This window comes from Saccharothrix mutabilis subsp. mutabilis (assembly GCF_039521145.1).
Lineage (GTDB): Bacteria > Actinomycetota > Actinomycetes > Mycobacteriales > Pseudonocardiaceae > Actinosynnema > Actinosynnema mutabilis.
In genome coordinates, this window is the sequence record NZ_BAAABU010000018.1 from 44,852 (window position 1) to 101,074 (window position 56,223).

The following is a 56,223-nucleotide window of genomic DNA, read 5'->3' on the forward strand; positions in this document are numbered from 1 at the left end:
AGCCCGGCCCAGCCCGGCCAGCCCGGCCCAGCCCGGCCAGCCCGGCCCAGCCCGGCCAGCCCGGCCCAGCCCGGCCAGCCCGGCCCAGCCCGGCCAGCCCGGCCCAGCCCGGCCAGCCCTGCCCAGCCCGGCCAGCCCTGCCCAGCCCGGCCAGCCCTGCCCAGCCCGGCCAGCCCTGCCCAGCCCGGCCCGGCGGCGTGGTCAACGGTCCCCGCGGTCGAGGGGGACGACCATCTCCGTCAGGTACGTCGCCGGGTCGTCGGTCGCGTCCGGGCCGGTCAGGTAGATCTCCCGTGGCGGGCCCGTCTGGCGGCGGCCGTGGGCGGCGATCCACTCGAACAGGGCGTCGTAGGCCGCCCCGATCGCGTCGTACGGGCCGCGGTGGTAGGTCCGCGCCGCCACGCCCGCCGGCAGTTCGGCGGTCTCGACACCGCCGCCGGGGGGCACCGGGCGGTCCACGGGCAGCAGCAGCTCGACCTCCAGCGCGCCCTCCGGGACGAAATCACCGGGGTAGGCCACCTGCGGGGGACCGGCGGGGGTCGCGCCCTGCTCGGCGACGTGCCGGGCCAGCGCGCGGAACCCGTCCTCGATGGTCGCCGGGAGGTTGCGCACCGCGGTGCGCACCCGTTTGCGGGCGACGAGCACGCGGGGCAGCTCGATCGGTGTCACTTGGTACGGCATGACGTGAGCGTGGCCCCGCGCCTCCCCGACCGGCAGTGGCCAGCGGCCCCGACGACAACCGGTCCGACCGGCCGCGCGCACGCGTCAACCGGGTGATACCCGCCGACGACCCGGGACCGGCCGATGACAGGGCGCGCCCGGCGCACTAGGACGGAACAAATGACACCCGACAGGTGCCCTACCGCCGCGCGGTCGGTGGTGCGCGACGGACTGACCCTGCGCGCGGCGGACTACGGCGGCACGGTGGTGCTCTCGCCGATCGGCCGGCTCGACCTGTCCACGTACGCGGTGCTGCGCGACGGCCTGATCGGGCACCTGGCCGAGCAGCCGACGGCGGCGGTGGTCGTGCTCGGACCGGACTTCGAGCTGGGCAGCGACCCGATGGCCGCGACGTTCGGCCTGGTGCGGGAACGCTGCCGCACCTGGCCGCGCGTGCCGCTGGCGGTGGTCGCCACGGTCGAGCCGCACCGGCGGATGCTCCGCCGCACCGACCTCCGGCGGTTCGTGCCCTGCTTCGACAGCGTCGCCGAGGCCCTGGCGGCGCGGGCGCCCGAACGGGAGTGGGCCGCGGTCCGCCTGAGCGGCGACGACCTCCCGTACCGGGCGGGCGACTTCACCCGCCGGACGTGCACGGCGTGGGGCGGCCTGCACGAGGCGACACCCCGCGCGGTGCTGCTGGCCGTCGAACTGACCGGGGTGGCCCGCGCCTTCGGCGAGCCGTCCCCGTCGCTTCGGATCGAGCGCTTCCCGGACCAGCTCACCATCTCGGTGCGCCACACCCCCGCCACCCCGCCGACACCCGAACCGCTGCCGACCCGGGTCCACCGGCTCGGCACCGCCTGCGGCCGGACACCGCTACCGGGTGGCGACGAGGTGGTGTGGGCGGTGATCGTCCTGGCGTGACACCGCGGTGCCCGCTCGACGCCCCGCCGAGGGGTTCAGCTCCGCGTCGCCCTGGCCCTCGCGACGCGGACCCGGGCCACCAGGAACGCGACCGCCACCAGCGTCAGCGAGCCGACCAGGCGGTTCACGTCGATCGCGGGCCGCCAGCTCACCTGGCCGCCGCGGATGACGTAGGCGCCCACCGGCCGTCCGCCGACGCCGATGCCGCCGCCCTCCCCGGTCTGACCGCGCTCGTCGGTGCCGCTACCCCCGCCCGCGCCGCCGCTGACCGCGGCAGCCGGGATCACGGTCACACCGTCCTTCTCGTAGGGCTCCCCGTACACCCTGCGCACGGAGACGGCGTCCCGCGCGGCGGCGGCCAGTTCCAGCACCTTCATCGGATACCTCCCGAGCTCGTCGGTCACTTTCCGACCGTAGGCGCGGCGGGCGCGGCGCGGGCGAGCCTTTCGGCCCGTCCTTCCCCCGCCGCGGGGCCGCGGGCGGCCGGGGCCTTGGGGCCCTGGCCCGAGCGGGTCGTGACCAAGGGCTCGGCGCGGTGGTGCCGTGGGGCCGTGGTCGGTGGTCGTCGGGGCGCGGACCGTGGCAGTCGGGAACCGAGGTCGGGAGGTCGGCTGTGCGGGCGAAGTGGCAGGTGGGGGCGGCGGTGGGCGCGAGTGTGCTCGTCGTCGCGGGGATCGTCGCCGCGGTGGTGATCACCCGGGACCGCGGTGGACCGGGTGCGGTCGGCACGTCGAGCACGTCGAGCACGTCGCCGAGCACGACGACCACGTCTACGACCACGTCGGCGCCGAGGTTGCCGGGGGTGCTGGCCGTGAAGGTCGACAACGCGCCGGCCGCGCGCCCGCAGACCGGCGCGGGGTCGGCGGACGTCGTCTTCGTGGAGCCGGTGGAAGGCGGCTTGACCAGGCTGGTGCTGGTGTTCTCGACGCCTCCCGACGTGGTGGGGCCGGTGCGCAGCGCGCGGGAGACCGACCTCGACCTGCTCGCGCAGTACGGGTCGCCCGTCCTGGCGCACTCCGGCTCCGCGCCGGAGCTCGTCGCGCTGCTCGCCGAGTCCGGGGTGGTCCGCGCGTCGCCGGCGGAGGCCGGTGACGCGTTCTTCCGCGACCCGGGCCGGCCTGTACCGCACAACCTCTACGTGCGCCCCGACCGACTGCCCGCGCCGGCCGCCGGCCCGACCCGGGCGCCGACGACCGGACCCGCGCCGCCCGGCGGACGGCCGGTCACCACCTGGTCGGTGCGCTACCCGGCCACCGGGTTCGACCTGGCGTGGGCCGGGGCGTGGGCCGTCTCGGTCGACGGATCGCCGATGACCTCGACCGAATCGGGACCGGTGAGCGCGGCGAACGTGGTGGTGCAGCGCGTCCCGGTCGGGACGGGCGCGGTGGCCGAGGACACCGCGGGCAGCCCGTCGCCGGTGGCGATCACCATCGGGTCGGGGGCCGCGGTGGTCCTGCGCGACGGCTCCGCGTTCGACGTGACGTGGTCGCGCCCCACGCCGAGCGAGCCCACGCGGTTCGCCGCGGCGGACGGGTCCGAGGTGCCCCTGGCGCCCGGACGGACGTGGGTCTTCCTGGTGCCCGAGTGATCGGCGCGGTGTCCGCCGGCGCGAGTGACCGGCGCGGTGTCCGCCGGCGCGAGTGATCGGCGCGGTGTCCGCCGGCGGGAGCCCGCTCAAGCGGGCTCAGCGGTGGATCCAGCGATCCCGGGGGTTCCGGTGCGAACGCAGCAGCAGCACCGCCAGCACCACGATCCACGACATGGTCGCGTAGATGTTCACGCGCTCCCACAACCCCATCCACGGCGTCGGCAGGTCGGACGGCACGTTGCCCGCGTCCCTCCCCGCCATGAACCCGCCCACCGCCAGCAATGCGATCGTGCCGATCGAGTAGAACCGGAACGCCCGGCCGAACGCCGCCGCTCCGAACCCCATCGCGACCAGGTAGCACAGCGCTCCCAGCGCGGTGACCGTGATGTGCAGCGTGTCGGTGAACGTCGGCTCCACCCCGCGCATGTGCATCGGGCCGACCGTCGTGCCCACGATCCCGAGGACTTCCTTGACGACCAGCGCCACGGCGACCACTCGCAACGCACGCCGGCCGCCTGCCGACAGCCAGACACCGCAACCGAAGGCGATCGCCATCACGCTGTAGACCAACATCAACGGGACGGCGAGCGCGGCGGTGGGAGCGCCGATCGCGAACAGTTCGCTGACGGTGTGCTCGGTGAGGCGATAACCCTCGTACCGGCTCACGAGCAGGCCGTCGACCACCGCGTAGTACACCGGGGCCACAACGCCCAACCACAGCAGACCCGACCGCACGCTCGTGCGCCGACTCCCCAACGCTTCACTCACCACGACACTTCCCCCGAACTCGACTCGATCGCCGGAACACCGCAGTGGACAGCCGAAAGCGGCGTGATGACGACGTACGCCGGACGGGACTGGGTGTAGTAGCGCCGCCGCAGGTTCCACAGCCGCGCGTGCGCCAGCTCCGCCGTCGCGAACCGAGGGGACAGGAAGTAGCGCCACACGATGCGCGCGAGCACCGGAGCCGGCGTCATGCCGGGCACCGCTCGGGCCCGTCCCCGCACGAGCAGCCGGTCACCGTCGTGCCCGCCCTCGCCGCCGAACAGGACGGCCACCTCCGGGCAGGCGAGGACGTTGCGCACCGTCCACGACGAGGCCGCGGTCGCCGCGTAGAAACGGCCGTGGTGCGGGACGAACCACAGCGGCACGGCGAAAGGCGTGCCCTTGCGCGAACGGGTCGCGATCACCATGACGCGGGAGGTGGACAGTGCCGTGTCGAGGTCCGGCGTGCGGAAGGGGAGCGCGCTGTCGTCGTCTCCGCCGAACGGCGCGGGGGGTTGCGGGCGGGCCGCGCCGGGCACGTCCCGGAGCGAGCCGTAGTCCCAGGCGACCACCCGCCTCGGCGTCAGCCGGTAGGTCCCGTCACCGACCGGGACCGCCGTCCCCCGAACGGCCAAGGAGCGCAAGCGGAACCACTGCGGGCCGTCGTCGGCGACGACCACCACGTCCCGGCCGGCCAGGTCCGGGGCGTCACCGGGCACCCGCACGACGCGTGCGGAAGTCGCGGGATCCCCCGGCTGTTCGAGTGCCGCTTCCACGGGCACCAGGTGGATCCGGTCGTCCACCACCGCGGCCAGCGCCGCCCGTGGCGGTGTACGGGCCAGGTCGGCTACCGCCGAAGCGTCGACATCACGGGTTATCACCGGATCTCCTCCCTCTGCGGCACGTCGAGCCGGTCGTGGCGCCGTGCCCGCGCGCGGTTCCCGTCCAGCGTCCCGCTCGACCGCGAACCCGTCGCAGGGCCGAACGGACCAGGCGCTTCGGGACGTACGTCCCGGAGCGGCGGCCGTCGTCCGACCGCGACGGGACCTTCGTCCTCCTACCGCCGGGCCTTGCGGTTGTGGCGAGCCCTGACCGGGGCGATCACCCTGGGTGCACCCGGATGAGCGGACGGTGCGCCGCCGCAGAGGGAGGAGATCCGCCATGTCCGAGAAGGAAACCCGCGACGCCAGGCAGCTCGCCCAGCAAGCCGCGGAGCACACGCAGACCACGGTGGTCCGGGTGGCGGCCGGACTGCTGGCCCTCGTGTTCCTGGTCAGCGTCTCGCTCGCCCTGAGCCTCCCCACCGGGGTGCCCGGCGGGCGCGTCGGCATCGGCGTGACCGTGTTCCTGCTGTTCTGCGCCAGCCTGCTCGCCGGCGGGAGCCTGGGGTTCCTGTTCGGACTGCCGCGCAGCAGGTTCGCCGAGAAGGTGCTGGACAAGGACGACGGGGGCGAGTCGTCCGGGAAGCTGTCCACGGGGTCGCGCTACGTGGCCAACTCCAACCTGGTCAAGGTGTCGGACTGGCTGACGACGGTCGTCGTCGGCCTCACGCTGGTGAACCTGGGCCAGGCGGTCCCGACGTTCCGGGACTTCGCCTCGGCGTTGCGGGAACCGCTCGGCGGCGCGCCCTGGGCGGGCGCCCTGGGCCTGTCGGTCGTCGTCCTCGGCGTGCTGGCCGGGATGCTGCTGGTCTACCTGTGGGTCAGCATCCGGGGGAGGGCGTTGCTGGAACAGGCCGACCTGCGCCTGGAGGAAGTTCCCGAGCTGACGGGCAAGACCGTGGAGGACGCGCGGGAGACCGTGAGCGCCCTGTCGTTGAAGCTCCACGTGGAGCCCAAGGAAGCCAAGGGCGACTGGAAGGTCGTGAACCAGCGGATCGACCCGGGGACGTGCGTGAACGAGTCGACCGTGATCGAGGTGACGGCCGCGCCCGCCGGTCCGGCCCCGACCCGGTCCACGTCGCCCGACGGCGGGCAGGTGACCGCGACGACCGCCGAGTTGGTCATCTACAAGTCATGACGTGCCCACGTCGAGCCGCCGGGCGTCGGAGTCCCGGCCCGGCGGCTCGTCGAACCACTCCAGGACGCGCAGGGCGCGCAAGGTGTTCCAGCGGCTCGGCCGGCCGGTCCGCTCCATCTCGAACCACACCGCGCCGGGGTGCGGTTGCCACAGGGGCCACCGGCCGTCCGGTCCGCGTTTGGCCCGCAGCACCTCGACCGCGTCGGCCAACCGCGGGTCCCGGGGCGCCGCGGCGGCGCGGAAGTGGTCCAACGCGCGCAGCACGTCGTGGCGCCAGCGCGGCGGGAACGTCGGGCGCAGCATCTTCGGGTCGACCACGGCTCCGGTGCGGTGCGACCGGAAGAGGCGGTGTGCCAACAGGAACTCCCGGCCGCGGGCTTCCGCCTCGGTCGCGCCGCCGTGGTCGCGCAGACCGTCGAGCACGTTCGCCGTGGTGTGGAACGAGCTGTGCGTCGCGCCCTCGTGGCGCAGGCAGTTCCATCCGCCGTCCGGCAACTGCTCGCGCAACAGGTACTCCAGGAGCCGTTCACGACGCGGGTCCTCGACCCCGAAGTACGACAGCAGGCCGAGGGCGAAGCCCGTCACGCACGTTTCGCTGCGCGGTTGGGTGACGGTGACGCGGATGCCGCCGTCGTGCCACAGCGCCTCCTCCAGGAACAGCGCGGACGACTCGCGTGCGCGGGCGTCGTCCGGCGGCAGCCCGAGCTGGCGCAGCGTCAACAGCGTGTAGGTGGTCGAGAGCCACTTCCGCCCGTACAGGCGGGGCGTCCACCGGCCGGTCGGGTCGCGGTGGGCGAGCAGCCGCGCGCCCCACCCCTCGACCGCGACACGGGCCCGTTCGGGCCGCCACACCGATTCCGGCGCGCCCCGGAGGTCGCGCAGCACCTGCCAGCGGATCGACGGATCACCGGCCATCAGCCAGTCCCGGACGTCCACGTCACGACCTCCGGCGCAGGGCCGGCAGCGCCGCGCCGGCGCACCCGACCAGGACGGCGAGCAGGACCAGCGTCTCCGCCCAGTTGACCCCGCGCCCCAGCCACGCGTCCTGGAGCGCGACCCGCGGGTGCCGCAACGGCGTGAAGTCGCCGACGCGGCGCAACGTCGAGCTGAGCACCTCGGGCGGCGGGCCGCCGCCGGAGATCATCAACATGATGAACCACAGCAGCACGCCGATCCCTTGCGCCGCACGGGCGGTCGGCAGGACCGCGCCCGGGAACACGCCGACCGCGGCGAACGCGAGCGTACTGGGTGCCCGCCAGTCCCGCCATCCGCCGGACCGCTCGTGCGGGTCGATCCCGAACACCCGCACCAGCCCCGAATCCGGCCGGCGCGGCCCTTGGGCGCACTCGGCCGTCGTGGTCTTGCCCGACCCGTTCGGGCCGATGATGCCGAAGATCTCGCCCTCGGCCACCTCGAAACCCACGCCGTCCACCGCCGTCAGGTGCCCGTAGCGCTTGCGCAGTCCTTCGACGACGAGTGCGGCTGCCATTCCCCCAGGGTGGGCGGGCGCGGCCCGCTCCCGACAGGGCCCTCCGACGCCCGGCACCCGTGACCTCCGCCCCTGTCCGACCCGCCTCCGGGTCCGGGCGCGCCGGATCGCACGGGCCGTTGGTGACCTTCTGCTCTGCCGGCCCGGCGATGACCGGAGGAGCGTTGGTAGCGGAGCCCCGACGAACCCGAGGAGGGAAGCGATGACCACGAAGAACCAGGGCCCGACGACAGCCGGGCGGCGCTCGGCCAGGGACCGGGTGCGCGCGTTCAACCGGCGCTTCTTGAACCCGTTGATGCTGTCGCTGGCCGGCCGCAGGCACTGGTACGCAGCGGCCATCCGGCACGTCGGCCGCCGCACGGGCCGCGAGTACGCCACGCCCGTGGTCGCGGTGCGCGTGGACGGCCGGTTCGTCATCCCGCTGCCGTACGGGACCGGCGTGGACTGGCTGCGCAACGTCCAGGCCACCGGCCGCGCCACCCTGGACGTGAAGGGCGAGCACTACCAGGTGGTCGCGCCGCGCGTGGTCGACGCGGCCACGGCGTTGCCACTGCTGGCACCCGCGCGCCGGAGGGTGTGGCGGCTGTTCAAGATCGAGCAGTACCTGATGGTGGCCATCGAGGCCCAGACACCCTGAACGCGTCCACTGTGGATGCGCGCCGGAACGAACCGGAACCGCCGCAGCAGCATGTGCGGCACCCGGTGCCGGTAGACCCACCGCACGACGGCGGAGTCGACCTGGCCGTCCATCCACCGCGACACGAACCCGGAGACGAGTTCCAGCCCGGCGGTGCGGTCCATCTCGGCGGGAAGGGAGCGGTACAGCACCAACGAGTCCACCGCCACCTGCAACGTCATCCGACTCATCGGCGAGCGCAGACGCGGAACTCGGGACGCCAACGCGGAGTGCTCCCGCACCATCCGGCCGACCACGGCATCAGCACCCCGAGCACCCACCGCCTCCTCCACCAAGGGGCGGGCGAACCGCGACGCCCGGCCTCCCGGCCTCCACCTCTCCGAGAGTCGGATCCGGGGAAGAGGGCTCACCAGGGTCGAAGGTCCCGCACGCGCGAGACCACGGTGACTGACCGGCCCCGGACGCGCTCGGGAAAGCTCGGACGGGCACGACGAAGACCGGCGGTCCGATCACGCGGCCGGGCCGGCGCGTCGGGACCCGACCGACCCAGCGAGGAGGCACACATGACCACCGCAGTGGACGTGGACACCGCACGCGTCGAAGTCCGGCACGTCCGCGGCGAGGAGTACGTGGTGCGCATGCGCGACCACGAAGTCCACGTCGACCAGCCGGTCGCCGCCGGCGGACTCGACCGCGCGCCCAGCCCGGTGGAGCTGTTCGTCGGGTCGATGGCCGCGTGCGCCGCCTTCTACGCCGGCCGCTACCTCGACCGGCACGGGTTCGGACGGCAGGGCCTGTCCATCGTCGCCGACTACCGGATGGCCACCACACCACCCCCGCGGGTGGCCGGGGTGCGGATCGTGGTCACCCCGCCCGCGGGCCTGCCACCACGGCGACGGCAGGCGCTGCTGGCGGTCGTCGAGCACTGCACCGTCCACAACACCCTCCGCCGGCCCCTCGAAATCGAGGTGCGACTGGGCGATGGCTCCTCCTGACCCCTCCCGGCCGCGCGTGCGGCACCGGCGCGAGCACATCGGCGCCGACCTGACGAAAGACCTCACCGGACGGGCAATTCTGCTCTTCACCGGTGGACCGGCGAGGAGGACGTTCGGTCTGTGGACAAGGAACCTGGAGCACCGGTAGTGGTGGGCGTCGACGGCTCGGCCTCGGCGCTCGAAGCCGTCGCGTGGGCGGCCGACGAATGCCTGCGCCACCGTGCGCCGCTGCGCTTGGTGCACGCGTGCATGCCGCCGATCGTGAGCCGCAGCGCCTTCGCAAGCGTCGGCGAAGACCTCGACCGGGCGTTGCGGGCGCAAGGCCACAAGTGGCTGCGGCAGGCGCGGGACGCCGCACGCGCCGTCGCGCGGGACATCGCCGTCACCACCCGCCTCGCGGTCACCGGTCCCGTGCCGCTGCTGGTCGACGAGTCGGGGCGGGCCCGGCTGGTGGTGCTCGGCTCGCGGGGCCTGAGCGGTGTCGGGGGCCTGCTCGTCGGTTCCACCGCGCTCGCACTGGCCTCGCACGGCAGGTGCCCGCTCGTCGTCGTGCGGGACGCTCCCGCACCGGACGGTCCCGTGGTGGTCGGTGTGGACGGCTCGCCGGTGAGCGAGGCGGCGGTGGCGTTCGCGTTCGAGGCCGCGTCGATCCGCGGCGCGCCGCTCACCGCGGTGATGTCGTGGCAGGACTTCATGGTCGATCCGGGCTACCACGACAGGCGGATCGCCACCGACTGGACCGAGGTGGAGGAGGACGAGCGGAGGCTGCTCGCGCAGCGACTCGCCGGCTGGCAGGAGAAGTTCCCCGACGTGCACGTCGACCGGGTCGTGCGGCGGGACAACGCCGCGCGGTTGCTGGTGCGGCTCGGCGAAGGGGCGCGGTTGCTGGTGGTCGGCAGCCACGGCCACGAGGGCTTCACCGGGCTGCTGCTCGGCTCGACGGCGAGGACCCTGGTGCGCCACGCGCCCTGCCCGCTCGCGGTGGTCCGGCCGCACGACCGACCACACCGCACTTCCGGGCCGGGACACGTGCGCTGAGGTGGTGCGATGCCGCAGGCGGGGTGCGGTTCGCACGTGGCTCACCAAGCGGTCGACGAGGTCCCACGCGCACGCGGCGCGCAGTACCACGTCCGCCACGCGCACCTCGGCCCGCGTGAGCAGGTCGAACAGCAGGGTGCCGAGCCGGCGGTCGCCGGTCGCGCGGGGCGCGGGCCGGGCGCGGCGCGGGGTGCGGGGCGCGGGCCGGGCGCGGACCGGGGACGTCGCGGCGTCCGGCGGCCCGGTGCACATCCGGCACGACCGGTTCAGCCGCCCGCCACTGCCTGCTTGTAGATGCCGTGCGCCCACACCTGAAGGCCCAGCAGGGCGTTCACGTACTCACGGGCGGCCGGTAGGTCCTGGGTGGCGTTCTCCTTGAGCCGCATCGCCCGCGCGTGCCGGCGTCCGGCCTGCTCGCCGACGATCCGGCACAGCAGGTCGACGAGTTCGTCCGGCGAACCGGACTCGACGGAGTGCTCCGCCACCGGGATCACCGGCCCCACATCGAGGCCCGCGGGTTTCAGCCCGGTGAACGACGCCCCCTCACCCGCGCGGTGCAGGCGTACCGCGGTCTCGAAGAACCAGCGGTCGGCCACCTGGCGGGCGTCCGCGCCGGCCACCCGCGCCTTGCTCGCCAGTTCGAACGCCTGCCGCAGCTCCTGCTCGCCGTCGGCGTGCACGTACGGGGCCACGAGGTCGACATCGTTCTCCCGCAGGGCGCGTCGCGCGGCGACGACGACCGGTCCGTCCAGGGAATCGCAATGCGGTGGCATCGCGCACCTCCTCTCCGCTCCTGCGTCCAGCCTGAGCGGCCACGCCGCCTCCGGACCAGGGGCGAAGGTCACTGCCATCCCTGGTGGTGGTCGAGCATCTCCCTGACCGGGGGCAGGTTCGGCCAGCGGGCGGCGAGTCGGGTGCGCAGGCCCCGCAGTTCGTGGGCGACGGTGGCCCAGGGCATCGCGCGGGCTTCGCCGAGCACCGGGGAGGCGATCGCGGTGGCGGCTTCGGGTTGCCCGGCGCAGGCGTAGCAGTCGGCCAGGCGCAGGGTGAGCAGGACGGTGGCCGGTCGGAGTTGGGCGGGGACGTGGGCCAGGCAGTGTTCGGTGGCGGTGGTGGCGGCGTGGGCGAGGCGGTGGTCGGCGGTGGCCGCGGCGATGTCGCGGAACGCCGCCGCGAGCCCCGACTCGACGAGGACGTGGCCGTGGACGCCGGCGAGCCAGGACGCCTCGTGCCCGTCGTCCTCGGTCAGCCGGTCGAGGTGGTGGCGGGCCGCGGCGGCGTCGCGGGTGGTGGACAGGGCGTCCCCGGAGATGGCGTGGGCCCTCGCGGTGTAGAGGTGGGACAGGGCGCGGGTCCACGTGCGGTCGGGTGCGATGGCGGGCAGGGCTTCGGCGTAGGTCACGGCGCTGGTGGCGTCGTGTTCCAGACGGGCCAGGGTGCTCATGTCGCACATCAGGGCGGCGCGCAGGCCGATGTCGCCGCAGAGCATCGCCCAGTGCAGCCCCTTGCCGTAGAGGGCCATCGCCGCGCCGTGCCGGCCGCGCAACGTGCGCAGTTGTCCGGCGAACGCGGCGTGGGTCGCCGCCAGGTGGAGCAGCGCTCGCCGGTTCGGGCCGGGGTGGGACGTCAACGCCGAGGCGATCAGGTGGAGCACGTGTTCCACGGCGGTGTCGACGCCCACCTCGCCGTGTTCCTCGGTGATCCGGGTGTAAACGGCCAGCCGGGCGGTGAGGACGTGGACGGTGTCCTCGTCGGTGTGCGCACCGGGATCGGCGACGAAGGCCTCGTACAGCACGGCCGCGTCCTCCGACGACGGGATGTGGCAACCGTCCGCTCCGTGCAGCGGGCAGGACATGCCGAAGTGCGGCAACCGGGCGGGCCACCCGATGGGGACCCAGGCGGCCTGCCGGTCCCCGGAGACGGCGAGACCGCCGGGCAGGGGCGCGTGCGGGCCGATGCCCACGAGGTCGGCCGCGTGGGTGTCGGGGTCCGCGGTGTGCGCGAGCGCTTCGACCAGTTCCCCGCCGGCGGCGAGGACGGCGTCCACGCGGCGGACCAGGTCGAGGTCGGGTCGGCGGTGTCCGCTCTCCCAGCGGCTGATGACGCTGTGGTGGTAGCCCAGCCGCGCGGCCAGGTCTTTCTGCGACAGGCCCGCCAGCTTGCGCCGGCGCCTGAGCGTCGCGCCGAAGTCCGCTCGGACGGTGGGGTCGGCCCGCGATCGGTCGGCCACGGGATCTCCTGTCCTCCGCGAGGGGCGCTGTGAGTGTGCCCGACCTCCGCGCGTGCGACCAGCGGGGCCGGGGACGGCCGGCGGGCGGGCCGGGTCACTGGGGGTCGACCGGACCCGCCCGCCGGTTGCCCCGCGTGGCGGGGATCAGGGGGTGGTGTAGCCGAGGGTGTAGGCGCCGGAGCCGCTGACCGAGGCGATCCGGTACCGGTAGTAGCCCGCCGTCCCGTCGTAGGTCAGCGCTTCCCGCGCGCCGGTCGTGGTGGAGCGGGCCACCGTCGCCCAGGCGCTGCCGTTCCACTTCAGCAGGAACAGGTCGAAGTTCGCGCCCTGCGGGCCGTCCAGGCACGCCTCGTGCCGACCGGAGGTCCGCACGAGGAGCCACGCGCCGTCGGGCTGGTAGGCGCCGCCGCCCGAGGCCAGCGTCCCGGTCCTGGTGTTGGCCAGGTCGGTGCAGTCACCGGGCGGGGTGGTGCCGTTGACGGTGAGGGTGAACGTGGCCGAGCGCGACACCTCGACGCCCGCGCCGGTGATCGTGATCGGGTAGGTGCCCGCCGGGGTGGCGGCCGAGGTGGAGACGGTCAGCGTCGACGACTCGTCGGAGGACACCGATCCCGGCTCGAACGCGGCGGTCACGCCGTCGGGCAGGCCCTTCGCCGAGAGGGCCACCTTCTGGGGCTGCCCGGCGACGGTCTTGGTGGAGACGGTCGCGGTCAGCTCGCCGCCCGGGTCGGTCGCGCCCGCCGACGGCGACACCGACACCGAGAAGTCGTCCTCCGCGGGCGTCCCGTCGGCGACGTGCAGCAGGTGGTTGGGCGACCCGGTGCGCGGGTCGGTGACCACGCCGGAGGTGGCGTCGGCGATCATCCTGTCCCGCACCTGCTGCGGCGTGGACGACGGGTTCGCCGCCGTGATCAGCACGGCCACCCCGGCCACGTGCGGGGATGCCATCGAGGTGCCGCCGGCGGTGTAGGTGGCGTCGTCGCCGGTGTGCCAGGCCGAGGTGATCCCCACACCCGGCGCGAACAGGTCCAGGCAGCCGCCGTGGTTGGAGAACGACGCCCGCCGGTCGGTCCGGTCCGTGGCGCCGGTGGTGATCGCCTCCGGCGTGCTCGCCGGCGAGGTGCCGCAGGCGTCGGCGTTGTCGTTGCCCGCGGCCACCGCGAAGGTGACCCCGTCGCGGATCGCCGCGGCGACCGCGTCGTTGAGCGCCTGGTGCTTGCCGCCGCCGATGCTCATGTTGGCCACCGCCGGCTCGCCGGGGTCGTGGTCGGCCGCCACCCAGTCGATGCCCGCGATGATGTCGCTCCACGAGCCCGTGCCCGAGCAGTTCATGATGCGGACGGCGACGATCGTGGCGCCCTTGGCGATGCCGTGGGAGGTTCCGCCGACCGTGCCGGCCACGTGCGTGCCGTGGCCGTGGCAGTCGGTGCTGTCGTTGTCGTCGTCCACGGTGTCGCGCCCGTGCACGGCCCGGCCGCCGAAGTCGGTGTGGGTGGTGCGCACCCCGGTGTCGAGGACGTAGGCCCGCACCCCGGCGCCGTCGTTCGGGTAGGTGTAGGAGTTGTCCAGCGGCAGGGCCCGCTGGTCGACCCGGTCCAGCCCCCACGACGCGGTGGGCGACTGGGTGCCGGCGAGCCGCGCGGTGTGGTCCTGTTCGACGTAGGCCACCGACGGGTGCGCCGCCAGCCGCCGCGCCGCCGCCTCCGGCATCCGCACCGCGAAGCCCCGCAACGCGTCGCGGTAGGTGTGGGTCACGGTTCCGCCGAACTCCCCGGCCAGCCCGGCCGCCGTCGCCGCGACGCCCGCGGCGGGCACGTCGGAGTGGTCGAACACGACGACGTAGGAGTCCGCGATCGCGGTGGCTCCTCCCGCCGACCGGATCTCACCGGTCGCCGCCGCCGACACGGTCACCGACACCAGGGGTAAGACGGCGGCGGTCGCCACGACGGCGGCTGCGTACGCCGCGCGCCGCGCTCTGCCGTAGCCGTAGCCGCAGCCGCGGCGCTGGATGTTGTTGCGCATCTTCCGGGTTCTCCTCACTCGGACCCGCCCAGGGGAGGGGGTGCCTCCGACGCGCCCCAGGGCAGGGGAAGCGGGCGCGTCGGACGTGTTGCGAGAGCAGGGGTCGCCGTAGCCGAGGGCGCAGGCGGCCTCCAGCGTCAGCGCGGCGCAGACCGAACCCAGCGTTCGCATGTGCCCGCCCTCGCCGACGATGGCCGGGCACAGGGGACCCGGCACGTGTGGACAGAACCGTCGCAGCGCCCTCCCCGGCCGACAACGGACCGACCACAAGCCGCAAACAACCGGCACACGACACCCGTGCCCGTCACCCCAAGTGATCAACGGCCGACCGGCGTGCACGGTAGGTGATGGCCGCGGGTCGATTCGTCACATCGGCGGCAAAGCCCTCGACGCTCCGCGCCGCGGTCCGTCGGGACGCGGGCCGACGGGTCGGTCCGAACGTGCGAGAGCCCCGGCGGACCAGGCGGTCCACCGGGGCCCTCGCGAAAGCGTCACCAGGCGGTGATGTCGGGCAGTTGGTCGATCGAGATGGTGCGCGGGTCGGCCATGGCGCGTCGCCACAGGGCGGGCACGTCCTTGCCGCTGGCCGCCCAGTCGCGCGACGCCCAGACGACGGAGTAGCTCCACGGCGGCTCGCTCGACGGGTCGAGCGGGCTGAAGGTCTCGGCGACGGCGACGGTCTTGCCGTTCCCGACCGCCTTGGCGGTCGTGAAGTCGGAGCTGCTCTGGAAGTAGTCCGACGTCACCAGGTCGGCGTAGGCGTCACCCGGGTACCACGTCGACAGCGGCGTGCTCTGGCCGCTCGCCATGCCGTTGAACACCCACAGCACGTTGTCCACCCCGGCGGCCTGGGCGCGGTCGAAGACCAGCCGCCACAACTGCTTGTAGGCGTCGGGCCCCTTCTTGGTCCACCACATGTAGTTGTTGTTGCTCTCGTGCAGCGGCCGGAACAGCACCGGGATGCCGGCGTCGCCCAGCTTCTTCAGCTCCCGCACCACGAGTTCGACGTCCTGGCGCAGCTTGGACGACGGGTTGGTCAGGTCGGGCACGAAGTCGCACGGCGCGGCGTAGTTGCCGCCGCGCGGGCAGTACCAGTGCCACTGGAAGGTGACGATGCCCTTGCGCGCCCGGAACCAGTCGATCACCGACTGGGTCTGCACCGAACCGCGGGTGTACTCCATGAAGTCGAACGCGACGATCGCCGGGTACCGGCCGGTCATCGACTGGACGCGTTCGGCGTCGGGCACGTCGGTCTGCCCGCTGATGTAGGAGTGGGTCCTGAGGTAGCACAGCAGGTTGCGCGCCTTGGAGTTCGCGCCCGCGTCGGCCGGGGCCTGCCCGCACGACGGTCCGGGGCCGGGTGGTGGCGGGGTGCGGTAGACCTCCAGCTCGTACAGGGAGTACCCCCACGCGGTGTTGTAGCGCGTGGTGCCGGTGACGCGGACGTAGCGCCCGCTGCCGGTGACGCCGAGTTCCTGGGTGCCGCCCGCGCCGGTGGTGGTCGAGTGCAGCGTGGTCCACGTCGTGCCGTCGGCGGACGCCTGCACGGTGAACGCCCTGGCGTAGGCGGCTTCCCAGCGCAGCGTGACCTGGGCGATCGGATGGACCGCGCCGAGGTCCACCTGGAGCCACTGCGGGTCGCTGTAGGCGCTGCCCCAGCGCGTGCCGGGGTCGCCGTCCACGGCCTGGGCGGCGGCGAGGGCCGTGCTCTCGGCGGAAGAAGCCGTGGCGGGCTTGCCGAGGGCGAGGTTCTCGGCGACCGGCGGTGGCGTGGTGGTCGTGGTGGTGGGAGAGGTGGTCGTGGTGGTGGGGGAGGTGCCGCCGCAGGGCGTCCCGTTGAGCGTGAACGCCGTCGGCGTGGTGTTGCCGCCGCTGTGCGTGGCGTTGAACCCGAACGAGGTCGAGCCGCCGGCCGGGATGGTGCGGTTGTAGGCGACGTTGACGGCGGTCACCGCCGCGCCGGCCTGGGTGAGCGTGGCGTTCCAGGCGTCGGTGACGCGCTGGTCGGCCGGGAAGCTCCAGCCCAGCGCCCAGCCGTCGACCGCGGTGGACCCGTTGTTGGTGACGGTGACCTCGGTCGTCGAGCCGCCGCCCCACTCGGTGGTGACGCGGTACCGGACCTCGCACGGTGCTCCGGTGGCGAGGGTGGCGGGGACCGCGGCCAGTCCCGCGGCCAGCAGGGTGGTCACCGCCCCGACCAGGAGCGCGGCGGTGCGTCGTGCTCGGTGTGTCATGGTCTTCTCCTGGGGTGGGTCAGGACCTGGCGCAGGTCGAGCCGTTGAGGGTGAAGGCGGTCGGGGTCCCGGGGGTGCCCGTGGCCGTGAAGCCGGGCGTGACCGCGGCGCCGGGCGCGAGGGTGGCGTTCCAGCTCTCGTTGCGGGCGGTGACGAGGTTGCCGTTCTGCGCGCCGACGGCGTTCCAGACCTGAGTGACGCGTTCGCCGTTGGCGAAGGTCCACTCCAGGGTCCAGCCGGTGAGCGCGCTCGTGCCGGTGTTGCGCACGGTCACCTCGCCCTGGAAGCCGCCGGTCCACTGGTTGGTGACGCGGTAGGTGACGGCGCACGTGGTGTCGGCGGGGGGCGGGGTGCTCCCGCCGTAGACGCTCGCCTCGCGGGCGGTGGCCTTGACGCCGTCGGTCCCGTTGAAGAAGCGCTGCCCCCACGGGGTGAGGCTGGAGCCGTTGAAGCCGTTGACCAGGTCGAGGTACTCGACGCCACCGCCGTTGCCGCTCCACGACCAGCCGAGGTAGCCCAGGCCGAGGCGGCGGGTGATGGCCATGATGGCGTTCTCGTCCGGGTTGCCGTCGGAGTGGTCGTGGCCGAACTCGCCGACGATGATCGGGAGCCTGGCGTTGACGAACGCGCTCAGGTAGGAGTCCACTTCGGACGCCGTGTCTTAGACGCCGTACATGTGGACGGAGAAGACGGTGTTGCGCTGGACGTCGGCGTTGAACACCGTGGAGGCGTTGGCGCGCATGGTGTTCGACCAGTCCTGGCCCCAATTGGGGGCGTCCACCACGAGCGTGTGGGTCAAGCCGCCCGAGCGCAGGGTGCGGATGGCGTCCACCGTGTCGCGCGTCCAGTTGCCGTAATTCGAGTTGCCGTACGGCTCGTTGCCGATGTTGACCATGACGTACTTCTCCTGGCCGACGAGCGCGCTTTTGATGCTCAGCCAGTACTGCGCGGCGCGCGAGAGGCTCGTGGCCGCGCCGTCCTCGCCGTAGCCGGTGGTGTCGTGCACCTCCAGCACGCAGATCAGCTTGTTGGCCTTGCACTGCGCGACCACGTTGCCGACGTCGGTGGCGTCGTTGCGCGCCCACCGGTCACCCGAGCCGAGCACCACGCGGACGGAGTTCGCGCCGAGCGCCTTGATGTCCTTGAGCGCCTGCGGGGTGGTGTGGGCGTACCAGGTGTGGGCGTGGTTGACGCCGCGCAGCACGAAGTCGTTGCCGTTGGCGTCCAGGACCCTTCCGTTGGCGACCGTGAATCCGGTGGCCGCCGCGGCGGCCGGCGCTTGCACCAGCGGCATGACCGCCGTGAGCGCCAGCGTGGCCGCGAGCAGCGCACGTCGTCCGAACATGGCTTCCTCACAGGTGTCGACGTTGACGGGGCGAGGCGTTTCACATGCGTGAAAACGTCCGACGCGCTGAAGGTAATCCCATTCACCTTAAGCGGTCAAGTTTACTCTGAGCATGTGCCGTCGAATCGCTTCGCTAATGTGCGAACCCTGTTTGAGCTGGTCAGAAATGGTTCAGTTGCTGTATCAAAGGAACCTTCGAATGGTGTTGTCCCGCGATCGGCCACCTATTCGGCGGCTTGAACTTAAGCGCTAAAGTTGCCATCATGCCGCCTCCCGTGCGCCGGGGTGCGGCGCGTGGGGTGGTCGCCGTGGGGTGGTCGCCGTCCAGCGGTGCCCGCCCGGTCGCCCGGTCGAGTCCACTTCCGCTGTCGCCTCGGAATCCGCTGTACGGTTCCGATCGATCCGGTTCGCGTGTGTCGGTCGACGGTTGCCGGCCCATTCGGAACGATTCGCCGATGTGAACACCGCTGGCTCTCCCGAGTGAATTTCGTTGCCTTTCAAAAATCTTGCGTAAGATCCGCGAAAGTTGTGTTTCGCCTAGTCGGAAGCGCGGCAAATGTCCGTCAAAAGTGTGCGGCCATGACCCTTGAGTCCGAATCGAAGTGAATCCGGCGCTGACGCCAATCGCCGGCCGGCGTTGGTTGATAGATGCTGGGAGCGCTCCCAGTCGTGGTCCCCAACCCCGCGCACCGACCCGACCGACACCAGCGTCGCGGTCGGCCCCGCAGCGGCTTCACCGCGCAGGTCACCGTCACCAACACCGGCGCGGCGGCGATCAACGGCTGGCAACTGGCGTGGGACTCCCTCCACGACCCAGCGCGTGACCCAGGGCTGGGCCGCGACCTGGCGGGCTTCACCCTCAACGGCACGCGCTGCACCGGCTGATCCGCGGCGCACCGGTCGGGGGCGGGCCGATCCGCCCCGACCGGCCGGCGGTGGCCTGGTCGCGCATGGCGGAGCGGGCGGCGCTGTGGCCGCCCGCTCCGAGGTGACGTCACCGCAGCCAGGCGTGGTCGCGGACCATCGGCAACCCGGCCCACCAGCGGCCCAGGCCCCAGGTGGCGCCGGCGCCGGCGAAGGCGAGCGCGATCAGCGCGACGGCGTAGATGACGTGGTAGTCGACGATCGGGTTGGTCGACATGGTCGGCTCACCGGCCGAGGTGAACTGCGCCGGCGGCCATTCCGCCGCCCACATGAGCAGCATCATCAGCGTCCCGGAGACCGCCGCGACGCGCAGGCCGATGCCCGCGATCACCGCGACGCCGATGGCCAGCAGGCCGATCATGAACAGCCAGTCCGCCCACCACGTCCCGGCCCAGGTGTGGAAGGCCGATTCGAAGGGGCCGACCGCGACCCGGCTCAGGAAGCCCTTGGTGGGCGACCCGCCGTTGATCCACGCACCGGTTTCCCGGGTGGCGTAGCCGAACCCGAAGGTCTTGTCGAGGAACGCCCAGAGGAACACGAACCCCGTCGTGATCCTCAGGACCGCGAGCGCGATGGCCCCGACGTCGGCACGTGCCGCCGTCGTGGCCGCCGCGACCCGCTCACCACCGATGTGGGTGGTCTTGCGTGAGTGGGCGATCGAGGTCATTGCGGTCATCTCCTCCGGTTTTCCCTGCACCTCGATCCTCCGGCCTGGCCGGCGCGCGCGAGACGGGCGAAGGTCGTGTCTTGGGCGGGACGTTCGGCGCGTTCGGCGGGACCGTTGTCGGCCCCCGCCGCATGGGCCCGTGGTTCAGGTGCGGCGGCGGGCGGAGAGCGTCAGCAGGGCGGTGCCCGCGATCAGCAGCAGTCCGCCGACCAGGAGGAGCGTTCCGGGGGTGAAGCCGGTGTTCGCCAGCGCGGCGGTCCTGTGAGGACCGCCGGGCGGGTGCTCGCGCTCCCTGGAGAAGCCCAGCGGCGGGAAGCGCCTGGTGCTCTCCGTCGACGTGGTGGTGTTCTCGGACGACGTGGTGGTGGTCGCCGGGGTCGTCGTGGTGGTGTCCGACGTCGTGCCCGTGGTGCCGGTCGTCGTGGTCGTGTCGGTGGTCGTCGTCGTGTTGTCGGTCGGCGTGGTGGTGGTCGTCGTGTTGTCGGTCGTCGTGGTCGTGGTGGATGACGTGCTGCCGGTCGTCGTGGTGGGCTTGGGCGGCTCGCCCTTCACCTCGTCGACGGGGTCGGCCCAGGCGGTGATCACCCCGGGCGGCTCGGGGCGGTCGGTGGCGTTGGCGACGCCGATGCCGTGCGCGGCGACGAGGGCGATCAGCGCCAGTCCGCCGGTGAGACCGGCGAATCTCCTTGTTCTCATGCGCACGATGGTGACCACAGTGGACGGCCCGTACTGGCTGGGACGGGTCGAATCAGCCTGTCGGGTAACACGTGCGCCTGATCGGGCATGGTCGTCCGCCGGCCGGGTTGCCGAAGGCGACCGTCGTCCGCCGGTCGTGGATGCGTCGTCGCGAGTCGAAGGTCCCGGGCTCCTCGGGACCGGTGCCACTGATCGCGGGCGGGCCGCGCCGCGACGCTGGGTGCAGTCGAACCGAGGAGGACAGATGGACAAGACCGTCGTCGTGGGTGTGGACGGGTCGCCGGCGAGCCGCGCCGCGTTGCGGTGGGCCGTGGAGGACGCCGAACGGCGTGGGTGTGCCGTCGAGGTGATCCACGCGTGGCACGTGGAGTACCCGTTCGTGATCGGCCCGGGGGCGGCCGGCGTGGCCGCCGTGGTGGACCACGGCGTGCTCCGGGAAGGGCACCAGGCCGTGCTGGACGAGGTGGTCGGCGAGGTCGACACCGGTGTCGAGGTCCGCGCGGCGCTGGTGGAGGGCGACGCGCGGGACGTCCTGGTGAAGGCGTCCGAGCACGCCGCGCTGCTCGTCGTGGGCAGCCGGGGCGCGGGGCCGGTCCGCGAGGCGTTGCTGGGGTCGGTCGGCTCGTACTGCGTGCACCACGCGAAGTGCCCGGTCGTGGTGCTGCGGGAGCCGCGGGACGGGGTGGAGTCCTGAGCGGGCGACCGGTCCTGGTCGGCGCGTGACGGGTGCACCGCACGGCCGCCAGGGTCGGGCCCCGCCGGGTCGGGTCAGTGCGCGGGGGTCAGGGCGCGGCGTTGCGTGGGGACGCGGCTGTCGTCGGTCGGGGGGCGGTGCACCACGAGGACCGGGCACGGCGCGTGGTGCAGCGCGGTGCGGGTGGTGGGGCCCGGGTCGCCGACGACGAGCAGGTCGGTGTCGGCGTGGTGGGCGATGGCCTCGTGCGGGTGCATCCGCGCGACCACGGACGAGTGCCGGATGCCGCGCAGCAGTTCGTCGGCGTTGGTGATGGGCCGGTGCGGGTCGTCGGTGCGCACGGGCAGTGGCGGGACGGCGTGCAGCACGCGCAGGGAGCTGCCGCGCCGCCGCGCCAGGTCCGCGGCGCGGTGCAGGACCGGTGGGTCGTTGACCGATCCGGTCACCAGGGCCGTGACGCGGTGGTGCGCGCCGTGCACGGCCTCGGGTGTTCCGCGCACGACCACGACGTCGCAGTCCGCGTGCTCGGCCACGGCCGTGAGGTGGCGGGGCAGTGCGAAGGGGCCGTGGTGGCCGAGCACGATGGTGTCGGCGTGGAAGGCGGCGGTGAGCAGGTCGGCGGGTTCGGCCGAGCACGAGCGCAGTGGCGCGTCGAGCAGTCGCGCGTGTTCGGCGGCCCACCGCCGGGCGGCGTCGCCGGCGGGTGTGGGGTCGGTGGCGACGATCACGGGCTTGGTCATGTCCTCACCTCGGGTCCGTAACCGGTGGCGGCGGCCTTGGGTGCGGCGGTGCGCCACCTCGTGCCTACCTCGATGTTCGTCGCGTGCCGGGCGGTGCGGCAGTGGCCAAGGTCCCGACCGACCCGGGACCCGCAGATTTGATTTCGAAATCAACCTGGGGATTTGAGAGACCGGTAGACGGTGGCCCGGGAGACGCCGAGGCGCTCGGCGATCTCCGCCACCGGGCGCCCGGCCGCGTACAACTCCCGTGCCCGCCCGGCCTCCGGCTCGCTCAACGCGGCGGGACGGCCCCCGCCGCGCCCCCGTGGACGGCCGCGCGGGCGTCCACCGGCCGGGTCGACGGGAGCCGGTCCGGGCGGACCGTCGGCCACGGGGGTCTCGGCCAACAGGGCGCGCGCGCCGTCGAGGATGAGGCGTTTGAGCCGATCGGGCGGCACGTCCAGGAACAGCACCACCGGATCGCCCAGGCCCGCGACGACCTGGGCGGCGCGCACCCGTCCCGCCAGGCTGCGGTCCGGTCCGCACACCAGGTCGTTGGCCAGGGCGACCGCCGCGCGGAACCGGTCGGCCACCGGCGCCTGCACCAGCAGCGTCATGTCCCGGACCAGCATCAGCAACGTCTCCCGGTGACGCAGGTAGACGTCGACGTAGCCCTCGATGGCGCGCCAGCGCACCGCTTCCGGGTCACCGCCCGCTTCCGGGTGGCCGCCCGCTTTCGGGTCGCCGGCGGCCTTCGGGTCGCCGCCGGCCTCCGGGTCGCCGCCCGCTTTCGGGTCGCCGCCGGCCTCCGCCTCGCCGCCCGCTTCCGGGTCGCCGCCCGCCTCCGCCTCGCCCAGCGCGGCCTCCAGCTCGTCCAGCAGCGGCAGCGTGAGGTGGCGCAGGAGGTCGTCCTTGGCCGCGAAGTGGTGGTACAGCGCCGCTTTCGTGATGCCGACCCGGTCCGCGATGGCCTGCATGGAGGTGGCGCGGTAGCCGCGTTCGGCGAACAGGGCGCGGGCGGACGCCAGGATCCGCTCCGGCGTCGGGCTCATGGGGCTCCTGGGGTGCGGCGCTTACCATCGGTCGGTGAATCGTCTAGCATGCTGACCGTCGGTAAGTCCACTGGGGGGAGAGTCGTGGCCGAACGGATCAAGATCGCCTTCCCGTCGCGTGGCACCACCTGCGCGGGATACCTCCACCTGCCGCCCGGCGCGGACGGGCCGCGGCCGTGCGTCGTGCTGTGCCACGGGTTCAGCGGGACGATGGACCGGCTGTTCCCGCACGCCGAGCGGTTCGCCGAAGAGGGGATGGCGGCCCTCGTGTTCGACTACCGGAGCTTCGGGGAGAGCGCCGGCGAGCCGCGTCAGCTGGTCGACGTGGCGGGCCAGCAGGAGGACGTGCGCGCCGCCGTCGCGTTCGCCCGGCGCAACGAGCACGTCGATCCCGGCGCGGTCGCGCTGTGGGGCAACTCGCTGGGCGGCGCCCACGTCGTCTCCGTCGCCGCCGACGACCCGGACATCGTCGCCGTGGTCGCGCAGATCCCGTTCAACGGCTTCCCCGAACGGGTCGAGGGACGTTCGACGTGGCAGACGCTGCGGCTGCTGGCCGCCATCGGTTGGGACGCGCTGCGCGGCAAGCTCGGCCTGAGCCCGTACTACATCCCCATGGTCGGCCGGCCGGGCGAACTCGCCGTCGCGGCCACCGCCGAGGCCGACCAGCACATCCAGGCGCTCACCAGCGGTGAGGCGACCACGTTGTGGCGCAACAGCGTCGCGCCGCGCGGGTTGCTGGGCATGATGCGCTACCACCCCGACCGGGCCGCCGCCCGGCTGTCCATGCCCCTGCTGGTCTGCGCCGCCGCCGACGACCGCGAAACCCCGATCGAGACGACCAGGGCGCTGGCGGAGCGGGCCCCGCGCGGGGAGCTGCTCACCTATCCCGGCACGCACTTCACCTTCTACGTCGACCCGGCCACCCGCGAGCGGGCCCTCACCGACCAGGTCGCGTTCCTGCGCCGCTGCCTCCACCGGGACCCGGGCTGACGCGGTCGGGCAGCGGCGCGGCCTCGCCGGGGGAGCGCCGTCGGCCCGGCACCCACCAGTTGAGGTCGCCGAGCACCGCCATCGTGGCCGGGACGAGCAGGCAGCGGACGACGGTGGCGTCCACGGTGATCGCGACCGCCATGCCGACGCCGAACATCTTGATCGTCGGGTCGTCGTTGGGCACGAACGCGAGGAAGACGCCGACCATGATGGCCGCCGCCGCGGTGATCACGCGGCCGGTGCCGATCAGGCCCTCGCGAACCGAACGGAGGTTGTCCCCGGTCTCGCGCCACCGCCGCCGGACGTCGCTGAGCAGGAACACCTCGTAGTCCATGGACAGCCCGAACAGCAGGGCGAACAGCATGAGCGGCACGAAGCTCGGGATCGGCGCCGGACCGGACAGGCCGATCCACGTCACGCCCCAACCCCACGTGAACACCGCCGTGAGGACCCCGTAGGCCGCGCCGATGGAGATCAGGTCCATCACGGCCGCTTTGAGGGCGAGCAGCGGCGCCTTGAAAGCCGGCAGCAGGATGGCGATGGACAGCAGCAGCACCACTGCGATGACCAGCGGCAGCTTGTCGGTGACGCGGTCGGCGAGGTCCACCCGGGCGGCGGTGGGGCCGCCGACGTGCACGGTCATGCCCGGCACGGACAGCTCCCGCAGGCGGTGGACGAGGTCGGCCGTCGCGGGGTCGCCGCCCGAGGTCTCGGCGGTCACCGGGAACGTGACGACCCGCCCGTCCGCGGAGGGCGTCACCGGCCCGACGGCGGCCACCCCGGGGTGGGTGCGCGCCCGCTGCACCAGCGTGGTCACCCGCGGGTCGCCGGCACCGGCGACCGGGGTGTCGAGCCGGCCGAGCACGGTCAGCGCCGAGCCCCTGCCGGGGCCGAACGCCGCCGCGACGGCGTCGTGCGCCTGGCGGACGGCGGTGGACTCCGGGGAGTGCCCGGCGTCGAGTTGCCCGAACCGCAGGTCGACCGCCGGCGCGGCGAGCAGGGCCAGCACCACGAGCGCGGCTCCTCCCGCGGGCCACGGCCGTCGGGTGACCCGGTCGGCCTGCCGCGCCCAGAAACCGCCGACGCCGCGGTTGAACCGGTTGTGCAGGGCCCCGCCGCGGGCGAGCCGCTTCCCGGCGAACGAGGTCAGCGCGGGCAGCAGGGTGAGCGCGGCGAGCACGGCGAACAGCACCGCGAGCCCGCACGTCCAGGCCAGCGTCTGGAGCAGGGGCACCTCGGTCAGGCCGAGCCCCGCGAGCGCGACCGCGACGGTCGCCCCGGCGAACACGACCGCGGTGCCCGAGTCGGCGGTCGCGCGGTCGATGGCGTCGGGCACCGACAGCCCCGACCGCGCGAGCGTGCGGAACCGGTTGAGCAGGAACAGCGCGTAGTCGATGCCGACGCCGAGCCCGACCATGAGGGCCAGGGTCGCGGCCTGGGAGGGGACGGCGGTGAGGTTCCCGGCGAGCCCCACGACCTGGAGCGTCACGACGACCGCGAGCGCCGAGGCCACCAGCGGCAGCACCGCGCCGAGGAGGCCGCCGAGCGCGAGGAAGAGGACGACGGCGGCCAGGGCCAGCCCGAAGTACTCGCCGCCGGTGCTGCCGGAGCCGTCGAGGACCTGGGCGAGCGCGCCGCCGGGCAGCACCCGCAGGCCGGCGTCGGCGGCGGGCCGGGCGGCGTCGGTGACGGCACGCGCGACGGGTTCGCCCAGCTCGGCCCGACGCACGTCCAGGCCCACGGTGAACAGCCCGGTGGTCCCGTCCTCCGAGAGCGTCCCCTCCCGCGTCGAGGGCGGTTTCACGGTCGTGACGTGCTCGGCGGCTCGGAGGGAGGCGAGCGTCGCCGCCAGCACCCCGGAACGGGCCTCGTCGTCCAGGCGCCCGTCGCGGGTCACCACGATGATCGTCGCGGAGGTGAGCGGGGACTCCGGTGACGCGGTGAGGTCCCGCACGAGTTGGGCGTCGGTGCCCGGCAGGCGCACGTCGTTGTCGGTCGGCGTGCCGATCACGCGTGCCGCGGTCACCAGGGCCAGGACCAGCAGGACCCAGGTGGCGATCACGAGGGACCGGTGGCGGACGGACGCCCGGCCCAGCGCCGACACGGCCCGTGCCGCCCGGCTGTCCGGTAACGCAGCAGTCATCGGTTCTCCAGCGCTGTCGGGTCCGGCCGCCCCCACCGCGGCGCGGACGGCCGCTCGTTTCGGGGACATCCTGGCCGACACCGGCCGGGCACCCGCCGGTGGGCCGGTTGTCGTCGCCACGAGGCGACCGCGCCCGTCCGCGCGTACTCCGGTTCCGCGCCGGGACTTCAGACCGTCACGTCACCGGGCGCGGGTTCGACGGCGTGTCGTCGTGGCGCGGCGCGAGCAGCGCGATGACCAGCCGGGCGAGTTGCACGACCAGGGCGATCGACACGACCACGATGACGAAGATCAGCCCCAGCCGGGTGACGGTGGTCCAGTCGACCGTGCCGCCGTCGAAGGTGAACGGGAACACGGCGTTGAGGTGGACCAGCGCCGCCAGGCCGGCGGCGGTCGTCACGACCTCGCCCACCCGGATCGGCAGTTGGTGGGGCAGCACCAGGCAGACCAGGTTGACGACCACGCCCACCGCGAGCGCGATGTCGAAGCTCACCACCACGTCCCGGGCGGCCTCGGTGAGGAAGGGCAGCGCGCGCCACCCGGGGTAGCCGTTGATCAGGTAGAGCAGGACGACGTCGACCAGCGCGGCGATCAGGTACCCCGTCCGGGGTGGGGTCGGCCGCGGCGTGGTGGTCATGACAGCCTCCGAGGTGGTGGTCGAGCCGTTGGTCACCTCGATCCTCGCGCCGCGACGCGCCCGGCGGGACGGGCGAAGGACACCACCGGACCGGGACGTCGGTCCGCGACGTGCCGGTGCCGTCCGGTCGGGGCAGGCCGGGGCAGGGCGGGTCGGGCCTGGGCAGGGCAGGTCGGGTCAGGGCAGGGGGACGCTCCAGCGCAGCCGGGTGCCGCGCTCGGGCAGCGGTTCGGCCAGCAGGTCGCCGCCCAGCGCGGTGGCGCGCCGCTCCAGGTTGCGCAGCCCGCTGCGCGCGGCTCGCGGGTCGATGCCGACGCCGTTGTCCACGACCTCCGCGGTGAGGCGGTCCGGGGTGGCGTCGAGGGTGACCGTGGCCTGGTCCGCGCGGCCGTGGCGGGCGGCGTTGGACAGGGCCTCGCGCAGCACCGCCTCGACGTCGGGCACCAGCTCCGCGGGCACGAGCGTGTCCAGGGCGCCGGACACCTTCATGGTCACGGTGAGGCCCGGTGCGGCGTCGGTGGCGGCGTCGAGCAGCCTGCGGCGCGGGCTCGTGGCCGCCTCGTCGGTGGTCAGGTGCAGGTCGAAGATGGAGCTGCGGATCTCGCCGACGACGTCGTCGAGGTGGGCGACGGTCTGCCGCACGCGCTGTTCGGCGGGGTGGCCGCGCAGCAGCCGCAGGGTGCTCTGCAACCCCATGCCGGCGGCGAAGAGCCTTTGGATGACGTGGTCGTGCAGGTCGCGGGCGATGCGGTCGCGGTCGGAGTAGACGGCCAACTCCTCGGCGCCGCGGCGCTTCTCGGCCAGTTCCAGGGCCAGCGACGCCTGGTCGGCGAAGGAGGCCATCGTGGGCACCTGGTCGGGTGAGTAGGCGGGGCGGCCCTTGAGCCGCAGCGCCATCAGCACACCGACCACATCGCCCTCGGAGCGCATGGGCACACCGATCACGTGCCGCAGACCGGGCAGCAGGTCGGCCAGCTCGGTCGAGGACTCGCGGTCGAGGTCGCGTTCCAGCACGGGCATCGCGGCGGCGAGCACCTCGGCCAACAACCGGTCGGAGGACGGAACCCGTCGACCGACCAGAGCGCCGTCGTCGGTGTCGGCGGCGTCCACCCGCCAGGCGTCGGAGTCCCGGTCGCGGACCAGCACCAGCGCGCGGTCGGCGTCGGCCAGTTCCGCCGCGCGCCGGCAGATCAGCCGCAGCGCGCCGCGTTCGGAGATGCCGGAGAGCAGTTCGGTGATGACCTCGCCGGTGGCCTCCAGCCGCCGTTGCCGCGTCCGCGCCTGCTCGAACAGCCGCGAGTTCTCCACCGCCACGCCCGCCGCCGCCGCCAAGGCCTGCATGACCGCTTCGTCGTCGGCGGTGAACTCCCCGCCGCGCTTGTCGGTCAAGTACAGGTTGCCGAACACCTCGTCTCGAACCCGCACCGGCACGCCCAGGAAGCTGCCCATCGGCGGGTGGTGCTCGGGGAACCCGATGGACGAGGTGTGCGCGGCCAGGTCGGTCAGCCGCAACGGCCGCGGGTCGGCGATGAGCTGCCCCAGCAGGCCGTGCCCGGTGGGCAGCGGGCCCATCCGGGCGCGGGTCCGCTCGTCGATGCCGACGTAGACGAAGTTGGACAGGCGCCCGTCGTCCCCGAGCACCCCCAGCGCCCCGTAGCGGGCGTCGGTCAGGTCGGTGGCGGCCTGCACGATCCGCTTCAGCGTCGGGTCCAGCTCCAGCCCCGACGCCACGCCCACCACCGCGTCCAGCAGCGCCTCCAGCCTGCTCTGGCCGGCGGCGATCGCGCCCAGGCGTTCGGTGACCTCCCTGACCAGCTCCTTGAGCCGCAGCCCCGACAACCCCTGGATCTCGCGACGGCCGGTCGAGCCGCCTTCCCCCGGTCCGGACATGCCACCTCCCGCACGATGTCGTCGTAGTGGGCGTACCCGCCGCCGTGCGCCCCGACCGGCCTCCCGGCTTCGGAACCGATCAAGGAGGCCGTCAGGCGGGCCCGGTCGCGACTTCGACGCCGGGAACCGCGCCGGCGATGACCGCGTCGTCGCGGGCGGTGGTGCGCGCCGCGCTACTCCTCGGCGGGTCGGGTGGGCGCGCGCAACCTGCTCGCGAGGACGGCGGCCTGGGTGCGGCGTTGCAGGCCGAGCTTGGACAGCAGGTTGGAGACGTAGTTCTTCACCGTCTTCTCGGCGAGGAACATCCGCTCGGCGATCTGCCGGTTGCTCAGGCCCTGGCCGATGTGGTCGAGCACGACGCGCTCCTGCTCGGTGAGGCCGCGCACCGGGTCGGCCTCGTCGCGCTCGCGGCGGATGCGGTTGAGCAGGGCCGTGGTGGACCGGGCGTCCAGCAGGGACTGCCCGGAGGCGACCTTGCGGACCGCGGCGACGAGGTCGTGGCTGACGATGCGCTTGAGCACGAACCCCGACGCGCCGGCCATGACGGCGTCGAACAGCGCCTGGTCGTCGGTGAACGAGGTCAGCATCAGGCAGCGCAGCTCCGGCATCCGGGACCGCAGCTCCCGGCACAGCTCGATGCCGTTGCCGTCGGGCAGCCGCACGTCCAGCACGGCGACCTCGGCGCCGCTGCCCGGCACCCGGGCCAGCGCCTCGTCCACCGACCCGGCCTCGCCCACGACCTCCAGACCGTCCTCGCCGTCGAGCAGTTCGCGGACGCCGACGCGCACGATCTCGTGGTCGTCCACCAGAAACACCCGTGTCACCGTTGGGCCACCCCTCCGCTCGTCCCGGGTCTCCCCGTGCCGTACCCCGGGACGCCGGTCCTAAACGGGGACCCCGCTCGCGGCGGCCAGTAGACCGGCGTCGTCCGGCGTCGCCGTGGGTGAGTGGTCGTCCTGGAGGGGGACGCGGTTGCCGGTGATCCGTTCGATCCGGATGCGCACCAGGCGGGTGGCGGGGTGGTCGTCGTCGGGTTCGCCCGGGGTGTGCCCGGTGGTGTCACCGGTCGGGTGGGCGTGCCCGACCACGGTCACCGTCCAGCCGTCGAGCGGGTCGCTCCCCAGGTTGTCGGCCTGGAAGGCGACGATGGTGTCGGTGACCGTGCGCGGCGGGACGAACCGGTCGTCGACCTCGGCGAGGACGTCCCCGCCGTCGACCCGGTAGGCGACCGGCTGGACCACCGGCAGCACCTGGTGGACCACGACGAGCCTGCCCCGGTCGGCGGTGCCGAGCAGTTGCAGGCACCGCCGGCGGCTGAGTTTCCGGGCTGCGGTCTGCGCTTCCATGGCTCCGGCTCCCTAAGTGCGGCGTTTGTTGCCGGCACCTCGACTGTGCGCTTCGAAGCGGCGCGGGGGCAGAGCAGGAGGACCCCGTTCAGGCGGGCACGGCGACACCACCGGGTCCCGGCCGTCGCCTCGGAGACGCAGGGGGCCACCGCGTCCGGGCGACCGCCGTCGCCCGGCGGTCGGCCAGGTTCCCGGCGAACTGCGGCCGGCCGCGGTCGCCGTTAGGGTCGAGGCAGCGCCGTCGATCCACCTGCCCCACGACTGCCCGAGGAGCCGGCACCGTGAGCACCGACAACGACCCGCGCGCCGCCGGGGTTGGCCTGGACACGGCGATCACCGACGCCCTGGTGCGAACCCGCAGGTTCTTCACCCGCGCCGAGGTCTCCGACGACCTGCGGACGCTGCACCGGATCGGCGGGCGGCAGGCCGACGAGTTCTACCGGGACCGGTGGAGCCACGACAAGGTGGTGCGGTCCACGCACGGCGTGAACTGCACCGGGTCGTGCTCGTGGAAGGTCTACGTCAAGGACGGGATCATCACCTGGGAGGCGCAGCAGACCGACTACCCGTCGGTGGGCCCCGACCGGCCGGAGTACGAGCCGCGCGGCTGCCCGCGCGGCGCGGCGTTCTCCTGGTACACCTACTCGCCGACCCGCGTGCGCTACCCGTACGTGCGCGGCGTGCTGCTGGAGATGTACCGCGAGGCCAAGGCCCGCACCGGCGACCCCGTCCTGGCCTGGGCGGACGTGGTGGAGGACCCGGAACGCGCCCGCCGCTACAAGGCCGCGCGCGGCCGGGGTGGGCTGGTGCGCGCGACGTGGGACGAGGCCACCGAGATGGTCGCGGCGGCCCACGTGCACACGATCAAGGCCTACGGCCCGGACCGCGTCGCGGGGTTCTCGCCGATCCCGGCGATGTCGATGGTCTCGCACGCCTCGGGCGCGCGGTTCGTGTCGCTGCTGGGCGGGTCGATGCTGTCGTTCTACGACTGGTACGCCGACCTGCCGGTGGCCTCGCCGCAGGTGTTCGGCGACCAGACCGACGTGCCCGAGTCGGGGGACTGGTGGGACGCCGGGTACCTGATCATGTGGGGCTCGAACCTGCCGGTCACCCGCACCCCGGACGCGCACTGGATGGCCGAGGCCCGCTACCGGGGCCAGAAGGTCGTTGCGGTGGCCCCCGACTACGCCGACAACGTCAAGTTCGCCGACGAGTGGCTGTCCGCCCGCCCCGGCACCGACGGCGCGCTGGCCATGGCCATGGGGCACGTGGTCCTGCGCGAGTTCTTCGTGGACCGGCAGGCGCCGTACTTCACCGACTACGTCAAGCGCTACACCGACCTGCCGTTCCTGGTGCGCCTGGACACCCGCGACGGCGTGCACGTGCCCGGCAAGTTCCTCACCGCCGCCGACCTGCCCGACCACGCCGACACCGAGAACGCCGCGTTCAAGACCGTCCTGCTCGACGCGGACGGCTCCCCGGTGGTGCCCAACGGCTCCCTGGGCCACCGCTTCGGCGAGCAGGGCGAGGGCCGCTGGAACCTGGACCTGGGCGGGGTCGACCCGCTGCTGTCGGTGGCGGGCGGCGAGTCGGTCGTGGTCGCCCTGCCGCGCTTCGACTCCCCGGACGGCTCGGCCGCGGTCCTGTCGCGCGGGGTGCCGGTGCGCCGCGTCGGGGAGCACCTGGTCACCACCGTGTTCGACCTGCTGCTGGCCCAGTACGGCGTGCGCCGTGAGGGCCTGCCCGGCCAGTGGCCCACGGGCTACGACGACGCCGGGCAGCCCTGCACACCAGCCTGGCAGGAGGCCATCACGGGGGTGCCGGCGCGGGCGGCGGAGCGGATCGGCCGGGAGTTCGCGGCCAACGCCGAGCAGTCGCGCGGCCGGTCGATGATCATCATGGGCGCGGGGACCAACCACTGGTTCCACTCCGACACCATCTACCGCGCCTTCCTCGCCCTGACCACGCTCACCGGCTGCCAGGGCGTCAACGGCGGCGGCTGGGCGCACTACGTGGGCCAGGAGAAGTGCCGCCCGGTCACCGGCTGGGCCCAGTTGGCCTTCGGGCTGGACTGGTCGCGCCCGCCGCGGCAGATGATCCAGACCGCCTACTGGTACCTGCACACCGACCAGTTCCGCTACGACCCGTTCGGCGCGGACACCCTCGCCGCCGCCGGTACCGGCGGGCAGTTGGCGGGCAGGACCACCGCGGACGTGATCGCCCAGTCGGCGCGGATGGGGTGGATGCCGTCCTACCCGACCTTCGACCGCAACCCGCTCGACCTGGCCGACGAGGCCGAGGCGGCCGGGGCGCCCGCGGCCGAGCACGTGGTGTCGCAGCTCAAGGCGGGCCGGCTGCGGTTCGCCTGCGAGGACCCCGACGCCCCGGAGAACTTCCCGCGCGTGCTCAGCGTGTGGCGGGCCAACCTGCTCGGCTCGTCGGCCAAGGGCAACGAGTACTTCCTCAAGCACCTGCTCGGCGCGGACAACTCGCTGCGCGCGCAGGAGGCCCCGCCGGGCGCTCGCCCCAAAGACGTGGTGTGGCACGACGAAGCGCCGGTCGGCAAGCTGGACCTGTTGCTGTCGCTGGACTTCCGGATGACCAGCACCACCCTGTTCTCCGACGTGGTGCTGCCCGCGGCGACGTGGTACGAGAAGCACGACCTCAACACCACCGACATGCACCCGTTCGTGCACTCGTTCAACCCCGCCATCGCGCCGCCGTGGCAGACCCGCACCGACTGGGCCGCGTTCCAGGCCATCGCGGAGGTGTTCAGCCGGCTCGCCGCCGACCACCTCGGGACCCGCAAGGACGTCGTGGCCACCCCGCTGCTGCACGACACCCCCGACGAGCTGGCCACCCCGCACGGCGTGGTGCGCGACTGGAAGGCGGGCCAGTGCGAGCCGGTCCCCGGCGTCACCATGCCCCGGATCACCGTGGTGGAGCGCGACTACACCGCGATCGCGGCCAAGATGGGCGCGCTGGGCCCGCTGCTCGACTCGCTCGGCGCGACCACCAAGGGCGTCACCTTCCGCGTCGAACGAGAGGTCGAGCACCTGCGCCACGTCAACGGCGCCATCCGCGGCGGTCCCGCCGACGGCCGCCCGTCGCTGGTCCGCGACGTGCACGCGTGCGAGGCGATCCTCGCGCTGTCCGGCACCACCAACGGCCACCTGGCCACGCAGGGCTTCCGCACCGTCGAACAGCGCACCGGGACGCGGCTGGCGGACCTGGCCGCCGAGCACGAGGGCAAGCGGATCAGCTTCGCCGACACGCAGTCCGCGCCGGTCCCGGTCATCACCTCGCCGGAGTGGTCGGGCAGCGAGACCGGCGGACGCCGCTACTCGCCGTTCACCATCAACGTCGAGCGGCTCAAACCGTGGCACACCCTCACCGGCCGCCAGCACTTCTTCCTCGACCACGACTGGATGGGCGAGCTGGGGGAGCAGTTGCCGGTGTTCCGACCACCGCTTGACATGCACGCCCTGTTCGCCGAACCCCGCGTGGGTGAGCACGGCGAGCTGGGCATCACCGTCCGGTACCTGACCCCGCACAACAAGTGGTCCATCCACTCGGAGTACCAGGACAACCTGTTCATGCTCAGCCTGTCCCGGGGCGGGCAGACGATCTGGATGTCCAAAGAGGACGCTGCGAAGGTCGGGGTGGCCGACAACGACTGGATCGAGGCGGTCAACCGCAACGGCGTCGTCGTCGCCCGCGCCGTGGTCTCCCACCGGATGCCCGAGGGCACCGTCTACATGCACCACGCCCAGGACCGGCTCATCGACGTGCCCCGCACCGAGACCTCCGGCAAGCGCGGCGGCATCCACAACTCCCTGACCCGGCTGCTGGTCAAACCCTCGCACCTGATCGGCGGCTACGCGCAGCTGTCCTTCGCGTTCAACTACCTCGGCCCCACGGGCAACCAGCGCGACGAGGTCACGGTCATCCGCCGCCGGAGCCAGGAGGTGACCTACTGATGCGCGTCATGGCCCAGATGGCGATGGTGATGAACCTCGACAAGTGCATCGGCTGCCACACCTGCTCGGTGACCTGCAAGCAGGCGTGGACCAACCGCACCGGTGTCGAGTACGTGTGGTTCAACAACGTCGAGACCCGCCCCGGCCAGGGCTACCCGCGCACCTACGAGGACCAGGAGCGCTGGCGCGGCGGCTGGGAGCTGACCAGGCGCGGCCGGCTCAAGCTCAAGGGCGGCGGGCGGCTGCGCAAGCTGCTGACGATCTTCAGCAACCCCAAGCTGCCCGCGCTGGACGACTACTACGAGCCCTGGACCTACGACTACGACAACCTCACCAGCGCGCCGCTTCAGCAGCACACGCCCGTCGCCCGGCCGCGCTCGCTGATCAGCGGCGAACCCACGAAGATCACGTGGTCGGCGAACTGGGACGACAACCTCGGCGGAGCCCCCGACCACGGCGAGCGCGACCCGCTGCTCAAGGGCATCGCCGACAAGGTGAAGTTCGAGTTCGAGCAGACGTTCATGTTCTACCTGCCGCGCATCTGCGAGCACTGCCTCAACCCCTCCTGCGCGGCGTCGTGCCCCTCGGGCGCGATCTACAAGCGCAGCGAGGACGGCATCGTGCTGGTCGACCAGGACCGGTGCCGGGGCTGGCGGATGTGCGTGTCGGGCTGCCCGTACAAGAAGGTCTACTTCAACCACCGCACCGGCAAGGCCGAGAAGTGCACGTTCTGCTTCCCCCGCGTCGAGGTCGGCATCCCGACCGTGTGCGCGGAGACCTGCGTGGGCCGGCTGCGCTACATCGGCCTGGTCCTCTACGACGCCGACCAGGTGCTGGAGGCCGCGTCGACCCCCGACGAGCGCGACCTGTACGAGGCGCAGCGGCGGGTGTTCCTCGACCCCCACGACCCCGAGGTGGTCCGCGCGGCCGAGAAGGCGGGCATCCCCCGGGACTGGGTGGAGGCCGCCCAGCGCTCCCCGATCCACGCGCTGATCACCACCTACAAGGTCGCTCTGCCGCTGCACCCGGAGTACCGCACCATGCCGATGGTCTGGTACATCCCGCCGCTGTCGCCGGTGGTCGACGTGGTCCGCGACACCGGCCACGACGCCGAGGACCACGGCAACCTGTTCGCCGCCATCGAGGCGCTGCGCATCCCGGTCGAGTACCTCGCGCGGCTGTTCACCGCGGGCGACGTGGAGCCGGTCAACGCGGTGCTGCGCCGCCTGGCCGCGATGCGCTCCTACATGCGCGACATCAACCTCGGCCGGGAGCCCCGCGAGGAGGTCGCCGCGAAGGTCGGCATGACCGGCGAACAGGTCTACGACATGTACCGGCTGCTCGCCCTGGCCAAGTACGACGAGCGCTACGTCATCCCGCCCGCGCACGCCGAGCAGGCCCACGGGCTGGAGGAGTTGGCCACCGAGTGCAGCCTGGACTACGAGGGCGGCCCCGGCATGGGCGGCTCCGGCCCGTTCGGGGAGGCCTCCGGCGGCGCGTCGCCGATCGCCGTGGAGAACTTCCGGATGCTGCGCGACCGGCAGACCACCGACACCGTCGCCGCGCCGGTGCGCAAGCAGAACCGGGTCAACCTGCTCAACTGGGACGGCAAGGGCCGCCCGCCGGGGCTGTTCCCGCCGAAGCGGCGCGCCGACGAGGGCGGCGACCCCGCCGGGGAGGTCGAGCCGAAGCCATGACGCCCACCGACGCCCGGCGCGCCACCGCCTGGCAGGTCCAGTCGCTGCTGCTGGGCTACCCCGACGAGCAGGTCACGGCCAGGCTGCCGCTGCTGCGGGCCGCGACCGCGACCCTGCCCCCGGCGCCGGGCGCGCCGCTGGACGCGTTCCTCGACCACGTCGAGGCCACCCCGCCGATCGAGCTGGCCGCGGACTACGTGGCGACCTTCGACCACCGCAAGCGGTTCAGCCCCTACCTGACCTACTTCGCCTACGGCGACACCCGCAAGCGCGGCATGGCCCTGCTGCGGTTCAAGCACGCCTACCGCGCCGCCGGGCTGGTGCTCGACGACGGCGAACTGCCCGACCACGTGGCCGTGGTGCTGGAGTTCGCCGCCACCGGGGACGCGGCGGTCGGGCTGCGGCTGCTGACCGAGCACCGGGCCGGGCTGGAACTGATCCGCCTGGGCCTGCGCGAGGCGGGCTCGCCGTGGGCGCACGTCCTGGAGTCGGTCTCGGCGACCCTGCCGCCGCTGGGCAGGCGCGAGCACGAGGCGGTCGCCCGGCTGGCCGCCGAAGGCCCACCCGAGGAGGAGGTGGGCCTCGCGCCCTTCGCCCCGCCTGAGTACATGCCGCCCGAGTACACGCCGCCCGAGTACACGCCGCAGGGAGGCCCCCGATGACCACCGCGCTCGTCGCCCAGGGCGCCGGGACGGCACCGGCGAGCACGTTGGACGTCATGCTGTGGGTCGTGGTGCCCTACGTGTCCATCGCCGTGTTCGTCGTCGGCCACGTGTGGCGCTACCGCTACGACAAGTTCGGCTGGACCACGCGCTCCTCCCAGCTCTACGAGAACCGGCTGCTGCGGCTGGGCAGCCCGCTGTTCCACTTCGGCGTCCTGGTCGTGGTGATCGGGCACGTCGGCGGCCTGCTCGTGCTCAAGTCGTGGACCCGGGCCGTGGGGATCGGCGACGAGGCCTACCACGTGATCGCCGTGGTGCTCGGCGTGCTGGCCGGGGTGTGCACGCTCGCGGGCGCGGCCATCCTGGTCTACCGCCGCCGCACCGTCGGCCCGGTGTTCTCCGCCACCACCCGCAACGACAAGGTCATGTACGTGCTGCTGGTGGGGACCATCGTGCTCGGCCTGGGCACGACGGTGCTGGGCAACCTCACCGAGCACCCCCACGACTACCGCGAGACCGTCTCGCCGTGGTTCCGGTCGATCTTCTACTTCCAGCCCCGGCCCGAGCTGATGGCCGCCGCGCCGATCGGGTTCAAGCTCCACGCCCTGTCCGCGTGGGCGCTGTTCGCCTTCTGGCCCTTCAGCCGCCTGGTCCACGTGTTCTCGCTGCCGCTGGGCTACCTCACCCGCCCGTACATCGTCTACCGCAGCCGGGACGCGCGGATGGGCAGCCGAGCCCCACGGCGCGGGTGGGAGCGGGTGCGATGACCGACCACGCCGAACCGGCCGAGCGGAGCGCACCCCGGCCGCGACGCCGCACGTGCTGAACGGGCGGGTCCGGCTGGGACTCAACGCCGCCGCACGCTGCGGCGGACGACCGTCGCCGTGAACAGCGTCGCCGCGCACGCCACCGCGGCCAGCGCCGCCAACCCCAGCGCGTAGGACGACACCGCGCCGTACAGCGCGCCCATCACCAGCGGCGGGACGAACCCGCCCAGGCCGCCCGCCGCGCCGACCACGCCGGTGACCGACCCGACCCGGTTCGCCGGCGCCAGCAGCGCGACCAGCGCGAACACCGCCCCGCTGCCGGCGCCCAGCGCGGCGGCCATGGACAGGAACGCGATCGTGCCCAGCGGCATCAGCGGCGGTGTGAACGCTTGGAGAATCGCGCCCGCGGTGACGACGCCGAGTGCGAGGGCCAGTACCCGAACCGGGCCGAACCGGTCGGACAGCCACCCGCCCAGCGGGCGCATCACGACCGCCAGCAGCACGAACCCGGCCATCCGGTTGGCCGCGTCGGACTGCGTCAGGCCGTAGGCGGTCTTGAGGTAGGCGGGCAGGTAGACCGAGAACGCCACGTACCCGCCGAAGGCGACCGCGTACAGCGCCGACGCGTGCCAGGTCACCGGCAGGCGGAGCGTGTCGGCGAGCCGGCGCCCCAGCGACTCGGCGGGGACCACCCGGCCGGGCGCGTCGCGCAGCACCAGGAACGCGACGACCGCGTACACCGCCAGCACGACGGCGGTCACCACGAACGGCGTCGAGGTGCCGGCCGCGTCCACCAGCGGGACCGTGGTCAGCGCGCTGATCGCCGTCCCGCCCATGCCCGCGCCGAACACGCCGATCGCCAGCCCGCGCCGCCGCGGCGGGAACCAGGCGTTGACGAACGGCACCCCGACCGCGAACGCGGTGCCGCCGACACCGAGGAAGAACCCGCCGACCAGCAGCGCCGCCAGCGAGGAGTGGCCCCACCAGCCGATGAACAGCACCGGGACGATCGTCACCACCGACACCAGCGGGAACATCACCCGCCCGCCGAAGCGGTCGGTCAGCGCGCCGACGGGGATGCGGCCCACCGAGCCGACCACGACGGGCACCGCCACCAGCAGCGCCTGCTGGAACGCGCTGAGCCCGAGCGAGTCCTTGAACAGCGGCCCGAGCGGGCTGAGCAGCGCCCACGCCCAGAAGTTGACCGCGAACCCGAGGGTGGCCAGGGCCAGCATCAACGTGCGGCGGCCGGTGGTGACACCCTGCTCGGCGGAGGTCGGTGACGTGCGCGTGCCCATCGGAGCTGACCCCTTTGTCGACCGTGTCGTCCTGGTCAATCGTCACCTCGGTTCGTCCCGTCCGCACCTCCACGGCCGCGGCGTCGCCCACCAGCGTGCGCCCGCGGGCCGGACCCGCCCGAGGTGCGGACGTCCCGGCCTCGCCGGGTCGAAGGCCACGTCCGGGACGGGACCTCCGGCAGCGGCGCCCCGGCGGTGGCCGGGCCTAGCGTTCGCGGCGCGGGACTGATCGGGAGGCGAGCGCGTGCGACGGTCTGACATCGCGGTCCGGGTGCCGAGGCAGGCGGCGGGGGACCGGCCGTTCCTGGTGATCTGGGAAGCCACGCGGGCCTGCCCGCTGGCCTGCCTGCACTGCCGCGCGTCGGCCCGGCCGGCCCGCGACCCGCTGGAACTGGACACGGCCGAGGCGACCGACCTCATGGCGCAGGTCGCGGAGTTCGGCCGGCCCGCGCCGCTGTTCGTCATCACCGGCGGCGACCCGTTCCAGCGGCCCGACCTGACCGAGCTGGTGCGGCGCGGCACCGACCTGGGCCTGGCGGTGTCGGTGTCGCCCTCCGGCACGCCGACCCTCACGCGGGAAGCGTTGGCGGGGCTGCGCGCGGCGGGCGCCCGCGCCATCTCGCTGAGCCTGGACGGGGCGGGCCCGCGCACCCACGACGGCTTCCGCGGCGTGCCGGGCGTCCACGACCTCACCACGCGCGCGTGGGACGCCGCCGCGGACCTCGGGCTGAAGGTGCAGATCAACACGACCGTCACCCGCGACACGGTGAACGAGCTGCCCGAGATCGCGGCACAGGTGCGCGACCGCGGGGCGATGCTGTGGAGCGTGTTCTTCCTCGTCCCGACCGGACGGGGCCGTGAACTGTCCTCTTTGGACGCCACCGAGACCGAGGACGTGTTGAACGCCTTGTACGACCTGGGCGAGAACGTGCCGGTGAAGACGACCGAGGCACACCACTTCCGGCGGGTCTGCCTGCAACGCGCGGAACTTGCCCGCCGCGGCGTCCCGCACGAGGACGCGCTCGGCCTGGGCCCGCTGTACCGCCGGCTGCGCGCCGCGCTGGACGCCCGCGGGCTCACCGACCGACCCCGCCGGCCGCGCCGGCCACCGCTGCTGGTCGGCTCCGCCAACGGGTTCGTCTTCGTCTCCCACCGCGGCGAGGTCCACCCCAGCGGGTTCCTGCCGCTGGCCGCGGGCGACGTGCGCACCCGCCGGCTGCCCGACATCTACCGCACCGCGCCGCTGTTCACCGCGTTGCGCGACCCGGACCGGCTCAAGGGCCGGTGCGGCGCGTGCGAGTTCCGCGCGGTGTGCGGCGGTTCCCGCGCCCGCGCCTACGCGACCACCGGCGACGTGCACGCCGAGGAGCCGACCTGCGGCTACCGGCCGGGCTCGTTCGCCGCGGGCGGCGACCCGGCCCGCCTGCTCCGCCCGATCCGGTGACCACCGGGCTCCTCAAGCGAAAGGTCTGTTCCCGTGATGCTCGACGACCTGGTGGCCGTGCTGACCGCCGGCGCGGCGGTGGTGTTCCTCGCCGCCGGCGCGACCATGATCGTGCGCGGTGTGCTCGGCCGCCGCGCCGTCGGCGCGGAGTTGGCGGCTCAGCGCATCCGCTTCCCCGCCGCCGACGCGCTGCCCGCCGACCTGGCCCGCCACGCCGGTTCCCCGGTGCGCACCGGGGGCCAGGCGCGGGCGTACTCGGCGGTGATCGCCGCCAACCTGGCCAAGGCGACCGACGGCCGCACCTACTCCGAGATCGCGGCCGACTGCACGGGCGGCGGGCACGGCGATGAGCGGCTCACCCGGTTGCGCGAGACGGCGTTCACCGGCCAGAGCCTGCGCGGCGCGCTGCTCGGCGCGTACCAGGCGTGGCAGGTCAGCCTGCTCGTGGTGGGGCTGGGCGCGCTGTTCGCGGTGCTGGGCGCGGTGTTGCTGCTGGTGTCGCTGCGCGGCTGGTGACCGCGGGGCGGTGTGGTCCGGAGAAGGGGTTCGACATGGCGGGTCCACAGCGGATCGCGGTCATCGGTGGCGGCATCTCGGGTCTGGCCACCGCGCACTTCCTGCGGGCCGGCGGGACCGCGCCCGAGGTGGTGGTCCTGGAGGCCGACGACCGGCTCGGCGGCAAGGTGCTCACCCGGGAGGTGGCCGGCCACCGGGTGGACACCGGGCCGGACGGTCTCCTGGTGCGCGCCCCCGCGATGCGGGCGCTGGTGGACGCGCTGGGCCTGGGTCCGGCGCTGGTCACCCCGGCGGCGGCCGGCGCGTACCTGTGGTCGGGGTCGGCGCTGCGCCGGCTGCCCGCGGGCGCGCAGTTCGGGCTGCCGCACCGGATCCGGCCGCTGCTGCGGTCGCGGCTGCTGTCGCCGGCCGGGTTGCTGCGCGCCGCGGGCGACCTGGTGCTGCCCGCGAGCGCGCTGCCCGAGGACCCCACGGTCGCCGACCTGGTGCGGGCGCGCTTCGGCGGCCAGGTCCTCGACCGCCTGGTCGACCCCCTCCTCGGCGGCATCCACGCGGGCCGGGCCGACCGGCTCAGCGCTCGCAGCACGGTGCCCGACGTGGCGGCGCTGGCGCGCACGTCGCGCAGCCTGCACCTCGCCCTGCGCCGCGACGCCGGTTCCGCGCGCCCCGGCCCCGCGTTCGCCACCCTGCGGACCGGGCTGGGCGCTCTGGTCACCGCGCTGGCGGCGTCGCTGGACGACGTGCGCCGGGGCACCGCGGCCACCGCGCTGGAACCGGGTGTCCGCGGCTACCGCGTGCACTGCGACACCGGTGGACCGCTGGAGGTGGACGCGGTCGTGCTGGCGGTGCCGGCCCCGGCCGCCGCCCGCCTCCTCGCGCCGCTCGCCCCGACCGCGGCCCACGCCCTGGCCGGGATCCCGTACGCCGACGTCGCGAGCGTCGTCCTGGCCTACCCCCGGGAGGCGGTGCGCCGCGCGCTCGACGGCACCGGTTTCCTCGTGCCGCCCGCCGCGCAGCGGTTGATCGTGGGCTGCACGTGGTTGCCCGCGAAGTGGTCGCACCTCGCCGACCCGGCGGTGGTCCTGGTCCGCTGCTCGGTCGGCCGGCACGGCGACACCCGGTGGACGGCGTTCGACGACCGCGAACTCGTGGCGCGGGTGCACCGGGAGCTGACCCCGGCCCTGGACCTGTCCGCGCCCCCGGTGCACAGCCATGTGCAGCGGTGGCGGCAGGGCCTGCCGCAGTACACCGTCGGTCACGCCGGGCGGCTGGAGACGATCGACACGGCCCTGCGCGCACTGCCCGGCGTCCACGTCACCGGGGCGGCGTACCGCGGTGTCGGCGTGGCCTCCTGCGTGGTGGACGCCGAGCGGACCGCCTCACTGCTCCTGGGCGACGCCGTGCCGCGCGGGTAGGACGCGTTCCGCCGGGCCGTCACCAGTCCCGCAGGCGTTCCGCCATGCGCGCGTGGGTCTCGACGTCGATCTCGCCCAGGGCGAGCCGCATGTCCAGCGCCCGGCGGGTGGCCGCCACCGGCCGGCGCAGCGACAGCGCGGCCACCGACAGCGCGGCTCCGATCACCACCAGCCCCATCAGGACCAGCAGGGTCGTCGGGTCGAAGCCGGGTTCGAGGTACCAGTGCACGTCGCGTCCTTCCGTCGCCGTCCATTACGCCATCCGGCCCCGCGCCGCCGCCTCGGTCGAAGGTCCCCGATCCGCCGGGCCCGACGTCCCGGGACGCCTCCGCACGGGCCGACGGCACCGGCAGTTCAGCGGCCCGACCGCCGGAGCGGCTCCCCCGAGTCCTGTGGTCGTCGCCGCACGGCCCGTGTCGTCGGCTGAACCTCGCTTCGGGCCGTTGTCGCAGCCGACCGGTGGGTGGCGGCGAGTCGGCGTTGCAGGTCGATGTGCCGGAACTGGTAGGACGCTCCGTCCTGGCGCAGGACGCCGTGCACGGTGTGCGCGTCGGCGAGGAACGTCATGAGCGCCCAGGGGAGGTGTCCTCGTGCGGCGAGGGTGAGCCTGTTGACGGTGTAGTGCAGCCATTGGGTCCGGCTGAAGGCGACCAACGCCCCGGTGGTCGTGCCGTAGAGCAGTCCGCCGATGAGGGCGCTGGCCAGGTGGAAGTCCCTGCCCATGCCCGCCACGAACCCGACCGCCACGGTGGCCGCGATCGTGATCGCCGCCGTCGAGACCAGGAACGCCGTCCGGTCGCCCGCGAGCACTTGCCGCGGCGACCGGACCGGGGTGATCCGGTGGGGAGCGTCCATGCCGTAGGCCAGGCCGACCGCCAGCCCCACGATCGCGCCCATCAACCCCGCGTCGGCCAGCGCGAGCCCCCTGGTGACCAGCAGCACGCTGAGCACGACGCACACCACGGTCCCCAGCACGAACCCCCGGCGCGTCAACCGCAGTCCCTGGGCCGGGTTCCCCGGAGCGAGGTGGCGGGTCACCAGTTCGACGGCCAGCGCGACCGCCAACCCGACGGCCAGCCCGTACAGCGGGAAGTAGTAGACGCCGTGGACGAACCCGAAGCCCAGCCCGGCCAGTTTGGGGGTCGTGAGCCAGTCCCGGAGGTCGGTCGGCGTCCCGACGCGCCACCCGGCCGGACCCCGTCGGAACGGGACCAGCACGAGCACCAGGACCAGTCCGGTCGACACCGCCGCCACGAGACCGTCCGCGAGGTCGCCGGTGGCCGTCGTCTGCCCCGCGGCCACCGCCACGATGACCACCCCGGCGGTCGCCGGCCGAACCCCTGACGGCGGCCGATGAGGCCCGGAGGCCTTGCCGATCAGGATGAGCACCACAACGATCACCATGACGCTCACGCCCTGCTTGGCGCCGAGCCAGAACAGCGTCGAGGCCACTGTGGAGGGTTCCGTGAGGGAGGTCCAGACGCCGAGGGCGATCAGCGTGACGGCCACCAGCAGCAAGGGGCCCAACGCGGAGAACCGGATCGGGCGCTCGTCATGACCCTTGGCCAGGGTTGTCACGACCAGGACGAGCAGACCCGTCAGGACGCTGTCGATGAACGCTTTCAACAACGCGAGCGGGAACGTCATGGGGATGAGGTAGAGCGCGAGGCACACGACGAGCGTGGCGCCGGCCGTCACCACGCCGGCCTTGCGAGTGGTGGGCGGGTCGGGTCGCAGCGGGTAGACGAGGCCGGCGGCGATGCCGACGCCGATCAGGAGGGTCGGCTGGGTGAACGACTGGTGCGCGAGCAGGTCGCCGCCGAGGTCGATGGCCAGCCCGCTGCTGATGGCCACCACGATGCCGGAGGCGACCGCCGCGCCGAACCGGCCGGTCAGCCACAGCACGGTGCCGAACACGAGCACGACGGAGGTGATGACGACCGGGGCCAGGTGCCAGAGCACACCGGGCGAGTACGCGGCGGAGTAGAGCGCCCCGGCGGCCAAGCCCGCTACCACCGCCAGCGCGGCGCAGACCGCGATGGCGAACGTGGAAGAGGGCTTGCGCGGGGCGGTGCGCAGGTGCAGGTGCCACCAGGTCAGGTTCGGTGAACCGCGGCGGTCGTGCTCCAGGTGGTGGGCGAGGTACCGCAGCCATTTCACGGCGTCCTCGGCTCGCCAGCGCGAACGCCTGGTGGCGTGACCGCGGTAGGCGGCGGGGATGAACCCGTCGAACAGGTGTTGTTCGACGCTCGTCCGGTCCGGCAGGGTGAGCAGCCGGTCCGGGTGGGGGAGGCCGCCCACCGCGCCTCCCGGCGCGGCGTTGTAGACGGTGCGCGCCAACGTGGCCATCAACGGCGTCACGAGGACGTCCGCGAGGACCCCGCCCGCCCGCACGGACTCCGCGACCCGGCTCCACCGCCGTTCGCCGACGGGCCCTCCCGCGCTGCTGCGCAGGTAGGCCAGGACGTCGTCGCTGTCCAGCGGGAGCAGGTGGACGCCCGCGGCGCCGGTCAGGGTGATCTCGGCCCCGCCGGTCGGGCGGGTCGCGGCGCGGTAGGCGTCGGTGCGGCTGCTGATGAGCAGCGGCTGCCCGCCGGCCAGCGCCTTGTTGATGTCGGCGAGCGCCAGGCCCCTGAGCGCTTCCGGCACCTCGTCCAGCCCGTCCAGCACCATGAAGATCAGGTTCTCGTCGAGCAGCGCCTTGAACAGCGACCGCCCGGTGGCGTCCTCGTGGTCGAGGGCGGGGTGGTCGATGGCCAGGCGTTCGGCCAACCAGTCCCGCAGGTGCTTCTCCCGGGGGTTCCACGACGCGATGGACACCAGCACCGGGACCGGGTCGCCCGGCGTCCGCGTGGTCGCCCCGAGCAGGTCGACCACGAAGCGGGCCAGCAGCATCGTCTTGCCCGCGCCGGGGTCGCCCAACACGACCAGCCTGCCGGTGGGCACCTTGCGCCACACGTCCACCAGGGCGTCGTCGTGGCCGGCCAGGTCGTCCGCCGAGCCGGCCCACGACGTCGCGGTCCCGACGCGCGGCCACCCCGCGCCACGCGTGGCCAGACGGGTGATGTCCGCCCAGTCCGCGACGAGGCCCGCGGGAGCCGGTTCCCAACCGACGGGCAACGGGTACGGGTCGTTCAGGGACCTCCGGGTGATCTCGTCCCGCCACTGCTTGCGCACCACCGCCGCCAGCCGGTCCGCGACCGCGTGCAGGTCCGGCCCGGACCCCGGCACGACGGGGCGTTCACCGATCCGCTGGCGGCGGATCTCGACGCCCACGGCCACGACGCTGAGCACGGCGACCGCCGACCACACGGCCGTGGACCACCACGTCCACTCCTTGTCCACCGACACGCTGTTGGTCGCCAGGTTGCCCACCAGCGCGACGGCGATGGTGACCACCGTGACGGTGGCGGTGGAAGGGCGCCATGCCACGCCGGGCTCCCTGTCGTTTCCGGTTGATCTGCGGCTGTGATGGGGAATCGTGCCGCGCACAACGGCCGTTACGCACAGTGGCCGGTGGGGGCCACGGACGGGTCAGGGGGCGGGTGCGCGGTCGCGGCGCAGGTGTTCGCGCAGGACTTGGAGCGCGCGGTGCTGTGCCACGCGCACCGAGCCCGCGCTCATGCCCAACGCCCGCGCCGTGTCCTCCGCCGACAGCCCGACGGCCACGCGCAGCACCAGCAGCTCCCGTTTGGCCTCGGGCAGCAGCCGCAACAGTTCCGCCACCCGCTCGGCCCGCTCACGTCGCAGCAGGTGCTGTTCGGGTGTCGGATCGGGATCGACGACCTCGGGCGGTTCGGCGGCGAGGTCCGCGCGGTCCCGGACGGACCTGCGGATCGCGTCCACCACCTTGCGGGACGCGACGCCGTAGACCAGGCGCACGAACGAGTTCTCGCCCCGTGCCCGGAACGAGGGCAGCACGAGTAAGACCCCGATCAACGCCTCCTGGACCACGTCCTCCACCGACGCGGCGTCCAGCCACGGCAACCGGCCTCGGCAGTACCGCGACACCAGCGGACGCGCCGCCGCCAACACCTGCTCCACCGCACCTCGATCCCCGGCCACCGCACGCGACACCACACACTCTTCGACCTCCACCAGCCCCTCCCGGCTGTGGTCGGGTCGGGTAGCCAGGTGCACGTGCACCGGGTGACCCGCTCTGCGTCTTATGGGTTGTGGTGGACTAGGCGACGGCATAGATGCGCCCGCCACCGGTGTCGCCGCGTGGTCTCGGCAGCCGCGTGCGGCGCCCAGGAGCACGTTCCCAGGACCAACGCGGCTACCGGTAAGAGTTTTCGTGCCGTCATGTTTCCTCTCTCGATCGGGTGATGCGTACTCCCGACGTGTCGCGCCCCCTGTACGCGCCGTTATCCCGTCGGCCAGACATCACCCGTCCGGCCCCCGCGCGACCGATGCCGCAGTCCGGGAGGTCCTGGGCGGACCGGTGCTGCGGTATAGCTGGTTCGTCGTGGTGATCGGTCCGGGATGACCTGGGGGCGGCATGTCCGATGTTCGGGGCCGGGGCGCGGTGGTGCTGCCACTGGTCGGGCTGGCGTGGGTGGCGCTGGCCGCCGTGGGCGCCGCGGCGGGGGTGTTCGAGCGGTCGGTGGGGTCGCCACCGATCCGGGTGGCGTTGGCCGCCGGCGTGCCCGTGCTCGTGGTGGGGCTGGCGTTGTTGTCCTCGGGCCGTTTCCGGGCCTGGGCGCGGTCGCTGGACCTCACGCTGTTGGTGGTGATGCAGGGCTGGCGGGTGGCCGGATTCGTGTTCCTGGCCTATTACGCCGTGGGGTTGTTGCCAGCCGGGTTCGCGTTGCCGGCGGGCATCGGTGACTTGGTGGTCGGCCTCGCCGCGCCGTTCGTGGCCAGGCGGCTGGACCGGGGTCGCGGGTGGTTCCTGGCGTGGACGGTGTTCGGGGTGCTGGACTTCGTGGTCGCGGTGACGCTGGGGGCGATGCACGACGTGGGCGCCAGCGGGGTCCTGGCGGACGGCACGGTCCTGACCGCACCCATGGCCCACTTGCCGCTGGTGCTGATCCCGACCGCCGCGGTGCCGTTCCTGACGATCGTTCACATGCTGTCGCTGGTTCGGGCGTACGGCACGGGTGGTCGGATGAGCGAGTACCAAGGCCTCAGGCCAGCGCGGGCACCGATGGCGGGGTGAGCCGGTCGATGGCCCCCGTGATGCCGCGGTGGCGGATCCACAGCTCGGGCAGCCGTGACTGGTAGATGCTCCCCGTCTCCGGCAGCTTCTCGCGCCGGCACAGGTGGTTGAGGATGATCGCGGCGCGCTGCTGGAACCACCACTGGCCGGCCGCGACGGCCGCGGTCTGGGTGAGCGTGGCGAGGTTCTGCACGTACCCCAGCATGGTGGCGTAGTTCTGGTGGAGGCACCGCGCTCGCTGACCGGCGCGCGGGAGGTCGTGCGGCAGCACGAACCCGATGTTGTCGCCGGTCGCGCTCAGGGCGCTGCGGTCGGTTCGCAGGCGCTCGGTCCGCCGCGCGGTGGTGCCGTCGAACAGCGGCGTCAAGTGCGCGGCGAGCGCGTCGGGATCGGCCACCGCCTGGTGGAGCCCGGAAACGAGGGTGAACCGACCCGCCTCCCGGAAGTCGAGCGGGTCGCCGCTCAGGTCGGTGGCGGGCAGGTTCGTCAGCCACGCGCGCGGCAGCCCGTCGCGCACCTGGCCGCCGGCGACCAGCGGACCGCACAGCGTCGCGTGCAGCCGCTCGTAGGCTTCGCCGGGATTCGACCAGGACGTGGTGTCGGTGAGCTGGAGGTGCACCAGCGTGGTCAGGGCGAACGGGTGCAGGAGTGCTTCGTAGCCGATCTCGAAGCACGTCTCGGGCGTGCCGGGCAGCGATCCGCGCCGCGTCAGCGGCAGGAGGGCGGCGACCAGGTTGTGCGAGCGGCTGCGCCGGTAATCGCCGTTCAACATGTAGGTCCAGAACCAGCTCCGGTATTCGGGCCAGGGAAGGCCGAAATCGACGTCCGGCGCCGCCTGGCGAAGCTGGTTGATCCGGTTGCGGTAACCGCTGCGGTCGTGGGTCGAAGCAGCGGAGGGGCCGCTGGTGAACCGCCAGGTTCGACCGACGGTCATTCGGACACCTTGCAGCACTACCGCCTCCGTGTTACGGTCGAAGTGATTGGTTCATGGCCGTGAGCGTCGATTGTTCGGCGTTCTGTTGGCGAACCGGGCGTTGAGCCGACGCGGGCCGTCCCATCGGGGCGGCCCGCGTTTCATTCCGGATCATCCTCCCGTTCCGTGAGCAGCGGTGCTTTTTCCCGGCTGCCGGCGTCGGCGGGACCGGGGTCGACGGCGACGACGTGCCCCGGGCCGTCCGCGCTGATCGTCACCGTCCCCGTTCGCACCGCGTGCAGCACGAGCGCGATGTCGTCGTTGTCGACCGCGTCGAAGAACTGGATGCGCGCCTTGCGCTCCTGTTCGCTGTCGCCCTGGGCCGAGAATTCGTAACGCAGTTGTGGGGTGGCCAGCACTTTGCCCTCGGGTCCTGGGGCGAGGTGGAAATAGTAGTCCTGGTCGATCGTGAAACGGGGCAGCTTGAGCGTCGCCCCCTTGGTCGCGCACAGCCTTTCCAGCACCTTCACGGGCCGGTCCCCGGTCTTGAACCTCCTTCGACCGATCGCTCGGTACCAGGAGAAGACAACGACCAACCACACGACGATGCCCAGCGCCATGCCGAGCCCGAACAACACGGCGACGTCGGATGTGCCGACTCTTTCCGTGAGGTTGCGCCCGAAGACCAGGAAAACGGTCAGGTACACCAGCGCCGCGGGTGGAACGACGACCGGAAGGATGCGCAGATCCTTGATGTCGAGGGTCTCGGGCAGGCTCGACGTCCTCGGGTAGACGCGGACAAGGAGCAGGAACAGCAGCACCGCGACGAGGCCGGGCAGCACGAACAGGGTGCCCACCCCGAACGGCGAGATGGCGTCCACCCCGAACACGGCGAGTTCGACGTCCCGGACGCCCACGAAGGTGGAAGGTGTCTCCGGTTCGCCGCCGGCCGCCACCCTGCCGCACTCCATGACGACCCCGATGCTCTGCTTTCCGGTGCGCACCTGCGGGTGCGCCCGAACGCGGACGTCCAGCAGCACGGATGTGCGTGGCGGCAACAGGTCCAGGCACGCCAGGACGGGTCGACCGCTGGTCGCCGCGTCGGCGGGGCAGGGCGTGAACCGGGTGCCGGGGCCGCCGTCCGGAGGGCTGATGTCGATGTCGTCGTCGTCGAGCGCGGTGATGACGACGTTCCGGTAGGCATCGGGAGTTCGGTTCGTGATGTGCACGACCGCCTTCCCGGACTGGCCGTCGTTGAGTTTGGTCGGCGCGGAGACGAACACGACTTCCGGAACGGGCGCGTCCTGTGCGGACACGAAGGCCTCTCGTGAAGTGGTCTCCGCCGGCGCGGGCATGCCCGCGCTGCCTGCCACTGCCATCGACGCGGGCGCCACAGCGGTGAGGACGGCAAGGGCGATACTGAACGACAGCACGGCCTCCACCCACCGCCGCGAAGCGACACGGAGTGGCGCATCGGTTGCGAGGGCGCCCTTTCGCACCCCACCACTGTGCATCTTCGGATCGGGTCGGCGCGTCGCCCGACCCGGTGGGGCGGCGTTCCGGACTCGATTCCGCTCCGTCGGGTGGTTGAGCGGGCGGACGAGCCGAAGTCGGTGGCGTCCGGCGCGGGAGCCGTGCTCCGGGCGAGGTGACGGACGTGTGGTCATGCGTCGTAGCCCAGGGCGGTGGCCATGCCGGATTCGGCGTGGTAGGCGTTGTGGCAGTGGATCATCCAGCGGCCCGGGTTGTCGGCGGTGAAGTCGCAGCCGAGGGTGCGGCCGGGGAGGACGATGGCGGTGTCCTTGCGTGGGCCGGTGGGCCCCAGTTGGGGTGTGTGGCCGTGGATGTGCATGGGGTGCCACATCATGGTGGTGTTGACGAACTCGATCCTGACCCGTTGGCCTTCCCGGACCCGCACGGGGTCGGCCAGGTGGCCGGCGCGGCCGTTGATGCCCCAGTCGTAGCCCATCATGCCGCCGGTGAGTGCCAGGCGGTGCACGACGTCGGGTGCCTTGCGGGGCAGGGCAACGGCGTCGGTGCTGTGCAGGTCCGGGTAGCCGACGATGGTGCCGGTCAACTCCCGGGGTCGGACGCGGGGACCGGGTGCGTCACCGCCGCCGGTGCGGACCAGGGCGAACGCGGTGGCGTTCTTGCCCTCGGCCAGCGCCACCAACGGGAACACGCCGTCCGCCAGGGTGACCAGCACGTCGTAGCGCTCGCCCATGCCGATCAGCAGGGCGTCCGTTCCCACCGGCACGACCGGGAAGCCGTCGGTGTGGGTGACGGTCAGGCGGTGACCGCCCAGCGCGACCCGGTAGGCGGTGTCGGAGCCCGCGTTGATCAACCGGATCCGCACGCGCTCGCCGGGTTTCGCGGCGAAGGTCACGGGCGCGGTGGGCACTCGTCCGTTGATCAGGTGGTGCGGGTGGGCCACATCCCCGGCGTCGCCGCCCAGCAGCGGACTGGAGGCGCCGTGCACGGGGTGCCCGCCGCGCCGGCGCAGCTCGGCGAAGACCCGGTCCGGTGTGGTGCCGGTGCCGTCGATCCAGTCGTCGAGCACGACCACCCACTCGGCGTCGTGGTCGGCGGCTTCGCCCGGGTCTTCCACGACCAGCGGCGCGTACAGGCCGCGGTCGAGTTGGGTGCCGGTGTGCGGGTGGAACCAGTACGTCCCCGGCGTCGGCGCGGTGAACCGGTAGGTGAACGTGGTGCCGGGCGTGATCGGGGCCTGGGTGAGGTGGGGTGTGCCGTCCATGTCGTTGCGCAGCGCGAGGCCGTGCCAGTGGACGGACGTGTCCGCGGGCAGGTCGTTGACCAGCGTCGCCTCGACCACGTCCCCGGCGGTGACCCGGAGTTCGGGTCCGGGCACGGTTCCGTCGTAGGTCCAGGTGTCCACGACCGGGCCGCCGAGGTCGACCGGCCCGGCGCGGGCGGTCAGCGTGATCGACCGGGTGCGGCCGGTGCCGCGGCGCTGCGCTTCCACCTGCCCCACCCGGGGGTCGGTGGGCAGCACCAAGCCGTTGCTCGACGTGCACGCCGCCAGCACACCGGCGGCGGTGGCGCTGAGGAACGTGCGGCGGGTGAACGGGCTCATGACGCGGTCCTCCGGAACAACCGGGTGGCGAGCACGCCGAGCGCCAGCAACCAGCCGACGCCCAGCAGCAGCGGCGCGGCGGTGTCGAAGCCGTCGGTGAGGCCACCGTCGAGCAGGACGCGGTAGGGCCCGTGGCCGGGGAGGAAGCGGGCCCAGGCGGGCGGTTCGGCGCGCAGCATGGGGCTTTGGCCGATGCCCAGGTCGAGGAACGGGACCAGGAAGGCGATCAGCACCCCGCCGACCCGCCCGAAGACCGGTCCCAGGCACACGCCGACCAACGCGTAGATCGCGGCCAGCAACAGGTTCGCGCCGACGAACACGCCCCACTGGCGGGCGTCGAACACCGCCGCCGTCACGGCGATCGAGGCCGTGGTGGTCAGCAGCACGGCGGCGGCGATCACGCCGAGCCGGGCGGTCAGCAGCGCGGGGACGCCGAACCCGGCCAGGATCAGGCGGTGGTCGCCGGTGCGGGCGTCGAGCACGACGAACAGCCCGGCGAGCGCCGCCAGCGAGGTGATCGCGATCGGGGTCATGGTGCCGGCGTGGACGTCGGGCAGCCAGAACGCGGGCGTGACGGGCCGCCCGTGTTCGAGCAGGGACAGCGAGGTGGTCTCGCCGGGCGTGACGACCTTGGACAGCCAGATGAACACCACCGGCACGACGACCAGCAGCGCCCACAGCACGGGGTTGCGGCCGTAGTCGCGCAGCCCCGTCCGCAGACCGGTCCCGACCTGGGTCGGCGGCCGGCCGGGTCGGGCGGTGCGGGTGGTGGCGGTGACGACGAGCACGGCCAGCGCCAGGGCCGCGACGGTCCACGTCAGGGCCCAGCCGAGGTCGCCGGGCCGGCCGCCGTGCCGCGAGGGCAGGTCGACCGTCCACAGCGTGACGAAGTGCGTGGGCAGGCCCCGCGTCGCCAGGCGGTCGGGAGAACCCAGGGCGGGACCGAAGAACACGTCCGCGATCCAGACGAACAGGACCACGACCGTGCCGTTCACCGGGTTGCGCGCCACGACGCCGACCAGCGCGCCGATCGCCAGGTAGACCACCGCGGACATCGCCGTGCCCGCGACGACGCGGCCGGGCGCGTCGATCCCGGCGCGGGCGGCCAGCGCGACCAGCGCGGCGGCGGACGCGAGCGCCGCCAGCGCGAGTCCGGTGAGCAGCCGGGCGGCCACCAGCGTCGGGGCGGGCAGGCCGGCCAGGACCAGGCGGCGGTCGGCGGCCCGCGCGGCGCGGGTCTGGAAGTACATGGCCGTGGCGGACAGGAACCCGGCCGCCCAGCCCGCGGTCGCGGTCTCCACCGACCACCCGGTCCCGCCCAGCAGTGCCGCCGCGTCGGCCATGGGTCCCGCGGCGACGACCACGAACACGACCGGCACGACGACCAGGACCAGCGGGTTGACCGGGTTGCGGCGGTAGTCGTCGAGGAAGCGGCGCACCAGCGACCCGGTGTCGCGCAACGGTTCCGCGTGGCTGGTCATCGCGGGGCCGTCCGGCCGTCGCGCAGCGCGACGACGCGGTCGAAGCGCTCCTCGTCGGCGACGAAGTGGCTGATGACCAGCACCGCGCGGCCGGCTGCCCGGCGGTGCGCGACGAGGTCCCAGAAGCGGAGGTAGGTGTCCCAGTCGAACCCGGCGTAGGGCTCGTCCAGCAGCAGCACGTCCGGGTCGGCCAGCAGCGCGAGGCCGAGGTTGAGCTTGGCGAGGGTGCCGCCGGAGAGCCGGTCGGCGCGGGTGCCGGTGTAGCGCTCGAAGCCCAGCGCGCGGTACAGGTCGCGGCGTGCCGCGCGCTCGGCGTCGACGGTCATGCGGTAGGCGCGGCCGAACAGCTCGAAGTGCTCGTCGCAGGTCAGGCGCTCATAGACGACCGGCTCCTGCGGGCAGTGCCCGAGCCGGCCGTGGACGGTGACGCTGCCCGCGTCCGGCCGCAGCGCGCCGACCAGGACCTTCATCAGGGTGGACTTGCCCGAGCCGTTCTCGCCGACCAGGCCGACCACCTCGCCGGCGCGCAGCGCCAGGTCCGCCCCGCGCAGCACCGGAACGGTGCGCCGGGCCGGCCAGACGCCGCGCCGGTAGCTCTTCTCGATGCCCGACGCCCGCAGCACCGGCTCGGTGGACACCAGGGTCGTCATGGCGCGGTCCACGAGGCGGCGGCGTCGGCGGGCAGGCCGGTGATGCGCAGTTCGACCGCCGCGCCGGCCGGGACGGGCGTGGTGAAGCGCACCGTGCCCTCGCGGTGGTGGCCGCCGGGGCCGGGCCCGTCCCAGCTCGCGCCGTCGGCGGTGGTGCCGTTCACGCGCAGTCGGGCGGAGGCGGCGACGTCGAGGTCCAGCGGGACGGTGTGGGTGTCCAGCGCGACCCGGAACACCGCGCCGGAGGTGTCCAGCGTGAGCGGGGTCAGGGTGACCTCGACCTCGCCCGCCCGCACGGTGCGGGTCGGCAGCGCGGAGGTGTCGTCGGACCGCGACAGCGACCAGGCGACCAGCCCGACGGCGACCACCGCGACCACCGCGACCACCGCCGCGACCCGCCGGGAAGTGTGGACCACCGGTCTCACCACCCCGCCGGCGCGGGCGTGCGCCGGAGCCGGCGCGCGGCGAGGACCACGCCCACCGCGTTGACCGCGATCCCGGCGACCATGACCGGGACCCGGTAGTCGGTCAGGAACACCGCGACCCCGGAGACGCCGATGACCGGGGCGAGGTCGGCGACGTGGTGCGCGCAGCAGGCCACCATCCCGACCGCGGAGGCCCCGGCCCCGCCGCCCGTGGCGGCCTTCATCGCCGCCTCGTGCGACCGCCGGCGGCGGCGCAGCTCGACGAACAGCCCGACCTGGGCGCCGAACCCGGCGAGGATCAGCGCCAGCCACGGCCAGTCCTCGACGGTCTGCCGCCCGAGGTGGTCGATGCCGCCGACGCCGCCGACCACCGAGGCGTAGAACAGGCCGAGCGCGGCGGCGGCGAGGACCCCGGCCCGGACGGCGTTCGTGCTCACGCCCATGCCGTCACCGCCTCTTGGCGTGTTCGTCCGTCGTGCCCGAACCGCCGTGGCCGGTCATGCCGCCGTGGCCGGTCATCATGACCAGCATCATCAACGGGCAGGCCAGCACGAGCAGCCCGATCAGGATCGTCTGCGCCGGCACCCCGGCGAACGCCAGGCCCACGACCAGGATCGCCAACGCGATCGCGTAGAGCGGCAGGTGTTGACGCTTCATGGCGTCCCCTCCTTCCGAGTCGCTCCCAGGGTCGTCCCGGCGGCCCGGCGGGCACAGGGCACAAAGTCCTATGCGGCTTAGTAGTTCGGTCCGTCCTCCCGGTGCCCCGGCCTGTCCTCAGGCGGTGTGGGCCGGTTCCATGAGGAGGTCGGTGACCGGGCGGCGGGGGGTCGGGGGGACGGGGGAGCCGAAGCCGATGCGCAACACCGTTTGCGGGAAGATCGTGCCGCCCAGGTCGCGGCGTAGTTCCTCGCGCACGGACGGCACCTCGATGGCCTGCGACATGAAGGACGCGGACAGGCCGAGGTCGGTGGCGGTGAGCAGGACGCGTTGAAGTGCCTGTCCCGCTTGGAGTTCGGCGAACTCGCCGGCCACGAACGAGCAGAGCACCGCGACCAGCGGGTCGGATTCGTAGTCCTTGCCCGGAACTCGTTCCGCCGCCTGGAAGTCGCGCATCGACCACTCGTCCTGGAGCGCGGGGCGGATGCCCGCCGAGGCGGGCGGGACGCCGTCCACTGACCGGGGGCCGGTCCAGTCGCCGAGTTCGGCGCGCACGGCCGGGTTCTCGTTCTGCATGCGGTGCGCCTTGGCGACCAGGCCCTGCAACCGGCCGCGTTCGACGTGGTCGGGCAGCAGGTGCAGCCAGCAACGCTCGCGTTCGGCGGCGCGGGCCAGGGCGTGGCGGTGGGCCAGGGGCACCGGGACGTCGCGGAAGGGTTTGCGGTTGGTCCGCCGGATGGGCACCGCCGCGATCAGGCTCCGCACCTCGTCGTCGAGGTCGCGGTGACCGCCCGCGCGGACGGTGGCCAGCGCTCCGGGCGCGTCGGCGCCGGGCATGAGGGTGACCAGGGGACGGATGCCGTGGGCGCGCAGTCCCAGCCGCAGGTTGAACAACGCGGCGCCGCACGCCAGGCGCAGCTCGCGGTCCTGCGGGTCGGTGGCGGGCAGTCGACGGGTCGGGTCGGCGTGCAGCTCGATCCGGTCGGGTCGGACCCGGAACCGCCACGGCTGGGTGTTGTGGACCGACGGGGCCAACGCCGCCAGCGCGAGGACCTCGCCCACCTGGTCGCCGTCCAACCCCAACGCGCCGCTCAAACCGTGCATGGTGCCACCCCGTCGACATCAATCGTTCCCTGTCTCTGCCTCCACTCTCGCCCCGCGCACCGCACCGGGCACACGGGCGAAGGTCCCGTCCGCACAGGGTCGGACCGCGAGACCCGGACAGCACAACGCTCCGGCGGGCACGCCACGCGCGCCCGCCGGAGCGTTCTCGACCGGGTGGTCAGACGGGTCGGGGGTGGTGGGCCAGGGCGCGGACGCCCAGCACGGCCGCGCCGGCGGTCAGCGCCAGCAGCGCCAGGCCCGGCCCGTAGGACTGGAACGCCTCGTAGAACACGCCCATCAGCAGGGGCGGCACGAACCCGCCCAGGCCACCGGCGGCCCCGACGATGCCGGTCACCGCGCCGACGTGCGCGGCCGGCGCGTCCCGGGCCACCAGGGCGAACGTGGCGCCGCTCGCGGCCCCCAGCGCGACGGCCATGGTCAGGAACGTGATGGTGCCCAGCGGCACCAGCAGCGGTGTGAACGCCTGCCCGGCCGCCGCCACGCCGACCGCGGCCAGCGAGGCGACGAGGACCCGGTCGGGCCCGAACCGGTCGGACAGCCAACCGCCCAGCGGCCGGGCGACGACGGCGAACAGCACGAACCCGGCCATCCGGTTGGCCGCGTCGGCCTGGGTGAGGGCGTAGCCGGTGCGCAGGTAGGTCGGCAGGTACACCGACAGCGCGACGTAACCGCCGAAGGCCAGCGCGTAGATCGCCGAGGCCCGCCAGGTGATGGGCAGCCGCGCGGCGGTGGCCAGGCGGCGCAGCGCGGACCCGGTCGGCGCGACCCGGCCGGGCGCGTCGCGCAGCACGACCGCGGCCAGCACCGCGTACAACGCCAGCGCGGCGGCCGTGATCAGGAAGGGCGTCGTGATGTTCCCGGCCTTCACCAGCGGCACGGTGGTCAGCGCGCTGATCGCGGTGCCGCCCATGCCCGCGCCGAACACGCCCAGCGCCATGCCGCGCCGCCGCGGCGGGAACCAGGCGTTGACCAGCGGGACGCCCACGGCGAAGGCCGTGCCGCCGATGCCCAGGAAGAAGCCCCCGACCAGCAGCGCGGGCAGGGACGTGTGCCCGAACAGGCCGATGAACAGCACCGGGACGATGGTGGCGGCCGACACCGCGGGGAACATCACCCGCCCGCCGAAGCGGTCGGTGAGCGCGCCGACCGGGATGCGGCCCAGCGCGCCGACGACCACGGGCACGGCCACCAGCAACGCCTGCTGGAACGCGGTCAGCCCAAGGTCCTCTTTGAA

Annotated in this window: 51 protein-coding genes and 1 pseudogene (1 of these 52 running past the window's edge); 17 read left to right on the forward strand and 35 right to left on the reverse strand. The window is 73.5% G+C overall.

Annotated elements, in window-relative coordinates:
• Positions 1-201: 201 nt before the first annotated feature.
• Complete coding sequence (locus ABD126_RS28835; RefSeq protein ID WP_343937119.1) at positions 202-681, reverse strand: GyrI-like domain-containing protein; 480 nt, start codon at positions 679-681, stop codon at positions 202-204.
• A 159-nt stretch (positions 682-840) separates the two neighbouring features.
• Here ABD126_RS28835 and ABD126_RS28840 point away from each other — a divergent pair, with 159 nt between their 5' ends.
• The gene (locus ABD126_RS28840) at positions 841-1,584 is read left to right on the forward strand and encodes an STAS domain-containing protein (RefSeq protein WP_343937120.1); all 744 of its coding nucleotides are present in this window, start codon (positions 841-843) and stop codon (positions 1,582-1,584) included.
• Positions 1,585-1,619: 35 nt separating this feature from the next.
• Here ABD126_RS28840 and ABD126_RS28845 read toward each other — a convergent pair whose 3' ends face one another.
• Complete coding sequence (locus ABD126_RS28845) at positions 1,620-1,988, reverse strand: sporulation protein (protein WP_343937121.1); 369 nt, start codon at positions 1,986-1,988, stop codon at positions 1,620-1,622.
• 209 nt (positions 1,989-2,197) lie between these two features.
• Between ABD126_RS28845 and ABD126_RS28850 the strand changes: the two genes are divergently transcribed.
• Positions 2,198-3,172: a DUF3048 domain-containing protein gene (locus ABD126_RS28850; RefSeq protein WP_343937122.1), complete on the forward strand. Its 975-nt coding sequence runs from the start codon at positions 2,198-2,200 to the stop codon at positions 3,170-3,172.
• A gap of 96 nt (positions 3,173-3,268) precedes the next feature.
• Here the strand turns inward: ABD126_RS28850 and ABD126_RS28855 are convergent, their stop codons facing one another.
• Together ABD126_RS28855 and ABD126_RS28860 are read right to left on the reverse strand one after the other, a co-directional pair.
• Positions 3,269-3,940 (reverse strand): DUF998 domain-containing protein, encoded by a 672-nt coding sequence (locus ABD126_RS28855; protein ID WP_343937123.1) that lies wholly within the window; start codon positions 3,938-3,940, stop codon positions 3,269-3,271.
• Positions 3,937-4,818, reverse strand: a complete 882-nt coding sequence (locus ABD126_RS28860) for a pyridoxamine 5'-phosphate oxidase family protein (protein WP_343937124.1) — start codon at positions 4,816-4,818, stop codon at positions 3,937-3,939. Before ABD126_RS28860 ends, ABD126_RS28855 begins: the two co-directional genes overlap by 4 nt.
• Before the next feature lie 280 nt (positions 4,819-5,098).
• On the opposite strand from ABD126_RS28860, the gene ABD126_RS28865 reads away from it, so the two are divergent.
• Positions 5,099-5,956 carry a PASTA domain-containing protein gene (locus tag ABD126_RS28865; RefSeq protein WP_343937125.1) on the forward strand — a complete coding sequence of 286 codons (858 nt, stop codon included), beginning with the start codon at positions 5,099-5,101 and terminating at the stop codon, positions 5,954-5,956.
• On the opposite strand, the gene ABD126_RS28870 is transcribed toward ABD126_RS28865, so the two are convergent.
• Positions 5,951-6,892, reverse strand: coding sequence for a squalene cyclase (locus ABD126_RS28870; protein ID WP_343937126.1), 942 nt, complete (start codon positions 6,890-6,892; stop codon positions 5,951-5,953). The genes ABD126_RS28865 and ABD126_RS28870 overlap by 6 nt on opposite strands.
• 1 nt (position 6,893) lies before the next feature.
• Positions 6,894-7,445 (reverse strand): ATP-binding cassette domain-containing protein, encoded by a 552-nt coding sequence (locus ABD126_RS28875; protein ID WP_343937127.1) that lies wholly within the window; start codon positions 7,443-7,445, stop codon positions 6,894-6,896.
• A 202-nt stretch (positions 7,446-7,647) separates the two neighbouring features.
• On the opposite strand from ABD126_RS28875, the gene ABD126_RS28880 reads away from it, so the two are divergent.
• The 3 genes from ABD126_RS28880 (at position 7,648) to ABD126_RS28890 (ending at position 10,115) form a co-directional block, all read left to right on the forward strand.
• Positions 7,648-8,082: a nitroreductase family deazaflavin-dependent oxidoreductase gene (locus ABD126_RS28880; protein WP_343937128.1), complete on the forward strand. Its 435-nt coding sequence runs from the start codon at positions 7,648-7,650 to the stop codon at positions 8,080-8,082.
• 563 nt (positions 8,083-8,645) lie between these two features.
• Positions 8,646-9,077 carry an OsmC family protein gene (locus ABD126_RS28885; protein WP_343937129.1) on the forward strand — a complete coding sequence of 144 codons (432 nt, stop codon included), beginning with the start codon at positions 8,646-8,648 and terminating at the stop codon, positions 9,075-9,077.
• Positions 9,078-9,197: 120 nt separating this feature from the next.
• Complete coding sequence (locus tag ABD126_RS28890; protein WP_343937130.1) at positions 9,198-10,115, forward strand: universal stress protein; 918 nt, start codon at positions 9,198-9,200, stop codon at positions 10,113-10,115.
• A 266-nt stretch (positions 10,116-10,381) separates the two neighbouring features.
• Here ABD126_RS28890 and ABD126_RS28895 read toward each other — a convergent pair whose 3' ends face one another.
• From ABD126_RS28895 to ABD126_RS28920, 6 genes and pseudogenes are all read right to left on the reverse strand, one after another.
• Entirely contained in the window at positions 10,382-10,888 is a 507-nt protein-coding gene (locus ABD126_RS28895; RefSeq protein ID WP_343937131.1) for a DUF6448 family protein, read from the reverse strand.
• A 68-nt stretch (positions 10,889-10,956) separates the two neighbouring features.
• Entirely contained in the window at positions 10,957-12,345 is a 1,389-nt protein-coding gene (locus ABD126_RS28900; RefSeq protein ID WP_343937132.1) for a helix-turn-helix domain-containing protein, read from the reverse strand.
• A 144-nt stretch (positions 12,346-12,489) separates the two neighbouring features.
• The gene (locus ABD126_RS28905; protein WP_343937133.1) at positions 12,490-14,367 is read right to left on the reverse strand and encodes a S8 family serine peptidase; all 1,878 of its coding nucleotides are present in this window, start codon (positions 14,365-14,367) and stop codon (positions 12,490-12,492) included.
• Between the two features lie 491 nt (positions 14,368-14,858).
• Positions 14,859-16,601, reverse strand: coding sequence for a cellulose binding domain-containing protein (locus ABD126_RS28910; RefSeq protein ID WP_343937134.1), 1,743 nt, complete (start codon positions 16,599-16,601; stop codon positions 14,859-14,861).
• Between the two features lie 19 nt (positions 16,602-16,620).
• Complete coding sequence (locus ABD126_RS28915) at positions 16,621-17,121, reverse strand: cellulose binding domain-containing protein (protein WP_343937216.1); 501 nt, start codon at positions 17,119-17,121, stop codon at positions 16,621-16,623.
• Positions 17,101-17,946 (reverse strand): annotated as a pseudogene (locus tag ABD126_RS28920) (glycoside hydrolase family 5 protein); the annotation flags it as partial. The gene ABD126_RS28915 and the pseudogene ABD126_RS28920, both read right to left, overlap by 21 nt.
• Positions 17,947-18,594: 648 nt before the next feature.
• Here ABD126_RS28920 and ABD126_RS28925 point away from each other — a divergent pair.
• Complete coding sequence (locus ABD126_RS28925) at positions 18,595-18,831, forward strand: cellulose binding domain-containing protein (RefSeq protein WP_343937135.1); 237 nt, start codon at positions 18,595-18,597, stop codon at positions 18,829-18,831.
• A gap of 109 nt (positions 18,832-18,940) precedes the next feature.
• Here ABD126_RS28925 and ABD126_RS28930 read toward each other — a convergent pair whose 3' ends face one another.
• Both ABD126_RS28930 and ABD126_RS28935 read right to left on the reverse strand, forming a co-directional pair.
• The gene (locus tag ABD126_RS28930) at positions 18,941-19,537 is read right to left on the reverse strand and encodes a DoxX family protein (protein ID WP_343937136.1); all 597 of its coding nucleotides are present in this window, start codon (positions 19,535-19,537) and stop codon (positions 18,941-18,943) included.
• A gap of 144 nt (positions 19,538-19,681) precedes the next feature.
• The gene (locus ABD126_RS28935) at positions 19,682-20,233 is read right to left on the reverse strand and encodes a hypothetical protein (protein ID WP_343937137.1); all 552 of its coding nucleotides are present in this window, start codon (positions 20,231-20,233) and stop codon (positions 19,682-19,684) included.
• Between the two features lie 244 nt (positions 20,234-20,477).
• Between ABD126_RS28935 and ABD126_RS28940 the strand changes: the two genes are divergently transcribed.
• Entirely contained in the window at positions 20,478-20,927 is a 450-nt protein-coding gene (locus tag ABD126_RS28940) for a universal stress protein (RefSeq protein ID WP_343937138.1), read from the forward strand.
• 74 nt (positions 20,928-21,001) lie between these two features.
• On the opposite strand, the gene ABD126_RS28945 is transcribed toward ABD126_RS28940, so the two are convergent.
• Positions 21,002-21,667, reverse strand: a complete 666-nt coding sequence (locus tag ABD126_RS28945; RefSeq protein WP_343937139.1) for a universal stress protein — start codon at positions 21,665-21,667, stop codon at positions 21,002-21,004.
• A gap of 149 nt (positions 21,668-21,816) precedes the next feature.
• Positions 21,817-22,698 carry a TetR family transcriptional regulator gene (locus ABD126_RS28950; protein ID WP_343937140.1) on the reverse strand — a complete coding sequence of 294 codons (882 nt, stop codon included), beginning with the start codon at positions 22,696-22,698 and terminating at the stop codon, positions 21,817-21,819.
• 84 nt (positions 22,699-22,782) lie between these two features.
• Between ABD126_RS28950 and ABD126_RS28955 the strand changes: the two genes are divergently transcribed.
• Positions 22,783-23,688 carry an alpha/beta hydrolase gene (locus ABD126_RS28955; protein ID WP_343937141.1) on the forward strand — a complete coding sequence of 302 codons (906 nt, stop codon included), beginning with the start codon at positions 22,783-22,785 and terminating at the stop codon, positions 23,686-23,688.
• Here ABD126_RS28955 and ABD126_RS28960 read toward each other — a convergent pair.
• From ABD126_RS28960 to ABD126_RS28980, 5 genes are all read right to left on the reverse strand, one after another.
• Complete coding sequence (locus tag ABD126_RS28960) at positions 23,636-25,831, reverse strand: MMPL family transporter (protein ID WP_343937142.1); 2,196 nt, start codon at positions 25,829-25,831, stop codon at positions 23,636-23,638. The genes ABD126_RS28955 and ABD126_RS28960 overlap by 53 nt on opposite strands.
• Positions 25,832-26,006: 175 nt before the next feature.
• Positions 26,007-26,468: a hypothetical protein gene (locus tag ABD126_RS28965; protein WP_343937143.1), complete on the reverse strand. Its 462-nt coding sequence runs from the start codon at positions 26,466-26,468 to the stop codon at positions 26,007-26,009.
• Positions 26,469-26,645: 177 nt separating this feature from the next.
• Complete coding sequence (locus tag ABD126_RS28970; protein ID WP_343937144.1) at positions 26,646-28,358, reverse strand: sensor histidine kinase; 1,713 nt, start codon at positions 28,356-28,358, stop codon at positions 26,646-26,648.
• A 173-nt stretch (positions 28,359-28,531) separates the two neighbouring features.
• Positions 28,532-29,182: a response regulator gene (locus ABD126_RS28975; protein ID WP_343937145.1), complete on the reverse strand. Its 651-nt coding sequence runs from the start codon at positions 29,180-29,182 to the stop codon at positions 28,532-28,534.
• A 60-nt stretch (positions 29,183-29,242) separates the two neighbouring features.
• The gene (locus ABD126_RS28980) at positions 29,243-29,704 is read right to left on the reverse strand and encodes a pyridoxamine 5'-phosphate oxidase family protein (RefSeq protein WP_343937146.1); all 462 of its coding nucleotides are present in this window, start codon (positions 29,702-29,704) and stop codon (positions 29,243-29,245) included.
• 281 nt (positions 29,705-29,985) lie between these two features.
• Between ABD126_RS28980 and ABD126_RS28985 the strand changes: the two genes are divergently transcribed.
• From ABD126_RS28985 to narI, 4 genes are read left to right on the forward strand one after another with little or no spacing between them, the layout of a single operon-like run.
• The gene (locus ABD126_RS28985) at positions 29,986-33,684 is read left to right on the forward strand and encodes a nitrate reductase subunit alpha (protein WP_343937147.1); all 3,699 of its coding nucleotides are present in this window, start codon (positions 29,986-29,988) and stop codon (positions 33,682-33,684) included.
• Positions 33,684-35,381 carry a nitrate reductase subunit beta gene (gene narH / locus ABD126_RS28990; RefSeq protein WP_343937148.1) on the forward strand — a complete coding sequence of 566 codons (1,698 nt, stop codon included), beginning with the start codon at positions 33,684-33,686 and terminating at the stop codon, positions 35,379-35,381. The genes ABD126_RS28985 and narH overlap by 1 nt, the downstream gene beginning before the upstream one ends.
• Positions 35,378-36,043, forward strand: a complete 666-nt coding sequence (narJ, locus tag ABD126_RS28995; RefSeq protein ID WP_343937149.1) for a nitrate reductase molybdenum cofactor assembly chaperone — start codon at positions 35,378-35,380, stop codon at positions 36,041-36,043. Before narH ends, narJ begins: the two co-directional genes overlap by 4 nt.
• Positions 36,040-36,810 carry a respiratory nitrate reductase subunit gamma gene (gene narI / locus ABD126_RS29000; RefSeq protein ID WP_343937150.1) on the forward strand — a complete coding sequence of 257 codons (771 nt, stop codon included), beginning with the start codon at positions 36,040-36,042 and terminating at the stop codon, positions 36,808-36,810. Before narJ ends, narI begins: the two co-directional genes overlap by 4 nt.
• 80 nt (positions 36,811-36,890) lie before the next feature.
• Here the strand turns inward: narI and ABD126_RS29005 are convergent, their stop codons facing one another.
• Entirely contained in the window at positions 36,891-38,108 is a 1,218-nt protein-coding gene (locus ABD126_RS29005) for an MFS transporter (protein WP_343937151.1), read from the reverse strand.
• A 244-nt stretch (positions 38,109-38,352) separates the two neighbouring features.
• Between ABD126_RS29005 and ABD126_RS29010 the strand changes: the two genes are divergently transcribed.
• Genes ABD126_RS29010 through hemG form a run of 3 tightly spaced genes read left to right on the forward strand, consistent with a single transcriptional unit; the run spans position 38,353 to position 41,483 of the window.
• Complete coding sequence (locus tag ABD126_RS29010; protein ID WP_343937152.1) at positions 38,353-39,552, forward strand: TIGR04053 family radical SAM/SPASM domain-containing protein; 1,200 nt, start codon at positions 38,353-38,355, stop codon at positions 39,550-39,552.
• A gap of 33 nt (positions 39,553-39,585) precedes the next feature.
• A complete protein-coding gene (locus tag ABD126_RS29015) occupies positions 39,586-40,068 on the forward strand; it encodes a hypothetical protein (RefSeq protein WP_343937153.1) in 483 nt (160 codons plus the stop codon).
• 35 nt (positions 40,069-40,103) lie between these two features.
• Entirely contained in the window at positions 40,104-41,483 is a 1,380-nt protein-coding gene (gene hemG / locus ABD126_RS29020) for a protoporphyrinogen oxidase (RefSeq protein ID WP_343937154.1), read from the forward strand.
• Between the two features lie 19 nt (positions 41,484-41,502).
• Here the strand turns inward: hemG and ABD126_RS29025 are convergent, their stop codons facing one another.
• The 3 genes from ABD126_RS29025 to ABD126_RS29035 all read right to left on the reverse strand — a co-directional run bounded on the left by ABD126_RS29025 (position 41,503) and on the right by ABD126_RS29035 (position 45,581).
• Complete coding sequence (locus tag ABD126_RS29025; protein ID WP_343937155.1) at positions 41,503-41,712, reverse strand: hypothetical protein; 210 nt, start codon at positions 41,710-41,712, stop codon at positions 41,503-41,505.
• Positions 41,713-41,837: 125 nt separating this feature from the next.
• Positions 41,838-44,915 carry an NACHT domain-containing protein gene (locus tag ABD126_RS29030; RefSeq protein ID WP_343937156.1) on the reverse strand — a complete coding sequence of 1,026 codons (3,078 nt, stop codon included), beginning with the start codon at positions 44,913-44,915 and terminating at the stop codon, positions 41,838-41,840.
• A 102-nt stretch (positions 44,916-45,017) separates the two neighbouring features.
• Complete coding sequence (locus ABD126_RS29035; RefSeq protein ID WP_343937157.1) at positions 45,018-45,581, reverse strand: sigma-70 family RNA polymerase sigma factor; 564 nt, start codon at positions 45,579-45,581, stop codon at positions 45,018-45,020.
• A gap of 403 nt (positions 45,582-45,984) precedes the next feature.
• Here ABD126_RS29035 and ABD126_RS29040 point away from each other — a divergent pair, with 403 nt between their 5' ends.
• Complete coding sequence (locus ABD126_RS29040; RefSeq protein ID WP_343937158.1) at positions 45,985-46,644, forward strand: hypothetical protein; 660 nt, start codon at positions 45,985-45,987, stop codon at positions 46,642-46,644.
• On the opposite strand, the gene ABD126_RS29045 is transcribed toward ABD126_RS29040, so the two are convergent.
• The 10 genes from ABD126_RS29045 to ABD126_RS29090 form a co-directional block, all read right to left on the reverse strand.
• Positions 46,613-47,578 (reverse strand): hypothetical protein, encoded by a 966-nt coding sequence (locus ABD126_RS29045; RefSeq protein ID WP_343937159.1) that lies wholly within the window; start codon positions 47,576-47,578, stop codon positions 46,613-46,615. The two genes, ABD126_RS29040 and ABD126_RS29045, sit on opposite strands and share 32 nt — an antisense overlap.
• Positions 47,579-47,718: 140 nt before the next feature.
• Positions 47,719-48,990, reverse strand: coding sequence for a hypothetical protein (locus ABD126_RS29050; RefSeq protein WP_343937160.1), 1,272 nt, complete (start codon positions 48,988-48,990; stop codon positions 47,719-47,721).
• 230 nt (positions 48,991-49,220) lie between these two features.
• Entirely contained in the window at positions 49,221-50,651 is a 1,431-nt protein-coding gene (locus tag ABD126_RS29055; RefSeq protein ID WP_343937161.1) for a multicopper oxidase family protein, read from the reverse strand.
• Entirely contained in the window at positions 50,648-52,132 is a 1,485-nt protein-coding gene (locus ABD126_RS29060; RefSeq protein ID WP_343937162.1) for a hypothetical protein, read from the reverse strand. Before ABD126_RS29060 ends, ABD126_RS29055 begins: the two co-directional genes overlap by 4 nt.
• The gene (locus ABD126_RS29065; protein ID WP_343937163.1) at positions 52,129-52,782 is read right to left on the reverse strand and encodes an ABC transporter ATP-binding protein; all 654 of its coding nucleotides are present in this window, start codon (positions 52,780-52,782) and stop codon (positions 52,129-52,131) included. Before ABD126_RS29065 ends, ABD126_RS29060 begins: the two co-directional genes overlap by 4 nt.
• Complete coding sequence (locus tag ABD126_RS29070; protein ID WP_343937164.1) at positions 52,779-53,198, reverse strand: hypothetical protein; 420 nt, start codon at positions 53,196-53,198, stop codon at positions 52,779-52,781. The genes ABD126_RS29065 and ABD126_RS29070 overlap by 4 nt, the downstream gene beginning before the upstream one ends.
• A 5-nt stretch (positions 53,199-53,203) precedes the next feature.
• Positions 53,204-53,650 carry a hypothetical protein gene (locus ABD126_RS29075; protein WP_343937165.1) on the reverse strand — a complete coding sequence of 149 codons (447 nt, stop codon included), beginning with the start codon at positions 53,648-53,650 and terminating at the stop codon, positions 53,204-53,206.
• Between the two features lie 4 nt (positions 53,651-53,654).
• Positions 53,655-53,864: a DUF2933 domain-containing protein gene (locus ABD126_RS29080; protein WP_343937166.1), complete on the reverse strand. Its 210-nt coding sequence runs from the start codon at positions 53,862-53,864 to the stop codon at positions 53,655-53,657.
• Between the two features lie 117 nt (positions 53,865-53,981).
• Positions 53,982-54,968, reverse strand: a complete 987-nt coding sequence (locus ABD126_RS29085; RefSeq protein WP_343937167.1) for an Acg family FMN-binding oxidoreductase — start codon at positions 54,966-54,968, stop codon at positions 53,982-53,984.
• A gap of 178 nt (positions 54,969-55,146) precedes the next feature.
• Positions 55,147-56,223, reverse strand: partial view of an MFS transporter gene (locus ABD126_RS29090; RefSeq protein WP_343937168.1) — the 3' portion only. It continues 111 nt past the right edge of the window; the window shows 1,077 of its 1,188 coding nt (coding positions 112-1,188); its start codon lies off the right edge, out of view; it ends in the stop codon at positions 55,147-55,149.

What these genes read in the sequence shown, in the direction of transcription:
- ABD126_RS28835 (WP_343937119.1), bottom strand. Translation starts at nt 681, where the DNA reads ATGCCGTACCAAGTGACACCGATCGAGCTGCCCCGCGTGCTCGTCGCC.
- ABD126_RS28840 (WP_343937120.1), top strand. Translation starts at nt 841, where the DNA reads ATGACACCCGACAGGTGCCCTACCGCCGCGCGGTCGGTGGTGCGCGAC.
- ABD126_RS28865 (WP_343937125.1), top strand. Translation starts at nt 5,099, where the DNA reads ATGTCCGAGAAGGAAACCCGCGACGCCAGGCAGCTCGCCCAGCAAGCC.
- ABD126_RS28875 (WP_343937127.1), bottom strand. Translation starts at nt 7,445, where the DNA reads ATGGCAGCCGCACTCGTCGTCGAAGGACTGCGCAAGCGCTACGGGCAC.
- ABD126_RS28880 (WP_343937128.1), top strand. Translation starts at nt 7,648, where the DNA reads ATGACCACGAAGAACCAGGGCCCGACGACAGCCGGGCGGCGCTCGGCC.
- ABD126_RS28885 (WP_343937129.1), top strand. Translation starts at nt 8,646, where the DNA reads ATGACCACCGCAGTGGACGTGGACACCGCACGCGTCGAAGTCCGGCAC.
- ABD126_RS28895 (WP_343937131.1), bottom strand. Translation starts at nt 10,888, where the DNA reads ATGCCACCGCATTGCGATTCCCTGGACGGACCGGTCGTCGTCGCCGCG.
- ABD126_RS28905 (WP_343937133.1), bottom strand. Translation starts at nt 14,367, where the DNA reads ATGCGCAACAACATCCAGCGCCGCGGCTGCGGCTACGGCTACGGCAGA.
- ABD126_RS28910 (WP_343937134.1), bottom strand. Translation starts at nt 16,601, where the DNA reads ATGACACACCGAGCACGACGCACCGCCGCGCTCCTGGTCGGGGCGGTG.
- ABD126_RS28925 (WP_343937135.1), top strand. Translation starts at nt 18,595, where the DNA reads ATGCTGGGAGCGCTCCCAGTCGTGGTCCCCAACCCCGCGCACCGACCC.
- ABD126_RS28930 (WP_343937136.1), bottom strand. Translation starts at nt 19,537, where the DNA reads ATGACCTCGATCGCCCACTCACGCAAGACCACCCACATCGGTGGTGAG.
- ABD126_RS28935 (WP_343937137.1), bottom strand. Translation starts at nt 20,233, where the DNA reads ATGAGAACAAGGAGATTCGCCGGTCTCACCGGCGGACTGGCGCTGATC.
- ABD126_RS28940 (WP_343937138.1), top strand. Translation starts at nt 20,478, where the DNA reads ATGGACAAGACCGTCGTCGTGGGTGTGGACGGGTCGCCGGCGAGCCGC.
- ABD126_RS28945 (WP_343937139.1), bottom strand. Translation starts at nt 21,667, where the DNA reads ATGACCAAGCCCGTGATCGTCGCCACCGACCCCACACCCGCCGGCGAC.
- ABD126_RS28950 (WP_343937140.1), bottom strand. Translation starts at nt 22,698, where the DNA reads ATGAGCCCGACGCCGGAGCGGATCCTGGCGTCCGCCCGCGCCCTGTTC.
- ABD126_RS28960 (WP_343937142.1), bottom strand. Translation starts at nt 25,831, where the DNA reads ATGACTGCTGCGTTACCGGACAGCCGGGCGGCACGGGCCGTGTCGGCG.
- ABD126_RS28965 (WP_343937143.1), bottom strand. Translation starts at nt 26,468, where the DNA reads ATGACCACCACGCCGCGGCCGACCCCACCCCGGACGGGGTACCTGATC.
- ABD126_RS28970 (WP_343937144.1), bottom strand. Translation starts at nt 28,358, where the DNA reads ATGTCCGGACCGGGGGAAGGCGGCTCGACCGGCCGTCGCGAGATCCAG.
- ABD126_RS28980 (WP_343937146.1), bottom strand. Translation starts at nt 29,704, where the DNA reads ATGGAAGCGCAGACCGCAGCCCGGAAACTCAGCCGCCGGCGGTGCCTG.
- narH (WP_343937148.1), top strand. Translation starts at nt 33,684, where the DNA reads ATGCGCGTCATGGCCCAGATGGCGATGGTGATGAACCTCGACAAGTGC.
- narJ (WP_343937149.1), top strand. Translation starts at nt 35,378, where the DNA reads ATGACGCCCACCGACGCCCGGCGCGCCACCGCCTGGCAGGTCCAGTCG.
- narI (WP_343937150.1), top strand. Translation starts at nt 36,040, where the DNA reads ATGACCACCGCGCTCGTCGCCCAGGGCGCCGGGACGGCACCGGCGAGC.
- ABD126_RS29005 (WP_343937151.1), bottom strand. Translation starts at nt 38,108, where the DNA reads ATGGGCACGCGCACGTCACCGACCTCCGCCGAGCAGGGTGTCACCACC.
- hemG (WP_343937154.1), top strand. Translation starts at nt 40,104, where the DNA reads ATGGCGGGTCCACAGCGGATCGCGGTCATCGGTGGCGGCATCTCGGGT.
- ABD126_RS29040 (WP_343937158.1), top strand. Translation starts at nt 45,985, where the DNA reads ATGTCCGATGTTCGGGGCCGGGGCGCGGTGGTGCTGCCACTGGTCGGG.
- ABD126_RS29045 (WP_343937159.1), bottom strand. Translation starts at nt 47,578, where the DNA reads ATGACCGTCGGTCGAACCTGGCGGTTCACCAGCGGCCCCTCCGCTGCT.
- ABD126_RS29055 (WP_343937161.1), bottom strand. Translation starts at nt 50,651, where the DNA reads ATGAGCCCGTTCACCCGCCGCACGTTCCTCAGCGCCACCGCCGCCGGT.
- ABD126_RS29060 (WP_343937162.1), bottom strand. Translation starts at nt 52,132, where the DNA reads ATGACCAGCCACGCGGAACCGTTGCGCGACACCGGGTCGCTGGTGCGC.
- ABD126_RS29065 (WP_343937163.1), bottom strand. Translation starts at nt 52,782, where the DNA reads ATGACGACCCTGGTGTCCACCGAGCCGGTGCTGCGGGCGTCGGGCATC.
- ABD126_RS29075 (WP_343937165.1), bottom strand. Translation starts at nt 53,650, where the DNA reads ATGGGCGTGAGCACGAACGCCGTCCGGGCCGGGGTCCTCGCCGCCGCC.
- ABD126_RS29080 (WP_343937166.1), bottom strand. Translation starts at nt 53,864, where the DNA reads ATGAAGCGTCAACACCTGCCGCTCTACGCGATCGCGTTGGCGATCCTG.
- ABD126_RS29085 (WP_343937167.1), bottom strand. Translation starts at nt 54,968, where the DNA reads ATGCACGGTTTGAGCGGCGCGTTGGGGTTGGACGGCGACCAGGTGGGC.